The organism is Paenibacillus sp. JT22N15, assembly GCF_059383755.1.
The window spans coordinates 230,687-288,357 of sequence record NZ_JBXENV010000010.1; the positions used below are offsets into that span (position 1 = coordinate 230,687).

Here is a 57,671-nt window from a genome sequence, read left to right on the forward strand (position 1 = left end):
TATCGCGTACTGTTTAAAAGAGTAGAGGGCAACGAAGACATCAAGCTTCCTTGCAAAATGTCCGAATGGGCTGCAGGCTTCGACCTGCAGGCCGCTGTATCAGAGCCTGTTGAGCTGGCACCGGGAGAGCGCAAGCTCATTCCTACAGGCTTTGCCATGGCTATGCCAGCCGAGCTGGAGGCGCAAATCCGCCCGCGCAGCGGCCTGGCTTACAAGCATGGCATTACATGCTTGAACTCCCCAGGAACGATCGACGCCGATTACCGCGGCGAAGTGAAGGTGCTGCTCGTCAATTTGGGGCAGGAGCCGTTCACGATTGCACGCGGCGAGCGCATCGCCCAAATGGTGTTCCAGCAAGTTCCGGTTGTCACCATTGAAGAGACATCCGAATTGCCGGATACCGTGCGTGGCAGCGGCGGGTTCGGACATACTGGCGTTTAAGGATTAGAAGACCGGAGCAGATGCTCCGGTCTTTTTTTTCACCCATTCTAGGCCCAGGCATAAGATAGTCTATATCTACATGCGCAAGAGAGGAGTGAAGCCGATGCTAACAGGCGTTCAAGTGCTGCTTATCGGCGGCGACGCCAGGCAGCTTGAGGTGATCCGCAAACTGGCGGAGCTGGATGCGACCGTAGTCATAACGGGCTTTGACGGTCTGCAGTCGACGCCAGAGGGAGCGGTTCAGGCTGAATATAATGAACGGCTGTTTGACGGGGTTGACGCACTAGTGCTGCCTGCCGTCGGAACCGATGACCAGGGCGTCATCAGCGCTGTATTCAGCGATAGCAAGATCAGGCTGGAAGAGCGCCATATGGCACGCTTGCCTAAGCACTGCAAAGTATACGCTGGTATGGCAAAACCATATTTAAGCGACCTTTGCAAGCAGCATCAGCTGGAATTGGTAGAGTTATTTGAGCGCGACGATGTCGCAATTTACAACTCCATTCCGACAGCTGAAGGTGCGGTAATGATGGCGATTCAACATACCGATATTACGATTCATGGCTCCACCTGCATGGTGCTCGGGTTCGGAAGAACGGGGTTCACATTGGCGCGGACGTTAAAGGGCTTAGGGGCGAATGTGCTTGTCGGAGTACGCAAGGGAGAGCATTTTGCAAGAGCGCTCGAAATGGGCTTCGAGCCTTTCTACACCAGCAATTTGCGGCAATATACGGGCAATATTGACTTGCTTTTTAACACAATTCCGACTATGATAGTCACAGCGCAAATTATAGCAAATCTTCCTTCGCGAAGCGTCATTATTGATCTGGCTTCGAAGCCTGGCGGAACTGATTTCCGCTTTGCTGAGAAACGGGCTATTAAGGCGATGCTCGCGCCCGGACTCCCCGGTATCGTCGCACCCAGAACTGCTGGACGAATCATAGCCGATTGTTTAACACAATTGATTATGGACGACTTGATAAATCGGGGGAATGGGGAATGAATTGGTCCGGACTTACGGTAGGGTATGCATTGTCAGGGTCTCACTGCACGTTTGCCGAGGTTATGCCGCAAATCCAGCGGTTTGTAGACGCAGGCGCGAACGTAGTACCTATAGTATCGCAGACGATTATGACGACGGATACGAGATTCGGAACGTCGGAGCAGTGGCAGACACAGCTCAAAGCGATAACTGGCAATGAAATTATTTCGACGATCGTGCAAGCGGAGCCGCTTGGCCCATCCAAGCTTATTGATGTGCTGCTCATTGCTCCATGCACGGGCAATACAACAAGCAGGCTGGCTAATGCGCAGACTGACAGTGCGGTGCTCATGGCATCCAAATCGCAAATGCGAAATGGAAGGCCAATCGTCATTGCAATTTCTACGAATGATGGCCTTGGCCTTAATTTGGCGAATATTGCGAAGCTGATCGTAACGAAAAATATTTATTTTGTGCCGTTCGGCCAAGATAATCCGGTACAGAAGCCCAATTCGCTCGTAGCGAGAATGGATTTGGCACTGGAAACATGCGAGGCGGCGCTGCAAGGCAAACAGTTACAACCGCTCATTATTGAGCGTTTTAATTATTAAGTTTTTTATTCTGAGTTTTTATAAGACCGAGGGGAGCATTACGGCAAATGTCAAATCAAAAATTGTTTAACGTTGCAGTAGTTGGCGCAACAGGCGCAGTAGGGGAACAAATACTAAACTTGCTCGATAAGAGAAACTTCCCTATTAAGGAACTGAAGCTTCTGTCTTCAGCGAGGTCTGCTGGTACGAAAATCACATTCAAAGGCCAGGAAGTGACGGTGGAGGAAGCGAAGCCGGAAAGCTTTAAGGGCATTGATATAGCATTATTCAGCGCTGGTGGAGACGTTACGAAGGCGCTCGCGCCGCATGCAGTTGAATATGGAACGGTATGTATTGACAATACGAACGCTTACCGTATGGACCCAAATACGCCGCTTGTTGTGCCTGAAGTGAATATTGACAAGGTAAGCGAGCATAAAGGTATTATTGCGAATCCGAACTGTTCGACAATTCAGATGGTAGCTGCGCTTAAGCCGCTTCAAGACAAATACGGCATTAACCGCATTATCGTATCGACTTATCAAGCAGTATCTGGAGCAGGTGCGAAAGCCATTGAGGAAATGCTGCGCCAGACGCGTGCATCCCTTGACGGCGAAGCGGTCAATCCGGCTATTTTGCCAGTAGGCTCGCTGCCTGTGAAGCATCAAATCGCCTTTAATGCGATTCCGCAAATCGACAAGTTCCAAGAAAACGGCTACACGCTTGAAGAGATGAAGATGGTCAATGAAACGAAGAAAATTTTGGATGACCAGACCATTGAGGTTACTGCTACTTGCGTACGTATTCCAGTCGTTTACGGCCATTCGGAATCGGTTTTTGTTGAGCTGAAAAATAACTACGATTTGGAAGATGTCAAGCAGCTGTTGTCTGACGCCCCGGGTGTCGTGCTGGTTGATGATCCGGCGAATCAGCTTTACCCGCTCGCAACGGAAGCAGCCGGCAAGCCGGAAGTATTTGTCGGACGTTTGAGACGCGATCTTGGCCATGAAAATGGGCTTAACCTATGGATCGTATCGGATAACCTGCTTAAAGGGGCCGCATGGAATGCGGTTCAAATCGCCGAGCACATCGCACAGGCTTAACGAATAAACGGTGTAAGGACTTGATAGCTGGCGGCATCTTGCCTTTCGGTGATGGGGGAAGAGGCTTATGCGAACTCTCGTTATGAAGTTTGGAGGAACCTCGGTATCATCCGATTTTGCCAGAAATCATTGTTTGGAGCATATTAAGCGTGAACGCGAAAATGGTTTTCAGCTCGTCGTTGTCGTTTCGGCTATGGGTCGCCTAGGCGACCCTTATGCTACGGATACGCTGCTTGATTTAGTACGAAGCAATGGTGACTCGCTTCCGCTGCGTGAGCGGGATATGCTGCTGGGCTGTGGTGAGATGATTTCTGCCGCGGTCTTATGCAGCTTGCTTTGTTCAAAGGGCATTCCCACTACTATTTTAAGCGGCTATCAGGCAGGCATTATAACGGACGGGCATTTCGGCCAAGCGAGAATTGCCGACTTGCGTCCGGAGCAGCTTCTAACGAATCTTGGTGAAAATAAAGTCGTTATCGTTACCGGTTTTCAAGGCGGTACCGAAAGTGGGGAGCTGACTACGCTCGGCCGCGGCGGGAGCGATACGTCGGCGACTGCACTTGGCGCTTCGCTGCGTGCAGAGCGAGTAGATATTTATACCGATGTTAACGGAATTTTGACAGCTGATCCGCGAATTGTGAATGATGCAAAACCGCTTCTTGTCGTCAGCTATGCAGAAATTTGCAATATGGCTCGTCAAGGGGCTAAGGTCATTCACCCGCGTGCTGTTGAAATTGCCCAGCAAGCCAGAATACCGATTCGTGTGCGCTCGACCTTTTCGCTCGATGAAGGAACGTTAGTAACGGATAGCCCGCTCCATGCTACCGGAATGGTAAGTGACCGTCATGTAACAGGCATTGCGCATGTAGCGGGCATTACTCAAATTTCGGTGCAGACGGTAGAAGGCAAGGCGGACGTCCAGCTGCAAGTTTTTCAAACGATGGCCCGTCATCATATTAGCGTAGATTTTATAAATGTGACGCCAAGCGGAGTCGTCTACACCGTATTTGACTACGATGCAGCTAAGGCTGTAGCCGTACTGACGGACTGCGGTTATGCACCGACCGCGATTAGCGGCTGTGCAAAGGTATCTGTCATTGGCGGCGGCATGAACGGTGTTCCAGGCATTATGGCCCGTATTGTAGAAGCCCTTACACTGCAGGGAATTGCTATAATGCAGGCGGCGGACTCCAATACGACCATTTGGGTACTGGTTAAAGATGCGGATATGGCATCTGCGCTGCGTGCGCTTCATGCCAAGTTCGAGCTTCATTTGTAGCAGGAAACACAGGCAATAGACCTGTTTTGCGAAGCAAAGCTTTGGGCCTGAGCTTGCGAAGAAGCTTTTGCTTTGCGAAACTTGAATGTAGATAGCTTACGAAGTAAGTTTTGCTCCGCAAAACTTTAAGATTATGCTTACGAAGTAAGTTTTGCTCCGCAAAACTTTAAGGAGGAGTCAAAATGGAATATGGAAGGTTAGTTACGGCGATGGTCACCCCATTCGATGCCGCTGGCGAAATTGATTGGGATGCGACTGGGCGATTAATCGATTACTTAATTGAAGAGCAGCTTAGCGAGAGTCTTGTTGTATCCGGTACGACGGGGGAATCTCCTACACTTACGGATGCGGAGAAAGAAGCGCTATTTCGTTTTTCGGTAGAGCGCGCTGCTGGACGGGCTAAAATTATCGCAGGCACAGGCAGCAATGATACGGCACATTCCATCCATTTGACAAAGGTGGCAGAGGCATGTGGAGTTGACGGCGTGCTGCTTGTTGCTCCTTATTACAACAAGCCGAGCCAGGAAGGCCTTTATCAGCATTTTAAAGCGATTGCAGATTCGACGAAGCTTCCGGTTGTATTGTACAACGTTCCGGGCCGTACAGTCGTGAATATTTCGGTTGAAACGACGCTGCGCCTAGCGGCGATTAGCAACATTGTAGCTACAAAAGATTGTGCGTCATCGGAACAGATTATTCAGCTTGTAGCAGGCGCTCCAGAGGGCTTTAAGGTTTACAGTGGCGACGATGCGGCAACGCTCCCGACTTTAGCAGTAGGCGGTTATGGCATTATCAGTGTAGCTAGCCATGTTATCGGCAAAAAAATGAAGCAGCTTATCGATGCTTATGTGAGTGGAGACGTTGCTTTGGCGGCCAAGCTAAACGCTGAATGCTTCCCGGTATTCAAGGGCTTGTTCGAATGTCCGAATCCGGTACCGAACCCGGTTGCTCTGAAGCATGTAATGGGACTGAGCGGCTTCCCGGTTGGCGGAGTTAGACTTCCATTGGTAGGCGTTACCGAATCGGAAGCTGAATTTTTGCAAAACCTCGTCGATTCATCAACCGCATTTTAATTCAAGCTCTTCATAAATCATTAAGCTGGTGCCTAGGCACCAGCTTTTTTTATTCACTTTATTTTTCCAACATGAACTTTCATGTTATTCCTATTACATTTGTACTCCCTATTTTTCATATACAGCCGGTGATGGGGGCAATAAGCGGTTTTAAAAGCAATGGGTGAAGAGGAAGAAGCGGAGGGAAAGGTTTGGGAGTGAGAAGCGCGAGCGTTCGCTTTTTCCTTGTGATTTCTACCGCTAAAGCTTTTACAGATTGGAGAAATCACAGGGGAATGGCGATCGACCCCCAAACCTTTCCCGCAGCGCCCCAACCTCACCCCATTCTTTTCCCGCACCCAGCCCCTCAGCCTTGTATTCGATCTTTTTCATCATGTATAATAAGTTCAAGTGATCGGGTGCGGAAATGATTTGCAAATTAAGCTAAGAATGGAGCAGCTTCCTTCTTGTTTAACAGGAGAAAAACATGACCTCATCAGGTTGGAAAAAGGAGGGATAGTCATTGTCCAAAAAAAATGTGCAGGATAAACTGTTGATTTTTGCATTAGGCGGTATTGGTGAAATTGGTAAAAACATGTACGTCATTCAATATGACAATGATATTGTAATTGTAGATGCGGGGCTTAAGTTTCCGGAAGAGGATATGCTCGGCATAGATATAGTTATTCCGGACATTTCGTATTTGAAGGAAAATCGCGAGAAGGTGCGCGGTATTGTCATAACGCATGGACATGAGGATCATATCGGCGGGCTTTCCTATATGCTTCGCAGTCTTAACGTTCCGGTATATGCCACGAAGCTTACGCTGGGACTGATTGAAGGCAAGCTGAAGGAAGCAGGGCTGCTGGGCGAAACGAAGCGAATACTGATTAATGCGGATTCGGAGATAGAGCTGGGCAGCATCCATGTATCCTTTTTTAAAACGAACCACAGCATTCCTGACTCCGTAGGCGTGTGCTTGGAGACGCCAGAAGGTGTCGTCGTGCACACAGGCGACTTCAAGTTTGACCATACACCAGTCAATGAGCAATATGCTGACATTAAGCGGATGGCGGAAATCGGGCAAAAGGGCGTGCTTGCTCTGCTGTCTGACAGCACGAATGCGGAGCGTCCAGGCTATACGCCTTCAGAGAAAAATGTAGGGGAAGAGCTCAAAGATATATTCCGCAAATCGCCGCAGCGTGTCGTAGTTGCAACGTTTGCTTCCAACGTTCACCGTATCCAGCAGGTCATCAACGCAGCTATTGCTACGGATCGTTATATTGCTGTAGTAGGACGCAGCATGGTCAATGTGGTCGGAATCGCTGGAGAGTTAGGTTATTTGAACATTCCAGACGGCATGATTGTTGAACCGGAAGCCGTGAATAAGCTGGCCGCGGATCGCGTCGTTATTTTATGTACCGGCAGTCAAGGAGAGCCCATGTCAGCTTTGACACGCATGGCGCGCTCGACGCATCGTAAAGTCGATATTTTGCCGGGAGATACGGTCATTATTGCAGCGACGCCCATTCCAGGTAATGAGCGGTATGTAGGGCGGACAGTGGACGAGTTGTTCCGTCTTGGAGCGAACGTCATCTATGGTCCAGGCTCGGTATCTGGAGTCCACGTTTCTGGTCACGGCAGCCAGGAAGAGCTGAAGCTGATGCTTAATCTGATTAAGCCCAAATATTTTATTCCCATTCATGGTGAATATCGGATGCTGCGGCAGCATGCTTTGCTGGCCGAGGCGGTTGGCATTGAGAAATCCAATATTTTCGTTATGGAAAATGGCGACACAGTAGAGGTGCAGGGGGGCAAGGCGCGCAGAGGCTCGAAGGTTCCAGCAGGCAATGTGCTGATTGATGGTCTTGGCGTTGGCGATGTCGGCAATATTGTGCTGCGGGATCGCAAGCTGTTGTCTCAGGATGGCATTCTCGTCGTTGTAGTGACGCTGCGGAAGCAGGAGGGCACCATTGTGTCTGGACCTGATATTATTTCGCGCGGATTCGTTTATGTACGTGAATCGGAAGGTCTGCTCGATGAAGCGAACAAAATTGTGTCTGCTACGCTGCTGAAGCTGATGAACGATAAAGTGAACGAATGGGCTTCGCTAAAAACGAATGTCAAGGATGCACTGGGACGTTTCCTCTATGAGAAAACGCGTCGTCGGCCAATGATTTTGCCGATTATTATGGAAGTGTAGTTTAAAAATAAAAAGGAGTGACGGACGCCCGGATAGCCGGAACGTTCGCCACTCCTTTTTATCGTTGAAACAGAGCAGCAGATTAGGATTTTGCTGCTATAGTAGCGCTGCTGTCGATTTTAGCCTTGCCGCCGCTGCCAATCCAGGTACGCTTCCATTCCTTTTGAATGAACGCGAGCATGAGCATGCTGAGCAGGGCGATACTGCTGAGAATGAGGAAGCCTGGCGTGTAGGAGCCCGTCGATTGATAAAGGCTGCCGAGAATAAGGGGGAGGAAATAACCGCCAACACCGCCTGCTGCGCCAACGATGCCGGTCATTATGCCAATCTCTTTACCAAAGCGCTGCGGTACGAGCTGGAATACAGCGCCATTGCCTGCGCCTAGACACATCATGCCAAGGAACAACAAGGTACTTACTACATAGAGTGGAGGCAGCAGGGAGATGGAAGCTAGCATAACACCAGCTCCAACATACAGCGACATCAGGACGCGAATACCCCCCAGCTTATCAGAGAGCCAGCCGCCTACTGGTCGAAAGAAGCTTCCGGCAATGACACAAATCGTTGTAAAATCTGCCGCCTGTATGGCGGAAAGTCCATACTGCGTATTGAAGAAAATCGTCAAATAGTTCGACATGCCAACGAAGCCGCCAAACGTTACACTGTATAAAAGACAGAATAGCCAAGCGTCCTTTTGCTTAAGAACCTGCGCATATTCGGAAAGCTTTTTAGGCGCAGGCTGATTCGGACTTTCCTTTGCAAAAATCGTGAATATTACAAATACGACTGCAATAGGGATGAGGGCAAGTCCAAATACGGCTTCCCAGCCGCCAAAATGCTGTGCCAGCCTGTTCGCAAAAAGCGTTGTCAAAACCGTACCGCTGTTTCCGGCTCCAGCAATACCCATCGCAAGTCCTTGATATTGTGGCGGATACCATCTGCTGGCGAGCGGAAGCGCTGCTGCAAAAGATGCTCCAGCTACACCGAGCAATAAAGCGACAAAGTGGAGCTCAGTTAACGAGTCAACGAATTTCCAGCCCCAAATAAGCGGAATCATAGTGACAAGCATGCCGATTTGGCCTGTTCTTTTTGGACCGATATGGTCTGTCATGAAACCAAGCACGAGCCGGAGCACCGAGCCGCCCAAAATCGGGAGCGCTACAAGCTTCGCTTTTTGTGCAGCATCCATCGGATAATCGCTGGCGATGACGACAATGAGCGGCCCCATCAAAATCCAAATCATAAAGCTGATATCGAAATACAAGAAAGAACTGAACAAGGATGGTTTATGTCCACTTTTCCAAAACGCTTTTTTATCTAACATGTCTCTATCTCCTCTATGATTGATTTTCACGTGCTCAGTCAGCATGGGTGATGGCGGTTTTCGCATTCCCGGGGTGCATGGCGCACCGCAATTCCAGCTGTCATATGAAGAAAAGGCCGCAGTCTGCCCCAAGCTAAAGCTCGGACGGATTGCGGCCTCATTGCCGAACGCCAGCACGACTCTGTGCGGACGATAGTTGCTCACCTCATTGTGAACTCAAGCTGAATTATAGAATATCGACTAATTCATGTCAACAAATATTACACAAAACTTAATTTTTCTCTATACGCTTAATTTGCGTCATATATATTGACATGAATGTCGAATTCTTTTATGCTCATCATAATCCACATAAAAGGCCGCACAATGGTGTGCCGCCGCCCACCGGCAATGAAGCCCGCTCCCTGCAGACAGGGAACGGGCTTTTATGCTTATTTTCAGCTATAAGAAGGAGGAGTCGAGCATGGCAGTTGCCCGTGTAGATCGTGTTGATATAAAAAAAGGTTTTAGCGTTGACGAAGCGGTTCGCTGTTTACTCGAACATACGCTGCCGGGAAAGGTGGAGCAAGTGCTTTTACAGAAAGCTGCTCAGCGAGTGCTTGCCGAGGATTTTTACTCCCCTTTTCCAATGCCGCCTTTTCGTCGAGCAGCGATGGATGGATATGCGCTCCATGCTGCTTTTACGCAGACGGCTTCACCTGGCAACCCGATTCGGCTTATTGTAACTGGCGAGGTGCAGGCGGGGGCGGGAGAAATAGCTTGGCATACGGGCTTTGGCAGCCGTCCTCTCATTAATGAACAGCTGACGGCAGTACGTATCTTTACTGGAGCCCCTGTACCCGGTGGTTTTGATGCTGTGATTAGGCAGGAGGAGATTCAGTCGCAACCGAGCCTGCATGGACAGCAATCGGATGCCTTAGCGCTGGGCATGTCGCAAATTCAAATCAATCAGCCCGTGCAGCTGGGAAAAAATATTGCCGAAGCAGGCGAAGATATAGCTGAAAACAGCCTCGTCATTAAAAAAGGCACCATACTTGGTTCGAAGGAAATCGCCATTCTCGCCTCTTTTGGACAGGAACACGCTTCTGTAGTCGCTCGGCCGATAGTTGCAATCCTTCCTATTGGAGATGAGCTGCTGCTTCCAGGCCAGCCCTTGCAGCCTAATCGGATCTATGATGCCAATGGCTTCGCCGTGGAAGCCTTTCTACAGGAGCAGGGAGCATCGGTTATTCGTTCCTTGCCCATTAAGGATGATGCCGAATTAATTGCTAAGGCGATTAAGCTAGCTGCGGAGCAGGCGGATTTGGTTATTACAACTGGAGGCATTTCGGTAGGTGATTACGATTGCGTTGCTCATGCGGCAGACTGCCTTGGTTTTGAGCCTTTGTTCACGAAAGTGATGATGCGTCCTGGGCCGCATTCATCAGCATTTATAAATCAAGGCAAGCTGCTGATCAGCTTGTCTGGCAATCCTGGAGCATGTTACACAGGGCTTGTGCTGTTGGTGAAGCCAATCGTAAAACATGGGATGGGGCTTGATGGAAGTGAGGCGGGGTGGAAGCAAGCCATATTAATGGACGATGTGGATAAGCCTTCGCCGTATCCCCGTTATATTCGCGCATTTGTGTGGATGGAGGAGGGGGAATGGCGGGTTAGGCCGCTGCCGAACGATAAATCGGGAAATATTGCTGCTTTTGCCGGGGCAAATGCATTGGCAGCGATTCCTAGTGAAGGCCTTCAGGCAGGAAGGCAGGCCGCATTTCTTAGTTTGACTTAACGAGCGTTTGCCATGTTGGCGATTTTACAATAATTCGGCCGTAAAGTGACGTTTTGCAGGAGCAGGGGCATAAATAAACTCGACATTCCCATACTATGACGAGCCGTAGGTTCAGCCAAAACGGTATTAGCCTTGTTCAAGAGGGGGAATTCGCCGATGTGGCCGTATTCAATGAGTTTAACAGGAGAACAACCTGAGCCGTATGACGAAGAGAAGAAAAAGGCGGCTGGGGCGCTTGACGCTTTGCAGCAGTTGGGCCAGGTAAACATTCCGCAGGCCGAATCCAATATTTTTTGCATGACGATTATTGGACAGATTGAAGGGCATATGGTGCTGCCGCCGCAAAATAAAACGACAAAATATGAGCATTTGATTCCACAGCTGGTCGCAGCCGAGCAAAATCAAAAAATCGAAGGTGTGCTGATCGTTCTCAACACAGTTGGCGGTGATGTGGAAGCGGGGCTCGCTATTGCTGAAATGATTTCTTCTTTGTCAAAGCCGACAGTTACGCTCGTACTTGGTGGCGGACATTCGATCGGCGTTCCGATAGCAGTAGCGGGCAACCTATCCTTCATTGCTGCGACAGCAACGATGACCATACATCCGATTCGCTTGAATGGCACCGTGATTGGCGTTCCCCAAACGTTCGAGTATTTGGATAAAATGCAGGAGCGCGTCGTTCGCTTCGTTACGATGCACTCCAAAGTGTCGGAAGCGACTTTCAAGGAATTGATGTTTAAAACAGGAGAGCTGACACGCGATATCGGAACAACAGTCATTGGCGGAGACGCGGTTCGCCATGGCTTGATTGATGCGGTAGGCGGTCTTGGCGATGCGCTTCGGGAGCTTAAGCGGCTAGTAGAGGAACGCAGGCAGACGGGAATGCCGGGGGTGTTTAACTAATGTCTGTTCTATATACGATTGTTCCGCTGGAAGAAGTGCTGGCGGGCTGGCAAGCGGAGGAGAAAATTAATCAGGGCCGCGAAGTTTGGGTGGATGGCGTATATATGCAGGTAGAGCCAATTGCGCCAGGGATGGGCAAAGTCATTCGACTCATTCATTGCGGGCTGGATGATTATTTAAATCCGCAGCTTTCGCCAGGAGCTGTTGTCAAATATTGATAAAGGATTTTGCCGTTTAAGGGACTATCGAACGAATAGGAACATTTGTCCACCTATGGTATAATGTTTTACCGGGGGTGACGAACGTTGGCTAAGAAAAGAAGGGGCAAGAAATCGCTCGCAGCAAATTTGAAATATGAGGTTTACGGTATTTTACTCATTACGGTATCGATTATTGCTTTATCGGGAGAGGCGACGGTAGGACGTTCATTGTCCAAACTGTTCGGCCTCTTTCTGGGTAAATTTTACTTTGTGATTGCACTGATTGGCATATATGTGGGGCTGGTCGTGATGGTCAAACGGATGTGGCCGAAAGGCTGGTCCAATCGGAAAACAGGCATGCTTGTGCTGGTGCTTGCCTTTACGCTGTGGAGCTCCATTGCGGAAATCGACCGCAAGCTTGGGGATACGACACTGCTGTCTGGCAAAGTGATTTTGAATCAGTTGGACAGCGACTTAAGGGGAGAGCTGCTTACTTCCAATCCGCAGGATTTGCGCCCGCTTAAGGACAAGGCTATTAGCGGTGGTTATGTTGGAGCGCTGCAATATTCCGTACTTTTCACCTTATTTGGGAAAATTGGAGCTCAGTTGCTCATGCTTGTCATGATCGCAATTTCCATTATGCTCATAACGGGGAAGTCGTATGTGGAGTTGTTCAAGACGCTGCGTACCCGCTTTGTCCGTATGCTCAAGCTGCTCGCAGCCAAATGGTCGGATTATTCCGCCGAGCGGGCTGCAGCACAATCAACTAGAAATGCAAGCGTGGTAACGTCAGCAAGCACCGTGCTTACTTCGGACAATACGATTGACGATGATGAAGAGAATTTTGCACCACGTCCAGTCAAAAATAAAAAGTCATTGTTTTTCTCCTGGCGACAATCCGATAAGTCGAAGGCTGCCGCCAGCCATGACGAATGGGAGCTGGAGGATGATCCGCTTCACGGTGAGTCTGGTCGTGGCGAAGAGGGCGCGGCAGTACCGCATTGGGCGGAAGATTGGGATCAGGACTGGGATAATGAGCAGGATGAATTTGCTGCCCAAACAGCGCCCAGCACAGTTGCTTCATCAACAGCTGCTGCAGTTCCGCTGCCAGAGACAAGCGCTAGCTTATGGCCTAGTGAGCAGGAGAATTTGGCTGCTAAAGATGCCCAGCCGTACGCTCACCCCGGCATAACCGATGAACAGGAATGGTCAGAGCCATGGAGACCGCAAGAAACGCAGGAGCAGCAAGAGCTGGTACATATAGAAGGAAATGAAGCAAAAGATTCGGAGTATGACGCAGATGAGCAAGCGAATGGTGCATTTGGGGAGCAAGCTGTTCAACAAGGTGACGATGAATATGATGAGCCTTTAATGGATAGCGAGAGAGTGGCAGAAGATCATTTGGAAGCTGCTGCTGTTCCTGGCTCAAACGCTGGCAGCCATGAAGCGAACCAACAAGCAGCCGAAAGCAAGCCGGCGCTAGCCGCATCAAACGTACCGCTAGTCAAGCCATACGTTTTACCGCCGTTTACTTTGCTGTCCAAGCCTAGCCATATGGTTAGAGGCGGCATTGGCTCCAGTTCCATGGAGGCGAAGCTTAAGCTGGAGCGCACACTTGAAAGCTTTGGCGTGAAGGCGAAGGTGCTTGATCCCGTTATCGGTCCAGCCGTTACCCGTTTTGAGGTTGAGCCGGCATCGGGCGTGAAGGTTAGTAAAATTGTCAGCTTGACTGATGATATTGCACTTGCGCTTGCAGCTAAGGATATTCGGATGGAAGCGCCTATTCCAGGCAGATCGGCCATCGGCATTGAAGTGCCGAATATGGAAATATCGATTGTTACGATGCGCGAAGTAATGGAAACAAAGGAATTTTATGATTCTCCTTCCAAGCTGTCGATTGCCTTCGGCCGTGATATTGCGGGCAAGCCAATCGTGGGCAATTTGGCGAAAATGCCCCATTTGCTTGTAGCGGGAGCGACGGGCTCCGGTAAATCAGTCTGTATAAACGGAATTATTACTAGTATTTTGTACAAAGCAACGCCGGATGAAGTGAAGTTTCTCATGGTCGATCCAAAAATGGTGGAGCTAAACGTATACAACGGTATCCCGCATTTGCTGGCGCCTGTTGTAACCGATCCGCGTCGTGCATCGCTTGCGCTTAAGAAAATCGTAGTCGAGATGGAAAAACGCTATGAGCTGTTTTCCAAATCGGGAACGCGAAATATTGAAGGCTATAACACTTTAATGGCAGACAATCCGAAAGCGGTTCTGCCTTACATCGTCGTCATCGTCGATGAGCTTGCCGATTTGATGATCGTAGCGGCTAATGATGTCGAGGATGCCATTGCCAGACTCGCGCAAATGGCCCGTGCGGCAGGCATTCATCTTATTATTGCAACGCAGCGTCCGTCTGTTGACGTCATTACCGGTGTCATTAAAGCGAATATTCCATCGCGGATTGCTTTTGGCGTTTCCTCACAGGTCGATTCGCGAACGATACTCGACATGGTCGGAGCGGAAAAGCTGCTCGGCCGCGGCGATATGCTTTACTTGCCGATGGGTACCTCCAAGCCGACGCGGGTACAGGGCGCATTCCTTTCCGATCAGGAAGTAGAGGCGCTTGTCGGTTATGCCAGAGGACAGGCAGAAGCGGAGTACAAAGAAGATCTTGTACCGGAAATTGAGGAGGAGACGGCTAGCTCTGACGAGGTCATGGACGAGCTGTATGATCAGGCCGTTCAGATCGTCGTCGAAGCAAAGCAGGCGTCGGTATCCTTGCTTCAACGCCGCATGCGTATTGGCTACACAAGGGCTGCAAGGCTTATTGACGAGATGGAAGCCCGTCATATCGTGGGGCCATACGAAGGCAGCAAGCCGCGTGAGGTGCTGCTTACAATAGATCAGCTCGAAGCGGGACGAATCAGTTCTTAAAATGCCAGCAGCGAAAAATTTTGCATAGAAGCTGCACTGATTTCTCATACTAGACTTAGGCAACGCTGCTAATTAGCGTACTATCTTGTAAGAGAAAGGCAGATCCTTCTATGAAAAAGCGACTAATGGTCATAACAGCAGTACTCGTTTTCGTCTTGTTTGGCTCCTACTCTCTCCGGCATATGCATCAAGTCAAGACTTCGGAGACGTTCAGTAATGCTACGCTCAAGGTTGGTTCCTCGGGCAATGATGTGTACGAGCTGCAAGGCAGGCTGAAGCATCTTGGATATTTCAGCGGCAAAGTGGATGGACAGTTTGGAGCAAGCACGAAAAATGCCGTTACCTGGTTCCAATGGAAATTTGGAATGAAGGCCGATGGTGTAGTTGGGGCATCGACAAAGCTGAAGCTTTGGGAAGCGACTAAAGCCTGGAAGCCGACAGCAGCAGATTCTCCATCTGGACAAGCTGGCTCGGGTAATACAGCTGCCCCTAGCAATGGCGGCGGAGGTGGAAGCTCGCTTTCCAAGGGCAATAAGCTGGGCCTCAGCGCCAATGATTTGAAGCTGATGGCCAACGCCGTTTACGGCGAATCCCGAGGCGAGCCCTACGAAGGGCAAATAGCCGTTGCAGCCGTCATTTTAAATCGACTGCAATCGACGAGCTTTCCGAATTCGATTTCGGGCGTTATTTTTCAGCCGGGTGCCTTTACCGCGGTAGCGGATGGCCAAATTTGGCTGACGCCAAATGAAACAGCCAGCCGTGCGGTGATGGATGCCATCAATGGCCAGGATCCATCAAATGGCTGCTTGTATTATTTTAATCCGGAAACGGCAACCTCGAAGTGGATATGGACCAGGCCTCAAGTGAAAACGATAGGCAAGCATATTTTTTGCATGTAGAGCCTGTAAAGAAGCAACCGTTCTGCCTTAACGCAGCTCTGGTTGCTTCTTCCTTTTCGCATCGGTTAGAATGGTATAGGAAGCTCGAAATTGGAATACATTTACTTGAAGCATAGAACGTTATGCTTTTTGTAGGCATAAGAATTTAGTTTGGAAGGAGCTAGCGAAGGTGACACTTTTCGAAAGAGGACAATTTGGTCGAATACGGCTGCATGTGCTGCCAACTAAGCGTTTCAAGACGTTCGCGATTTCCTTGTTTGCCGGGCGCGTGCTTGCAGAAGATACGGTTACAGAGACAGCTCTTATTCCTTTTGTGCTGCGCAGAGGGACGGCGGCGACGCCTGAGACGAAAGCATTTCGCGAGCGACTCGACGATTTGTACGGTGCCGGCTTCGGCTTTGATGTATATAAGCGTGGCGATTCTCAAATCGTTCAATTCCGCATGGATGTGATTAATGATCAATTCGTATCTTCGGGCACGCCGCTGCTTGCTGCGTCATTAGGGCTGCTTGGCGAGGTGCTGACTGAGCCGCTGCTGGAAAATGGCGCATTCAGCCGCAAATACGTCGATGCGGAGAAAGTGACGCTCACGAAGCGGCTGGAGTCCATCGTCAATGATAAAATTCGCTATGCCGCTGAGCGCTGCGTTGAAGAAATGTGCGCGAATGAGCCTTATAGGCTGCATCCGCTTGGCAAGCTGGCTGTAATTGACGAGATAACCCCGGAATCTCTCTACAAGCAATATAAGAAGTGGCTTGATGAAGCGGCGCTCGATTTGTACGTAGTAGGCGATACTACGCTTGAGGAAGTGACAGCTTATGTACGTGATGCATTCAAGCTGACAGACGGAGCAGCGGCAAATTATCCAAAGGCAGACGTTACTCACCAGGTGCGCGAGGTTCATATGGTTGTTGAACGGATGGATGTGACCCAAGGGAAGCTTAATTTGGGCCTGCGTACGGGCGTCGCTTATGGCGATGATGATTATGCAGCAGCACTTATGTATAATGGTGTGCTGGGCGGATATCCGCACTCCAAGCTATTTTTAAATGTGCGTGAGAAGGAAAGCTTGGCTTATTATGCCGCTTCCCGTCTTGATGGACATAAAGGCATATGCACGGTGCAGTCAGGCATCGAAATCGAGAACTATGAGAAAGCGGTCAAAATTATTCGCGAGCAGCTTGAGAGCATGCGTCAAGGCGAGCTGTCCGAGCTTGAAATGAGCCAGACGAAAGCGATGATAGCGAATCATTTGCGCGAGCTGCAGGATTCCGCTTATGAAATGATTGCTTACGATTTTAATGCGGTGCTGTCCGGCAAGGAAAGAAGTGCCGAGAAGCTGCTTGAGCAGGTGCAGGCCGTTACTGCTGCTGATATTGTCAGAGTCGCACAAAATGTGCAGCTCGATACGATTTATTATTTGCGTGATCGGAAGGAGGCGTAACCATCGTGCAACCATTGGAGTATAAGGGCGTACAGGAGACGCTTTATCGTGAAGTGCTGGATAATGGGCTTGAAGTCATAGTGCTGCCTAAAGAGGGCTTTCATAAAACCTACGCAACATTTTCGACGAAATATGGCTCCGTAGATAATTGGTTTGCAGTCGGCGATGGGGAAGCGGTCAAAGTTCCCGACGGTATTGCCCATTTTTTGGAGCATAAAATGTTCGAGGAGCCAACTGGCGATATTTTCGCTACGTTTGCTTCCCAAGGCGCTTCAGCGAACGCTTTTACGAGCTTCGACCGTACTGTCTATTTGTTTTCAGCGACGGAGCAAATTCCTGCCAACTTAGAGACGCTCATTAATTTCGTGCAAAATCCTTATTTCACCGATACGAATGTGGACAAGGAAAAAGGCATTATCGAACAGGAAATCAATATGTACAAGGATAATGCCGATTGGCGCGTTTATTTTGGGCTTATTGATGCGCTGTACCACACCCATCCGGTTCATATTGATATTGCCGGCACTGTAGAGTCGATTTATCAAATTGACAAGGAAACGCTGTATCAGTGCTATGAAACCTTTTACCACCCATCCAATATGCTGCTGTTCGTCGTTGGCGGCGTAGATGCGAAGGAAGTATTTGAGCTTGTAAGGCGCAATCAAGCGGCTAAAAACTTCAAGCCGCAGGGTGAAATACGTCGTTTATTTGAGGATGAGCCGACTTCGGTCAAAACGCCGCATAAAGTAACGAAGCTTCCGGTATCGCTGCCAAAATGCATGTTTGGCTTTAAGGAGAAAAACACAGGGCTATCCAGCGAAGAGCTGCTGCGTCAGGAAGTTACTTCCAAGCTAATGCTGGACGTATTGTTCGGGCCAAGCTCCGCTTTGTATGAAGAGCTATATGAAAGCCAGCTTATTTCCGATTCCTTTGGAACCGAATATAATGCAAATCCGGGTTATGCGTTTTCGGTGCTTGGCGGAGATACGCCAAATCCAGAGCAGCTGCTAGCTCGTGTTAAGTCTGCTATTGAGCAAGCGCTTGAGAGTGGACTCGATGAAATCGCCTTTGAACGCTCAAAACGAAAAAAAATCGGCGGTTACTTGCGGATGCTGAACTCCCCTGAATCCATCGCAGGCGAATTTACACGCTACCGCTTCCGCGACAGCGATATGTTTGATGTACTGCCGTTGTATGAAAGCTGTACGCTTGAGCAGGCAAATGAGCGCCTGCGCGAGCATTTCGATTTTAATCAGCTGGCGGTATCAATAGTGGAGAAGCCTGAGGCGTGAAGACGCTGGGGGAGATGACTGTGCTTATAACAGGGGGAAGCCGTGGCATCGGCGCCGCAATTGCGCGGCGCTTCGCGGCGGAAGGCATGAATGTCGTCATCCATTATTTAAACGCCCATGAGGCGGCAAATGAAACAGCAAGGGAATGCTTGCAGCTTGGCGGAGATGCAATGACCATTACCGCTGATTTGCGCTCCAAGGAGCAGCTGCTGCGCATGCGAGACAAGCTTGAGGCACATAACCGAATGCCTGATATACTCGTTAACAATGGCGGTGTTGCGCATTATGGCATGCTCATGGACGTATCGGAGGAAGAATGGGACGACCTGATGGCTGTCAATTTGAAGGGAATGTTTTTGTGCAGCCAGATTTTTATGCCGCCCATGATTGAAAATCGTTTCGGCCGAATTATTAATGTTTCCTCCGTTTGGGGAATATCAGGCGCCTCCTGTGAAGTGCTGTATTCCACTTCCAAGGGAGGGATGAACGCTTTCACGAAAGCTTTGGCTAAGGAATTGGCGCCGTCGGGCGTTACAGTCAATGCGGTTGCTCCTGGAGCGGTAAACACCGAAATGATGGATGGATTCAATGAGGATGAGAAAACAGCATTAGAGCAGGAAATTCCGCTGGGCCGCCTCGGCCAGCCGGATGAAGTCGCTTCGCTCGTTTATTTTCTCTCCCTGCCGGAATCTTCCTACATTACAGGTCAAGTCATAAGTCCGAATGGCGGCTGGCATACGTAAGGAAAAATGCTGTTTTTTGATGGCAAATGATCCGCATAATCTGCCTCGTATCGAAGCAAAATAATGACTGTTGATGATTCTTCACAAAACAAGGAGGCGAAGAAAAATGTCAACCGTTCTTACAAACTTCGATACGTGGAAGCAGTTTTTGGCTGACAAGGTGCAGCATGCGAAGCAAATCGGAATGAATGATGAGGCCATCACCAGCCTGGCCTTCGAAATCGGTTCTTTTCTCGATGAAAAGGTCGATCCGAAAAATGAGGAGCAGCGCGTATTGAAGGAACTGTGGGATGCAGGCGACGATTCCGAGCGTAAAGTTCTAGCCTGCCTCATGATAAAGCTGGTACAAAAGGCGTAATCCGCTACATGTTATTCGCAGAAAAGCCTCCCGCACGGAGGCTTTTCTGCGAATATGAATCATAACCGCAAGCACCGGCCGCTATCTTTTCAATAGTTTTGATGTGAGGTTGCAGGATTGTGGCGAAAATTGTAGAATAAGATTTTGACGGACAACAGGAAATGTACGGTCAACAATGTGCTGGGATGGTGATTAGGCTGGAATCAAAACAATGGTATATGGAATATAAGATACATAAGAACAGGCCAGGCTTGCTCGGCGACATAGCTTCTTTGCTTGGTATGTTGGAAGTTAATATAATGACGATTAACGGTGTAGAAGACCGGACGCGCGGCATGCTGCTGCAAACCGATGATGAAGAAAAAATCGTGCTGCTCGGCAAAATGCTGAAAAAAGTTGATAATATTACAGTGAACAAGCTGCGGACGCCAACTATTGTAGATATTTTAGCTGTGCGCCATGGAAGATATATCGAACGGGATTCTGACGATCGCAAAACATTCCGTTTTACCCGCGATGAACTGGGTATTCTCGTTGACTTTCTTGGCGAAGTGTTTAAACGTGAAGGCAATCAGGTAATAGGTTTACGTGGCATGCCGCGCGTAGGGAAAACAGAATCCATCATCGCTGGCAGCGTATGCTCAAATAAACGGTGGGCGTTCGTTTCTTCAACGCTTCTCCGCCAAACGGTAAGAAGCCAGCTGTCGGAAGAAGAAATGAACGAAAATAATATTTTTATTATTGACGGCATTGTGAGCACGATTCGTTCCAATGAGCGCCATCATGCCTTGCTGCAGGAAATTATGGCTATGCCTTCGACGAAGGTCATTGAGCATCCCGATATTTTTATTAAAGAGTCCCAATACGATCACAGCCATTTTGATATTATTATAGAGCTGCGCAATACGCCGGATGAGGAAATTACGTACGAATCGTTTACTGCAAATTACTCGGATGATTTTTAAGTTGAAAGGAGGAAGCAGGCATGTCTAATCTTGGAGCGCTGCTCCGCAAGGCGCGTGAAGAACGCGGGCTGACGCTTGACGATATTCAGGAAACGACGAAAATTCGCAAACGCTACCTCGAAGCTATCGAGAGCGGCGATCACAGCGTGCTGCCGGGAAGCTTCTACTTGCGGGCCTTTGTGAAAAATTATTGCGAAGCTGTAGGGCTTGATACCGAAGAGGTGCTGCGCCTGCACGAGAAGGAAGTACCGAATACGATTACAGAAACATTAACGGAGCCTGTTACCACAAGGCCGCCCAGACGCGTACAGTCTGTCGGCTCTGACCGTATTGGCAAGCTCGGCTTTAATGTGATGATGTGGTCATTTTTGATTTTGATTGTGGCGGTCGTATGGATTTTTGTCATTAATCAAAAAGACAAACCTTCTGATATGGTTGATCAAGGTACGAAAATTACCGATGAATCTGCACCACCTACGCCAACGCCGGAAGCTGGAGCGTCAACGGGTGCTGTTGCGCCTACGGTTACACCATCTCCTACACCGACGATTCAGGAGGATGTGACGGTTACTTTTTCATCGAAAATCGGCAAGGTCGACCATTATGATGTAGGTCCAGGAACAGCCGTGCACAAGCTGGAAATCAAGGTTGCTGGCGGGAAAAGCTGGATGGAAGTTCGTGAAGGCGGCTCAAAAGGCAGCGCGCTGCTATCGGAAAATGCAAATGACGGCTCGACATTGAACTTTGAATTGACTCAGCCGTTATATATCAATGTGGGCCGTGCCGATCTGGTCACGATTTCAGTTGATGGCGTGCTTGTTCCCGATGGGGACCGTGCAGGCTCAAAAAAAATCCAGTTGAATCCGGCGGCATCGGCGAATGCAGGCAGCCCGGAAGCGACCGGTTCGGCTACGCCATAACACGGATAATAGCTATTTTATAGGGGAGTGGAGTTACATGTCTTCAGAAAGTTCATTTGATATTGTGTCCAAGGTGGACATGCAGGAGCTAAACAATGCGATTCAGCAGGCGGAGCGTGAAATCGAGACGCGCTTTGATTTTAAAGGCAGCAAAAGCAGCATTAAGCTGGAAAATGAAGAGCTGGTTCTCGTCTCTGATGATGAGTACAGATTGAACAGTGTAATTGATATTTTGCAATCGAAAATGATTAAACGCGGCGTGCCGATCAAAAATATGGATTACGGCAAAATTCAGTCGGCTTCGGCGAATACTGTTCGTCAGCATGTAAAGCTTAAGCAGGGCATTGATCAGGAGCATTCCAAAAAAATTAATATTTTGATTCGCGATTCGAAGCTTAAGGTGAAAAGCCTGATTCAAGGCGATCAAATTCGCGTAAGCGGCAAAAGCCGTGACGACTTGCAAGCTGTTATGAATTTGCTGCGCGGTGCTAACTTGCCGATTGAGCTGCAATTTACAAATTATCGTTAACCGCATGTGGCGGTATTGAAGTCCTCTTTTTTCGCTTTTGGCGGGAGAAGGGGGCTTTGTTAAACCTGTTTTTCTTCATTTTGACACCAGATTAAACAATGTATTATACTTGATAAGATAGTTTCGCGGAAGGGATCTGGGGAGACGCAGATGACAGAACAGGTGATTGCAATGATAGGCAATGGCAGGACGGATTTTGTTTTATTCGGGGAGGATGAGGTATGAATCTCGCCAATAAAATCACGCTGGTTAGAATTATTTTAGTGCCGATTATTATGGTTTTCCTACTCGTTAATATGAATGTGGGCTCAGTTGTATTTGATGACTATTCCATTACATATAACCAGATTATTGCGGCGATTATTTTTATTGTGGCAGCGAGTACGGATGGTTTGGACGGGTATATCGCCCGTAAGAACAAAATCGTAACCAACTTAGGCAAGCTTCTCGATCCTCTCGCTGACAAGCTGCTTGTGGCTGCGGTTCTGATTTCCCTTGTGGAGATGGATAAGCTGGCTGGCTGGATTGCCATCCTGATTATTAGCCGTGAATTCGCCGTTACGGGACTTCGTCAAATTGCGCTGCTTGAGGGCAGTGTTATGGCGGCCAGCAACTGGGGCAAATGGAAAACAGCTATACAAATTACGATGATTATCTCGCTTTTGCTTAACAATTTCCCATTTGCTTTCATCTCATTTCCATTTGATTTGATTGCAAGCTGGGTCGCAGTTGCGATTACGCTTTATTCCGGAATTGATTATTTTGTGAAAAATAAACATCTAATACCGGTTGAATAACGATGAAACGCGCTTTGCCGTTTTTTGAAAAGCATCTTTCCTGTTTCGGGAAGGATGCTTTTGCTTAAAATATAAGAAATTTATAAGTTACACCCCTATAATGGGCTTATATTTCATCGCGAAATGGCGCTGCCATTACCTAAAGGAGGATGAATAGCATGAAAGCAGAAATTATTGCAGTAGGTACAGAATTGCTGCTCGGACAGATTGTAAATACAAATGCACAGTATTTGTCCCAAGAGCTGGCCGCGCTAGGCATTGATGTTTATTTTCAAACCGTAGTCGGGGATAACCCCGAGCGTATTCGCAAAGCAATTGTGACAGCGAGAGAACGCGCTGACCTGCTCGTGTTTACAGGCGGTTTGGGGCCCACGCTTGATGATTTGACGAAGGATGTGCTGGCTGCTTATTTGAGCCGTGGTTTGTCCTTGCACAAGCCTTCCATGGATAAAATCGAAGAGCTGTTCAGCTCAAGAGGCGTACATATGGTTGAAAGCAATCGCAGACAGGCATTGTCTATCGATGGAAGCGTACCGCTGCACAATGCGGCGGGCCTTGCGGTAGGCAACGCTCTGACGGAGGATGGCACGCATTATATGCTGCTGCCGGGACCTCCACGGGAAATGAAGCCGATGATCGACGGGCCGGGCAAGGAATGGCTGCGGACGCTGCTCGGGCATGAGCAGCCGCTTTATTCGCGGTTGCTGAAGTTTGCAGGCATTGGGGAATCCAATTTGGAGGCTAAACTGCTCGATCTAATCGAGGCTCAGGTTGACCCGACAATTGCTCCTTATGCGAAGGAAGGCGAGGTAGCTATTCGCGTTTCGACGAAGGCGGCCACACAGGCAGAGGCTGATGGCAAGATTGATGCGACAGTGGAGCAGATTATTGAACGCATTGGAGAGCATCTATACGCCCAAGAGGACATTCCGCTGGAGGAGGCGGTCATAAGACTGCTTCGCGCTAGCAGACGCAAGCTAGCTAGTGCTGAGAGCTGCAGCGGCGGTCTGCTAGCAGAGTTGATTACGAGCGTACCTGGAAGCAGTGGGGAATACACGGGCGGTGTTGTAACGTATACGAATGAAATGAAGCATGCGCTGCTAGGCATACCTCTTGCGCAGCTAGAGGGCGAAGGGGCTCCTGGCGCCATAAGCGAATCGACAGCTGCGCTAATGGCTGAGCGGGTGCAGCAGCTCGCAGACAGCGATTTCGGCGTGTCTATAACAGGTGTTGCTGGCCCTGCGGAGAGTGAAGGCAAGCCGGTAGGGCTTGTTTATATAGCTATTGCCGAGCGTGGCAAGGAGACGATGGTTTATCCATTGCAATTAAGCGGCAGCCGGACGATTATTCGCGTTCGCGCTGTAAAAACATTGCTGTACCGTTTGTGGCTTGCAATTCAAAACTAACTATATAAGAGTTCTTCGACCAAAATTTGGCGAAAGGTGTTGCTTTTTGCCGGAAACGGGCGTATACTGAACTCAACTTACGGAAGAACCGTGGCGAAGATAACTTTGCTGCGGTTTTTTTTGTTTAGTTACAGATATTTAAAAGTTGCATGCCTTCCGTCGGCTTCACAAAAAAAACGAATGTATGTTCGAAAAAGTGCTTGGCAAAGGGTCGGAAAAAGGTTATCATTATATTATAAATAACGAAGGATGTGAGTTGATTGGCTGATCGTCGTGCTGCGTTAGATATGGCTATGCGTCAAATTGAGAAACAATTCGGCAAGGGCTCTATCATGAAACTAGGGGAATCAACACATATGCAAGTGGAGGTCGTGCCGAGCGGCTCGCTTGCTTTAGATATCGCACTTGGAATCGGGGGTTTCCCGAGAGGACGTATTATTGAAGTATATGGACCGGAATCATCTGGTAAAACGACCGTTGCGCTTCATGCGATTGCAGAAGTTCAACGTGCAGGCGGACAAGCTGCCTTTATCGATGCGGAGCATGCACTTGATCCGTTATATGCAAGCAAGCTGGGCGTTAATATCGATGAATTGCTGCTTTCCCAGCCAGATACAGGGGAGCAAGGGCTGGAAATTGCAGAAGCGCTCGTTCGTAGTGGCGCGGTTGACATTGTTGTTATCGACTCTGTTGCAGCACTGGTACCTAAGGCTGAGATCGAAGGCGACATGGGTGACTCGCACGTTGGTTTGCAGGCACGCCTAATGTCACAGGCACTTCGCAAGCTATCCGGAGCCATCAGCAAATCGAAGACGATTACGATCTTTATTAACCAACTGCGTGAGAAAGTCGGCGTTATGTTCGGTAACCCTGAGACGACACCAGGTGGACGCGCTTTGAAATTTTATTCCAGCGTACGTCTTGATGTCCGCCGGATTGAGACACTGAAGCAAGGCAATGATATGATTGGTAACCGTACACGTATTAAAGTTGTCAAAAACAAAGTGGCTCCGCCGTTCAAGCAAGCCGAGGTTGACATTATGTACGGTGAGGGCATTTCCAAAGAGGGTACGCTCGTTGATTTGGGCGTTGAACTCGATATTGTACAAAAAAGCGGTGCATGGTTCTCTTACAATGGCGAGCGCCTCGGTCAAGGCCGGGAAAATGCTAAGCAGTTTTTGAAAGACCATGAAGATATTGCAGACGTCATTGATAAGCAAATTCGTGATGCCAGCAACTTGGTAGCGACTGCTACTCAAGCGACAGGTCTTGGTCAAGAAGAAGAGGATGAAGACGATTTTGATGAGTCTGAATTGGACTAATACGCTCAATTAGTAGCGAAATGGATAAAGAATGATGATGACGCCGTTCCTTTCTAGGGACGGCGAACTTGTTTTATTTAGCATTTATAACTAGTTGCAAAACGTAACATGGAGGGCCTATGATTGAAATCAGAGCGGTTGAGAAAGACAGCAAGCATCGAAGCCGCTATCTTATATTCGCGGAAGGCGAAGAGCCGATTTTATCGGTTCATGAGGATCTGTTGATCCGCCATACACTGTTTAAAGGACAACTTCTTACAGAGGCGCAAATAGAGGAAATTGGCAGCGAGGACGAGCGTTATCGCGCTTATGCGATGGCGGTTTATTATTTGGGTTTTAAGCCGCGGACAAGCAAGCAAATAGAGCAGTATCTGAAACGGAAACTAATTGCTGAGGATCATATTAATTACACCATTGAGCGTTTAGAAAAGGAACATATTGTGGATGATGAACAGTATGCGATACAATTTGCTGCTCAGCGAATGAAAAGCAGCCAGAAGGGCAGGCGTTACATTCAGCAGGAATTGCTGCAGCGGGGTGTGTCCAAAACAGCTGCGCTTGCCGCTACTTCGGCAATTGACAGTGAGATGGAGCTTGAAACAGCTATTGCTACCGCTTCCAAAAAATGGCGAACTATAAAAGGCGAGCCGTTTGAGCGCAGACGCAAGCTGGCAGCTTTTTTAATACGAAGGGGCTTTCCTGTAGACATTATTAAAGCCGCAGTAAAATCAGCGGAAGAGAATGCATAATCAATAAAGCAAAAAGATCACGTTGGGCTTTTGCTTGACAATTGATTTTACCAAAAGATAAAATGAATTTGTATTCCTTCCACATCAAATCTATTTTCCTTCCAAAAATTGATTTGAGAAGATTATTTTCGGCAAGTTGTTAGAAGATGAAAACGGTATGGAAACCGACTAAAATCAAATATCATTCCAAGCGTTTGCTTTTGTGAATGCAACGAGGAGGTGAACAAGAGGATGAATCCTATTTGGACGATCTTGATCAGTCTCGTTGTTGGCGTTATTTTCTTTGGAGTTGGTTATTTTATTCGAAAGTCGATTGCCGAAGCCAAAATTTCCAGTGCTGAGCAGGCTGCTATCCAAATCGTAGAAAATGCGAAAAAAGAAGCAGAAGCGCAGAAAAAGGAAACGGTGCTGGAAGCGAAAGATGAAGTCCACAAACTTCGTACCGAAGCTGAAAAAGACATTCGTGAACGTCGTAATGAGGTTCAGCGACAGGACAGACGTTTACTCCAGAAAGAGGAGTCGTTGGATAAAAAATTAGAAGCGCTGGAACGCAAAGAAGAATTAGTTGCCAACAAAGAGAAACGGATCGATGAAACCCAAGAACAGATTGATACCATCTATAAGCAGCAGCTTAGCGAGCTGGAGCGAATTTCCGGCTTGACGATGGAAGGTGCGAAATCGATTATTTTGTCTAATGTTGAACAGGAAGTACGACATGAGACAGCGCAGATGATCAAGGAAATCGAGCAGCAGGCTAAAGAAGAAGCAGATAAAAAAGCACGTGATATTATATCGCTCGCTATCCAACGTTGTGCGGCTGATCACGTAGCAGAAACGACTGTATCAGTCGTCTCCTTACCGAATGAGGAAATGAAAGGCCGCATTATCGGACGCGAAGGTCGTAATATCCGCGCTCTGGAAACATTGACCGGTATCGATCTCATTATCGACGATACACCGGAAGCGGTCATCCTGTCCGGCTTCGATCCTATCCGGCGTGAAATTGCCCGAACTTCACTTGAGAAGCTTGTCGCTGACGGACGTATCCATCCTGCTCGTATTGAAGAGATGGTTGAGAAATCACGCAAGGAAGTGGACGAGCGTATCCGTGAATACGGTGAGCAAGCTACTTTTGAGGTGGGTGTGCATGGCTTGCATCCTGACTTGATTAAGATTTTGGGAAGACTCAAGTATCGGACAAGCTACGGTCAAAACGTGCTCAAGCACTCCATGGAGGTTGCTTACTTGACTGGACTTATGGCTGCCGAGCTGGGCGAGGATATTACTCTCGCGAAGCGTGCAGGCTTGCTGCATGACATCGGTAAAGCACTTGACCATGAGGTTGAAGGCTCGCACGTTGAGATTGGCGTTGAATTAGCCAAGAAGTACAAAGAACATCCTGTTGTTATTAACAGTATCGCTTCCCACCATGGTGATTGTGAAGCCACTTCGGTTATCGCAATGCTGGTTGGTGCAGCTGACGCCTTGTCGGCAGCACGTCCAGGCGCACGCCGTGAGACGCTCGAAACGTACATCAAGCGTCTGGAGAAGCTGGAGAATATTTCGGAGTCATTCGATGGTGTTGAGAAATCGTATGCCATCCAGGCCGGCCGTGAAGTACGCGTTATGGTACAGCCTGAGAAGATTGACGATACAGAAGCATTCCGACTCGCTCGCGACATTACGAAGAAGATTGAAAGTGAGCTTGATTATCCAGGCCACATCAAAGTCACCGTTATTCGTGAGACACGGGCTGTGGAATACGCGAAGTAAACAGCATAGCAACGCGGAAAAGTGGCTGCCCTGCAGCCACTTTTCCTGTCTGAATAGGTAAAGGAAGTGAGCAGCAATGAACGTATTATTTATTGGGGATATTGTTGGAAGTGTAGGGCGTGCAGCCGTTAAGCAAGTGCTTCCAGCGCTTAAATCGAAATACAACCCGCATATTATTATCGTAAATGGCGAAAATGCAGCGGCAGGCCGGGGCATTACAAAGAACATTGTCAATGAGCTGTTTGAATGCGGTGTTCATGGGATTACGATGGGCAATCATACTTGGGATAACAAAGATATTTTTGACTGGATAGATGATGAGCCTCGTATCGTAAGACCTGCGAACTTCGCGGAAGGAACGCCAGGACAAGGCATGGCGATTATTAAAGCGAACGGCAAGCAGCTCGCCATTATAAATTTGCAGGGAAGAACGTTTTTGCCGCCGATTGATTGTCCGTTCCGCAAAGCGGATGAGCTAATCGAGGAGGCGCATGGAACAACGAAAAATATTTTGGTCGATTTTCACGCGGAAGCGACTTCGGAAAAAATTGCAATGGGCTGGCATTTGGCTGGACATGCTTCTGTCGTTGTAGGGACACATACACATGTTCAGACGAATGACGACACGATTTTGCCAGGCGGCACAGCCTACTTGACGGATGTTGGCATGACGGGGCCGAAGGACGGTGTGCTGGGGATGGAGCGCAATGCGGTGCTGCATCGGTTTATGACCCAAATGCCTACACGTTTTGTCGTGGATGAAGGCAAATGGCATTTGCATGGCGTGTCGATCCAAATCGACGATGCGACAGGCGAAACGACCAAATTCCAAAAAATTAGACTTGTAGAAGAAGACTGGCTGCTCATGTAGCAGCTTTTTTTTATTGAAAGTTTAGACAATTCAGAACAGTTTGTTAATTTCGGCAATAAAAGCAGGAATTTTTCTACCTCTCTCGAATACTATTGCTAGTAGTGGAATCCATCCATCATTCCCGAGGAGGTACATTTTTATGGATGTATTAAAAGTTTCAGCAAAGTCCAATCCAAATTCCGTTGCAGGTGCGCTGGCCGGAGTTTTACGTGAACGCGGCGCCGCTGAATTACAAGCTATCGGGGCGGGTGCACTAAATCAAGCAATTAAGGCAGTTGCGATTGCGCGAGGATTTGTTGCTCCCAGCGGGGTGGATTTAATTTGTATACCGGCTTTTACAGACATCGTGATTGATGGCGAGGATCGGACAGCGATTAAGCTCATTGTTGAGCCTAGATAAGCGCTTAAACGAAGCCTTAAGTCGTTAGAGAAATGTAGAAAAAAGTTCATATGTAACGCCTGCCTACAATCGCGTAAGCAGGTTTTTTGCTTTATAGTGACATATGTTGTTGTGGGATAAAACAAATAAATGTTATGATTGCCCTAGCATGTTGCGGGTTAGGGCACATGATCCTTGTTGCAAGGAAAGCAGATCAATAAGCGAAGGGAAGTAAATGCAATGACACAAAAACTAGTACCTGTAGGGGTATCGGCACGCCATATTCATTTATCTCAAGAGCATGTCGCGATTTTATTTGGAGAAGGCTACGAGCTGACGGAGGCGAAAGCTCTCTCACAGCCAGGACAATATGCAGCAAATGAAACGGTTGCCGTAATCGGACCGAAATCTTCTTTTCCTAAAGTAAGAATTCTTGGACCTGTCCGCAAGGCGACACAGCTTGAAGTTTCCCGCACGGATGCTTTCTCTATTGGCGTAAACCCGCCGGTCCGCGAATCCGGTGATATTAGCGGCTCGGCTGGCATTACGCTGAAAGGGCCGGCTGGCGAAGTGACGATTGAGGAGGGCGTTATCGTTGCAGCCCGCCATATTCATTTCCACACGAGCGATGCTGAAAAATGGGGCATTGCCGACAAGCAAAAGCTGAAAGTGCGTTTTGGCGGAGATCGTGGCGTCGTATTTGAGGAAGTGATCGCCCGTGTATCCCCAGATTTCGCATTGGACATGCATATTGATACGGATGAAGCGAATGCCGCAGGCATTAAAAACGGGGATACAGCTGAAATTGTAGGCTAATCATCCTTTTTCCAAGATACAGCTTGTGAAGAAGCTGTAATAGGTTTTTCTCATTTTTGAAACGGATAGCAGCTCCTTCGCTGCTATTCGTTTTTTGATTTTTTCAAGCAAATAAGAAGGCGTTTTCAAGATTTGTTGGAAAAAATAGAGCATTAGCAGCAACAGTAATGGATTCGATGGACTTATATGTGTTATAATTTCTTATTGATGTTTAAACACGGGTGAGCACAAGGATATAAGGATGTGACTAAAGCATGACAAAGGGGAATTCAGCGGATTTGAAAGCCGCTAATAAAGATAGGGATTACTCGAAATATTTTGATTTCTCTGATGCGAAGGTGCTTAGCGAGGAAGACGGCAAAATCACCTATCGAATCAAAGGACGCAATATTCAAATCAATGCTGCTCCGAACCACAAGGAAGAGAAAAAACGGGGCAAAGAGGATATAGAGGTTCATTATGATTTTTCCATACCGGAGGAATTCCGGACGCTGGGCAAAGGCAAGTTTTATTTGATTCAAACGTACGGCTGCCAAATGAATGAGCATGACACGGAAGTTATGAAGGGCATGTTCGAGGAAATGGGCTATACGGCGACGGAGGATCGGACTGAGGCGGATGTGGTGCTGCTGAATACATGTGCGATCCGGGAAAATGCCGAGGATAAAGTGTTCGGGGAGCTTGGGCATCTTAAGGTGCTGAAGCAGCAGAAGCCGGGCTTGCTGCTCGGCGTATGCGGCTGCATGTCGCAGGAGGAATCGGTTGTCGGACGTATTTTGCAAAAACATTCCTTCGTCGATATGATTTTTGGTACGCATAACATTCACCGCTTGCCGTTCCTGCTGCAAAATGCCTATTTCAGCAAAGAGATGGTTGTCGAGGTGTGGTCCAAAGAAGGCGACATTATCGAAAACATGCCGAAGAAACGTGAAGGCATGCGGGCTTGGGTTAACATTATGTATGGGTGCGATAAATTTTGCACTTACTGCATTGTGCCTTATACAAGAGGCAAGGAACGCAGCCGCCGTCCGGAGGACGTCATCGCCGAAGTAAGGGAGCTGGCAAGACAAGGCTTCAAGGAAGTGACGCTGCTTGGGCAAAACGTGAACGCTTACGGCAAAGATTTTGAAGATATAGCGTATCGCTTTGGCGACCTCATGAACGACATGTCTAAAATCGACATTCCGCGTGTTCGGTTTACAACGAGCCATCCTAGAGATTTTGATGATCATCTCATTGAGGTGCTGGCGCAGCGGGGCAATCTGGTCGAGCATATTCATCTGCCTGTTCAATCGGGCAGCACGGAAGTGCTTAAACGGATGAGCCGTAAATATTCGCGTGAAATGTATTTAGAGCTTGTGGGTAAAATTAAGGCGGCTATCCCGGATGCTATGCTGACCTCTGATATTATCGTCGGGTTCCCTGGCGAAACGGATGAGCAGTTCGAGGATACGCTCTCGCTCGTTCGCGAGGTGGGCTTTGACTCAGCCTATACCTTCATCTATTCGCCGCGTGAGGGCACGCCAGCTGCCGGTATGGAGGATAATGTTCCACTTGATGTCAAGAAACGTCGGCTGCAGCGTCTGAATGATTTGCTGAAGCAGATGAGCCTGGAGAGTCATGAACGGATGATCGGCACGACAATCGAGGTGCTGATTGAAGGTGAGAGCAAAAATAACGCAAATGTGCTAGCTGGACGTACACGTACGAACAAGCTCGTTCATTTGGAAGGCCCGCAGGAATGGATTGGCCAGCTCATTCAAGCGAAAGTAACAGAAGCGAAAACCTGGTATATTAAAGCAGAGCCTACAGGAACGGAGCTGCGCGAAGCGGTTGTACTCTAAACGAAACGGAAGCTTTGCTGCCAAAGGACGGCTTCAGCCGTTTACACTTGAAACTAAATAACAGGAGAGATGATATATGTCTGAGCAACAAACGGTCCAAGGCAATACGGAGCATGGCCATCACCATCATGAGCATGGTGAAGGATGCGGCATTCCAAAGTTTGATACGCGTGATTTGCTAATTCGCGAAGACATTATGAAGAAGGCGAAGGAGCTTGCTGACCTGATTTATACTTCTGAGGAAGTACAGCATTACCGCCGTGCGGAAAGCCAAATTCAAGGCAATACGAAAATTCAGGAATTAATTGCGACTGTAAAGAAAAAGCAGAAGGAACTAGTCGCATTTGAGACAACTTTCAAAAACGAAACGATGGTCAAAAAAATCGAGCAGGAAATGGAAGTGCTGCAGGATGAGCTGGACGGCATTCCGATTGTAACGGAATTCCAGCAAAGCCAGTCCGACATCAACTATTTGCTGCAGCTCGTTATTTCCATTGTACGGGATACGGTTTCTGAGAAAATCAATGTGGAGGCAGGAGCTGAGGAAGCGCCTGCTGAGTGCGACTAACAACTTGCTTGAGGTTGAACCAGTGGAATTCGGGCAAGTGCAATGAAACAGGAAAGGGGCTGTGCAATGGTGGAATACCATTGCTTGCAGCCCCTTTTTTTGTAACTATTGAAGGTAAAGAGTGTAATGAATTTGAAGGAATTTATGGTGTTGTTGTGAATGGAACAGCAGGAGCGGCGTTTTTATTGCTGGTTGAAGCTTGTATCCGCAAAATATAAGGCTTTAACGCCAGCGTTATAATGACGGCCAGTACGGACTTGGCAGCATCGCCGGGGAGGAATGGGTAGCAGCCATTGATCATTGCTTTTTGAAACGAGAGGCCTGTTGCTTGCATGAGCCAAGGGATGCCGATGACATAAGCAAAAAAAGAACTAAACAGCTCGAAAATGACAAATAGCAAAATAGCAGTTGCGACCCGATTTTTTGCTGCAAAAGAGCTATGAAGCAGCTTGGATGTGAAGAAGCCTACAAGCAGAGCGCAAAAGGGGAAGGCAACGAGAAAACCGCCGGTAGGTCCAGCTATCATGCCGAAGCCGCCATTTCCGTTAATAAGCGGAAGTCCGATCGTGGCCAGTACAACGACAATCAAAATAGAGAAAAATCCATTGCGTGCACCGAGGAATAGTCCTGCGAGGGCAACGGCGAGCGTTTGAAGGGTAATCGGTACGGGTGAAGCGGCAAACTTGAATTGAAGGCTGCTCATGACAATAAATAAGGCAGCGAACAAGGCTATGTACACCATGCTGCGAATATTCGTACTGCTTTTGATCAATGAAATCGTCTCCTTTAAAATGATGATTGCTTTTATAATGTTAACCAATTATCATTTGTTTATGGTTAACAAAATGGATTGTAGCACAGAGCGGCGCTTTGGGGAAGAGGGCAGGTGAAATTTTTTTGAACGATTATTTAATACGGGTTGAGGGGCTGACGGTTAAGCCACGCGTTTTTGATGCGGCGAGTGAGCAGCCTCCAATTATAAGAGGTGTCAGTCTTGCCCTGAAGGAAGGGGATTGGCTGACGCTGCTAGGGAGCAATGGGAGTGGCAAAAGTACGCTCGCTAAGGTCATTGCCGGATTTCCTGTAGGCGAGAAAAGCGGGACTTATTTGATGGGGGGCAAGCTTGCTGCCTACAATAAGCCGATTCCAATTGTGATGCAGCAGCCAGAGGCTTCCATGCTTGGCGCAACACCTTGGGAGGATGTTGTGCTGATGCTGGAGCAGCATGGGATTGCTAGCGATGAAATAGCTGCATTGGCAGAACAGTCGCTTAGCTTAACCGGCTTGCTGGAACGGAAGGACCAAGCTGTCGGCACCTTGTCGGGCGGGCAGAAGCAGCTGACAGCTATTGCTGGCTGTTTGGCGGTCAACTCGCCTGTGCTGGTGCTCGATGAAGCCACGGCAATGCTTGATCCTGAAGCAAGCCTGGCTATTGGGGAGCAAGTGCGGGAGCTTCATGCCGCAGGAGGAACGATCATATGGATTACGCAAAAGCTGGCTGAGCTTCGACATGGTGATCGAGTCGTTGTGATGGAACAGGGCCAAATCGTTTTTGACGGGACTACGGAGTCGTTTTATGAGCGTAGTGCTATTGTAAAAGATGCGGCGAGTACGGGGAGTGAAGAAGGAGGGCGGAGCTGGTGCGAGCGGCTCGGTTTTGAAGCCCCCTATGCGGTACAGACAGCTTGGGAGCTGGAGAAGCTGGGTATCGTTTTAAAGCCTTTGCCCTTGACCGTAGACAGGCTTGCGGAGGCGCTGCAAAGATGACCGACCTTAGCTGGAGACTGGAAGAGATACGCGTCTGTGCTGCGGGAGAACGAGACAAGACGCTTCTGACTATTAAAGAAAAGCTCGTTTTTAAAGAAGGCACGATTACACTGCTCATTGGCAGCAATGGTGCGGGCAAATCCACGCTGCTGGAAACAATGGCAGGGCTTCGCAGGCTGAACGAAGGCGAAATTGCGCTTGGTGCTGATAACCTTTGGATGAAAAAGGGCAGACGCAGACGTCTCAGTCGCAGCATCGTGCAGAATACGGGCATCGCGCTCCAGCATTCGGAGTCGCAATGGTTTGCGGCGACCGTGAAGGAGGAGCTCCTTTATTCACTGAAGCCGTATAAGCTGGAGCCGCCGGAGAAGGAGCGGCGGCTGCATGATGCGCTGCAAGCAGCAGGCTTGCCTGCCGAGCTGCTTGCCCGCGATCCTTGGTCGCTCAGCGGCGGACAGCAGCGGCGGCTCGCACTCGCTTGCCTGCTGGCCTGCAAGCCGCAATGGCTGCTGCTGGATGAGCCGACGGCGGGGCTGGACGCCGAGGGCATAAGCCGCTTGTGCGCCGTATTAGCGGCGCACAAGGCGTCTGGGCGCGGAGCGGTCGTGGCAACGCACGACCCGGGAGCGCTGCTGCCGCTTGCGGACGAAGTCGTCGTGGTCGAGGGCGGCTCAGTCCGCGAAGCGGTCGCTGCATCGGCGTGGGCGAACGCACACGCTGCAGATGCAGCTGCGCCGCAGGCGCTGCGCGCGCTGGCGAAGCTGCGCGGCTTCGCGGCGCAGCCGCCGGGCGGTGGCGCCGCCGTATGGCCGGCGCCAAAGGCGCTTGCGGCGGCGATCCATGCCGCCGCCGCGCAGCCGCAAAGCGGCCGGGCGGATGCCCCGGCCGCAGCGGCGCTGCCTGGCGCGGCGGCTTTGCCGCTCGCCGCGCCGCAGGCGCCTCCGGCGATGGAGCTTCGCCCATCGCCAGGCGCAAAGCCCACAGCGGCGAACGCTTCGCCGCCGCTGCCTAAACCCAAGCGCCGGCAACTCCCGCCGGCGCAGCCCGAAGCGCAGCGCCTGGCGACGCGCTTCGATCCAAGAGCGCTTATCGCCGCCTACATGCTGCTGGCGGCGACCATCATCATGCAGCATAGCTGGAGCGGCTTGCTGCTGGCAGGAGCGCTTGCAGCCGCCATATGGCTGCCGCTGCGCGCTCAAATGCGGCCTTGGCTCGGCTTTATTCGAGCCTACGCCTTAATCATTCTGCTCTTCGGTGTAGTAGCCGGAGCTCAGATCCAGCCCTTATCGTTTGATTGGGAGCAATCAGCACGAACGATGCTCCGCTTGGCGACGCTTTTTTGCGCCATGCTGCTGGGCTTGCCGATGCTGCTGCTTATGACGCCGCTGCGAATTCAGCGGGCGCTGGAGCAAACATTCGGCTGGCTGAGCCGGTTTAAAGTACCGATCTCAGCGATTACGTTGACCGTGACCTTAATATTTCGATTTATTCCGCTGCTGCTTAAGGAATGGGAGCGGTTTGCGAAAATCGCGCATGCGCGAGGGAAGGCAATTACGCCAGTCGGCTCATTGCCGCCCTCGATGCTGGCATCGGCGATTATCCCTTACATTCGTTCGATTTTGCGAATGGCGGAGCAAATGGCAGAGGCGCTGGAGGCGAGAGGGTTTGGCAACAGTGAGATTCGTTCGACACAAGGCTTTCGCTTGCGATTTGGCCGTCAGGATGTGCTGCTGCTTGCCGGGGCGGTTTTCGGAGCGGCTCTGCTGTATATGGTAGCATTATTTTAAACGTTGAGGATGACGAAGGTTTAGCGTTCTTTTCGTATTTTTCGAGGAAGCAAGCTGGCTTCACTGACATTCGAACCCTGTACTTAATCCCTCTACTACCGGGAATGCTGCCGTCTAATGAATGTGAGTGAAAGGTAGCGCCATGCTCTTAATTTCAAGTGTTTACATTATTCCCTGCACAAAGGTGTCTTTGGAGGACACAGCAGCCGCTATTTCAATCGAAGCATGGGTTTTGGGACAGGCTGCGGACTCAGAAGCCGCTAATATGCTGCCCATCGCCATTTTGGCAGGATGAGGAGGGCAATAGCGGATCTCCTGTCCGCGTGCGGCCTGAAATCGGAGAAAAAGTAAGAATAGCGGAACCTCAGTCCGCCAAAAAAGGAGTGAGGGTCCAGAGTTTCGTGTTCCAAGCCACAGTAATCTCAGCAATTGTGTTCTCAGCAATAGTGATCCGAGCAACAATCGCAGGCTGTAAGGCTGTAGTTTCCAAGCCTTGAAGCGTCAGAGGCGTTTTTCCTGGAATAAGCGCTAAGCAAGGAGCAGTATGCCTGTCTCAGGAGCTAAAATTTATGTCCGAACAGCGGCAACCACGGGCAAACCGGCATCCTATGAACAAGTGCTGGTGGTAGTAAGCGAGAATATCAAAATTGTCACAATTGCAGGCTCTTCAATTGCTGGAAAAAACGTGCCAGTAGTTGGCGAAAGGCCAGTAACGGTTCTAGCGGATACGACCGATTACACAGCTACTATTGGCTGGTTGCCTGCGCATAGCACATTTGCTGTCAATACAGCATATACAGCAACCATTACCATTACACCGAAAAACGGATATACATAAACAGGAGGAATGGAAGATTCCTTGGATGTCTTCGAAGCAGCAGCATCAAATGAAACGGATTCAGGAGTTGTAACAGCGATATTCCCAGCAACAGCAGCGGTAATTGCTGAAACAGCGATACCGGGAATAACGGTGCCTGGGTGCCTGTCTTTGGGGAAATTCCAGTAACGACAGTAGATACGCAGGCAGCAAAATAAGCGGCAATAAAATCACAGTGGATGTCAATCCCTTTACGAAGTTTGCGGTATTAGTTGTGGATATTCATCCAATTAATGTTAATTTTTGTGACATCTCCGGGCATTGGGCGGAGGCAAATGTTGATCAAGCAGTCAGCAGCGGCATTGTGAACGGCTATGCAGACGGCACCTTTAAACCGGGTAAAATGGTTTCTCAAGCGGAATTTGTTGTGATGCTGATGAATACGCTATACGCTGAAGCCGCAAGATGATGGAAAGGCTCTAACCTTCACAGATACAACGAATATTAGCAGCTGGGCTCATAAAGCAGTCGGTCAAGCCTTGCAAGCTGGCATTATTAACGGTTACGAGGATGGAAGCTTCCGTCCGAACGCACAAATTACACGTGCTAGATGGCAGCAATGATCGCGATTGCATTAGGCCATACAAGCGCAGCGAGTGCTGCAACTGGGTTTGCAGATGAAGCGGTAATTCCGGCATGGGCAAAAGGCAGCATTGCTTATTATGAAGCAATCCGGTCTAATGCAAGGAAAAGGAGATAATGATTTCGCCCCTCAAGACCTTGCGACAAGAGCTGAGGCAGTTACGGTGCTGCTTAACATGCTGGCACAGAAGAATAAATAAATTGGATGGATTAGCGGATCCTGGATGCGTAAAGCAAATAATGAAATGTGAATGAATACATTGGGCGGATATATAAAGGGCAGAAATGAACGACAACCTTTGAGACCCTCTGCTGAAATTACAAAAATAGCGCCGCAGGCACTTACACCTGTGGCGCTATTTTTCGTTTTTGGGAAACGGCTATCTTCATCACGAACGAACCGTTGTTTCAGCACGCTTACAACTCAACGCCCTTTTTCTCTGAGCTCCTTCATATACCACCACGCACTAAGCAGCGCTGCGGCAGCGCCGAGCATGCCGCCGAACCAGAAGCCGCTATTCATGCCCCAGCTGTCGTTGAGCCAACCGGCTAGAAAAGGGCCGGAGAACATTCCAATCGAATACACGGCCTGATAAAGGCCCATTGCAGTAGCTCTCCCAGCAGGCTGGACGTCACGAATCGAGAGCCCGAGCAGCAGCGGCAAATGCAAGCCTTGAGCGAAGCCGTTTATCGCTTGCGTCAGTACCAGCATAGCGAACGAATCCGTATAGGCAATGGCCACCGTACATATTGCGCTTAACACGAAGCCAATTCCAATCGTGACCCAGTTGCCAAAACGCGGTGCGAACCATTTGGCGGTGAACATCGAAGCGAGCGCATGCGGCAGCATAAAGGCAAAAACAATGAAAGTCAGCCCATACCCGGTAATGCCCAGCGTCTCTGCCTTGAGTGGCGTGAAGCCAAACATCGTTATGAACAGCACGCCATGTGCGAGAATGGAGAGCAGCGATACTTGAAGCAAGAGCTTCGTGCCGATAATGCTGCGCGCCATCGCGAGTGTCATGCCGACGCGCTCATGCAGCTGTTTTTGCGGTTCTTTTAAAATTAGGGCTAGCAGCAGCCCTACCCCAGCGATAACAGCCCCAGTAATGAATGGTGCTGCTTCTCCCCACATATCGGTCACTGTTCCGCTCATCAGCATGCCGAGCATTTGGCCGCTAACGATCATCACGCTGATGCTTCCCATCGCCTTCGCAGCATCTTCTGCGGCAAAATAATTGGCATACATGACTGTAAAAGCAACCCACGTTGAGGCGCATATGCCTGCCATTGCCCGGCCTCCGAGCGGCCATAGCCAGTGTCCTGGCACCAGAAACATCAGGCAGCTTAACAGAGCAGTCACCATGCCCAGTATAATAAAAGGCTTGCGTTTGCCGAAGCGGTCAGAAGCGACACCAACTGGGAAACGGACGAGCATTTGAACAAAGCCATAGCTGCCAAGCACAATGCCAATCAGCTGCATCGACAAGCCGCGGCCGCTCAAAAAAGGCGATAACGTCGGTACGTAAACGTACATTGAAGTCCAGTATAATAGCGTAACAATCGTAAACAACAAGCGCTGTGAAGCAGTAGAATGAGCTGGTTCAGAAGCTGACAAAGCAGTAGACATCTTTATAAAACCCCTTTCATCACTACTTTAGCCTACGATCCGGCTCTTTGTCACCCACAAATATGGTTGGTTTCTTCAAATAAATGGGAATGACGAGTTTTATATTTTTGGCATAAGATAAATGCTGCTAGTACCGTGAAGCCGCAGTGTGGTCCCGAAGGGGCGAACTTCTGCCGATTATGGATTTATCCAGCAAGTGTAAATAAATGAGATTGTGCTTAAGCCTTGGGTCGCTTTATGCGAACAAGGCTTTTCTTTTTCCTGCATTGGATGAATTATGTAAAATTATGAAACATTTTCGTCGTATTTTGCGTTAGAAACTTGGATGAGTACATAAAAAAATAGGGAGGGGTCTGTCTGTGAGTCGATTAGGGTTTAAATTAAAGCTTTTTGTCATGATGATTATGATCGCCAGTTTATGTGCGGACCTTGGAGCAACAGGCTCGAAAGCGTTTGCCGAAACGGCAGGCATTGAGCTGAAAGCAGAAGCAGGCTATCAGGGCAGTGTGAAAGTGGATAAAAGAATGCCTGCCCATCTCACATTGACGAATCGGACGAATGCCGACTTAAAGGGCGAGGTTGTCATTTCGATTATTTCGCCTTATGGCGGGATGACGACCGATTATGTCGTGCCGGTCGAATTGCCGAAAGAAACGCCCGTCGAGCTGACGGTTTCATTGCCAGGCACGCAGCTGAGCAAAGACAATAACAAAATCCGCTTTTTTGAAGGCGCATCAGCCAAAGGGAAGGAAGTAGCTTTCATTGGCAAAGCCTTTTTGGATAGCAATGGCACTTCCGATTACACTTTCGGGGTTCTTGCAAGCGATCCCGATACGTTAAATTTCATGCCTTCGCTGAATGTGCGAGGCTATCAAATTTCCGTAATGCCGCTGACGCGGGAGCAACTGCCGAACGAAGCTTCGCTGCTCGATTATTTTGATGTCCTTGCCATTAATGATGTTGCGACTTCGGATTGGAGCGAGCAGCAGGTGGCGGCTATTACTGGCTGGATCAGCAAGGGAGGCACGCTTATTCTCTCTGGAGGCGCAGGCTACAGCAAAACAGCGAAAGCTTTTGCAGCTATTGCGCCAGTTGAGCCGGATGGCGGGACGGTGTCACAGCCGATTTCGCCTGAAATGGTGAACGCCGGCGAAGCAAAAAGCGCAAGTGCAGGTGATATGACACTGTCGACAGGCAAGCTTGCCGCTGGGGCAACAAAGCTGATAGGCGGGGAAACGCCGATTGCGGTTGAGCGCAAGCTGGGACTTGGCAAGGTGCTGTACATTGCTTTTGATCCCGCACTGGAGCCCATTGCTTCTTGGTCGGGAAGTGCCACGTTATATGCAAATTGGCTGCAAAGCTCGTTATTTCCGATGCAGCAGGGCTATATGAGCGGCAACAATGCGTATTGGGGCTTTCAACAAATTGTAGATCAATTTCCTTCGATTACACCGCCTAATTTTGGCCTACTACTCGTCATGTTTATCATTTATATGATTATTGTAGCTCCGGTGCTGTATTTGGTGCTGCGCAAGGCAGACAAGCGGGAGTGGTCGTGGTGGCTCATTCCGCTCATCTCCATTATTTGCGCTGTTGCTATTTTCTTCTTCGGTGCTGAAAATAAACGTTTTATGTCTACCCACACGGTTCAAACCGTGCAATTATCTGGCCAAGGCGACGGGGTTAAAACCGGGGCATTTTCGATCTTCGTTCCGAATGGCGGCGAAGTTGTTGCCCGCTTCGATGAAATGCTTCCCCTCACACCTTATGCATCAGGCAGCAGCACGGGCGACTTGAATTTGCGCAGCGACAGCAGAGTGGTGAGCATAGAAGGACAAACGACAGCTGAATGGAAAAATGTGGAATATTGGTCGACACGCAAAGCCGTGTTTGAAAATGTTCCCATGCAGGAGCAGGTCGGACAATTCAAGGTGTCCTACCAGAACAGCAACGGGCAAATGGAGTATATCATTAAAAATGACACCTTGAACGATTTAAATGATGTGGTTGTGGTGATGAACGGCAGCAGCTATTCAATCGGTGATTTAAAGCAAGGCGAAGAAGGTTCTGCGCTCATCTCCAACAATCCCAACACGAATATGGGATATTTTAATTACGGCAGCATGATATTCCCGTATCAGAGCGGCAATCAGGATACGTTCAGCAGGCAGCGCACGCTGGTCGAAACGTATTTTAATATGAACTACAGTTCTTCGACAATACCGATGATTTATGGTCCGGTCATTATCGGATTCAGTGAAAATGAAGACGCATTGTTTACTGTTAATAACAATAAAGTAAAAGCTGCTAATTTGACGATGTGGGTGCAGAGCTTGGGCGAGATGGAGCCGGATGAAAACGGCCGCCTTGTCGTGCCGGCAGGATTCGTGAATCCTGTTATTATTGAGAAAAGCGTCAATCGAATAGAAAATTATGGAAACTCAACTTTTTCAATTGGGCAAGGTGAGCTGGTGCTGGAATACAGCTTCCCTGAGCGTGAACAGCTGACATACGACCAATTGGACATTCACCTCGATCCTTCCCAATCCGGGCAAAATTTGAAGTGGCTCATTTGGGATGAAGCGCAAGGCAAATGGATTAAAGTAGCAGCGGAAATGGACGATCCTTCGAGCTATCTCATTGACGGCTTCAAATTGCGGATGAAGCTGATCGTAAACACGGATCTCGAGACGAGAATGCCGCAAGTTGCAGTGGAAGGCGAGGTGGCGAAGCATGAATAAGGCGGAGCAGGCGGAAATACAAATGGAGCAGGAAGCGGGGCTTGTGCCCGACCAGGAGCAAGCAGCCGTTCCTATGATTGAAATTAAAGGACTAAGTAAGTCTTTCGGCTCGTTTCATGCTTTAAAATCGCTCGATTTGACGATTGCCAAAGGCAAGGTGTTTGGTTTTGTAGGGCCGAATGGAGCAGGAAAATCAACGACGATGTCCATTTTGGCTACGCTGCTGTCTCCCACATCAGGCTATGCCAAAGTAGATGGCTTTGATGTGACGAAGCATCCGGCAGAAGTGAGAAAGCGCATTGGATATATGCCGGATTTCTTCGGTGTGTACGATCAGTTTAAAGCGGTCGAATATTTGCATTTTTATGGTGCGAGCTATGGGATTTCCAAAAAGGAAAGGGAAGAGCTCATTCCGCAGCTGCTTGAGCTGGTCAATCTCAGTGACAAGCGGGACGCTTATGTCGATACGCTGTCGCGCGGCATGAAGCAGCGGCTGTGCTTGGCACGTTGCCTGGTACATGATCCCGATTTGCTCATACTCGACGAGCCAGCTTCCGGGCTTGATCCGCGGGCGAGAATCGAAATGCGGGAAATATTGCTTGAGCTGAAGGCAATGGGCAAAACGATCATTATTTCTTCGCATATTTTACCGGAGCTTGCCGAGATGGTCGACGAAATTGGCGTCATCGAGCATGGACAGATGATCGCTCAGGGCAATGTGTCGGATATCCAGAATCGGCTGCGGGTGAAGCGGATTTTATATATTCGTCTGCTGGAGCGGCTGGACGAGGCTGAGCAGTTTTTGCAGGAGCAGCCGCATGTGACGCGCCTGATGCGCGATGAACGGGGCATTCATGTCCATTTTAGCGGACAGGATCTCGAACAGGCTGAGCTGGTCGGCGAGCTGATTGCTGCGGGCTATCGCATTATTTCGTTCAGTGAAGGGCAGACGAATTTGGAAGATGTCTTTTTGGAAATTACGAGAGGAGGGGACGGCTTCGAATGAGAAACGATACAGTAAGCAAAGACTGGCGCAGCAAGTTGATCAATCCGGTGCTGGATAAGGAATTCCGCTTGCGGATGCGGACGCCGCGCACGATGTGGACGCTGCTTGCCTATTTATTCGCCATTGGGCTGTTTGCCCTTAGCTCTATCTATTTGCTCAATATGAGCTCGGGCAATACTGCTTCCTTTAATCCGAGTGAAAGCCGGATATTGTTTTATTTTCTCAGCTTCGTACAGCTCGGCCTCATTTCCTTTATGGCTCCGGGCTTGACGGCTGGCGTTATAAGTGGGGAGCGCGAGCGGCAGACGCTTAATCTGCTGCTTACGACGCAGCAAAGCTCGACAACGATTATTTTAAGCAAGCTGCTGTCTTCCCTGAGCTTTATGATTTTAATCGTCATAAGTACACTTCCCATATACAGCATGATGTTTCTGTTCGGCGGCATATCGCCTGTGCAACTGCTGCTCGTCTTTTGCTTTTATTTATTTTTGATGATCGTAATCGGAGCATTCGGCGTTTTGTTTTCCACCCTCGTCAAGCGGACGATGATTGCTGTCATTTTGACGTATGGCGTGACCTTGTTTTTGTACGCGGGCACGGCGCTCATCGGTTATGTAGCGATAATGGTATCGATGCAGGTTTCAGGAAACAGCTCTTCTAACGAATGGATCGCTCATATTTTTGCATGGAATCCAGCGGTGGCGATGTACAGCATTTTGGACCCTAATATAACCAGAGAAATCGTTTATTCGGGATCTGGTGCAACAGCATCTGAACCGTTCCTGCAGCTATGGCAGGAGTTCATGCTCATTTATCTAGTATTAGCCGCTCTAGCGATTTGGTTAAGTATTCGTTACTTGCGTCCTCGCATGAAGCAAAACCGGAAATAAGGGATGAGAAGTCGGTATTAAATCAGGAGGGAACACGAATGGAGCCAAGCGGAAGCAGTCGGGCTAAAGAAGAACAGCAGCAGCTTCCTGAGCTGCTATTGCCGGTGCGCCTGAGATTGACGATGTTCACGATGTGCAAGTATGGGCTGAAAGGCTTGCTTATAGGCAGCTCGGCAGGCTTGCTGCTGCTGGTCGCAAGCAGGCTGTGGCCGCTGCTACATGCGCGGCCAGCGGCTGTGATTTTGGCGGCGGCGGGGCTGCTGGCGGGGCTGCTGTATGGGCTTTGGCGGCGCGCCTCGCTGCGTGATGCGGCGAGAGCGATGGATCGGCATGACACGGATGATGCCGTGTCGACCGCGCTTGATGGATGGCTGCGCCCGGCTGGGCAGCCATCTGCTATTGTTATGCTGCAGCGGCAGGAGGCTATCGCTGCAGCGAAAGCTTATGCCGCTATGCTGAGCAAGCGGCTGCCTTGGCCCGCATGGCCAGCGTGGAAGCGGGCCGTGCTGGGGGTTAGCGCGGTATGGGCTATTTCCGCGCTTTTGCTCGTATGGGCGAATCCGCTGGATCATTTGGCGGAGGAGCGGGCTGCTGAGCGGCAGCAGCTCGAAGCGCTGCGGGAAGAAGCGGCTGCGCTCGCGGAGGAAGCGGAGCAGGCAGATGTGCCTGAGGAGGCGAAGCAGCAGCTTGCCGAGCCGCTTGAGAAGCTGCGCAGCAAGCTGGAGGAAAACGACAGCGACATGGAAGCGGCGCTTGCCGAGCTGGCCGAGGCGATGCGCGAGCTTGAACAGACGGCGGAGCTGGCGAAGCAAACGGCGTCGCAGCTTGATGAGGCTGCGAAAGCGATGCAGCGCGAGCCTGCGCTGAAGCAACTGGGAGCTGCGCTGCAGGACCGGCTGGAATCGGGCATGCGCGAAGCGATTAGCGATATGCGCTCGGAACTGCAGAAGCTGACGCCTGAGCAGAAGGAGCAGCTTGCGCAGGCGCTGGAGCAGCTTGCCGAGCAGCTGCCGCAAGACAAGGAGGCGCTCGCGTCCGCATTGGCAGAAGCCGCGGAGCAAGCGCGCAATTCCGAAGCGGGTGATGACGCTTCGGGCGAAACGGAGGGCGGCGATGGCCTCGCCGCCCTGGAAGAAGCGCTGGCCGGCGAATTGTCGCAGGCACAGCTGGAGCAGCTGGCTAGCGCAATGGCGAGCCAGCTTGGACATAGCGGACAGCCGCTTGCGGGCCAATTGGCTGCCAGCGGCGGTACCGTGCCGCCGAGTTGGGCAGCGGCGGCCTCCGGCAATGGCTCGCCTAGCGGCAGCAGCGCTGGCGGAGCATCGGGCTCGCCGAGCGAGCCCGGATCGGGCGCCGCGCCGGGAAGCTCCGGCGCTTCTGGCAGCGGCGGCGATCCTTCGTCCAGCGGTGCTGGGGCCGGTGCTGGGGCCGGTGCTGGGGCCGGTGCTGGAGCAGGAGCTGGTGCTGGCTCAGGTACAGGCGCCGGGGCCGGCCAAGGTGCTGGCAGTGGCTCGGGCAGTGGGCAAGGAGGCTTGCAAGGCGGTACTGGAGCGGGCGGACGAACGCTTGTAACAACGCCGCGCACGATGGCGGGTGAGGGCAATGTGCAGGAGGATGGCGGACCATCTACTGGCGGCCAAGAGCAAACGGGCGGCAAGTCTCCAATGATTGACGGCACGACACGCCCTTACGAGGAAGTGTACAGCGAATATGCGACCGAAGCCAAAAAAGCGCTTGGACGCTCCCAGCTGCCACAGGCCATGCAGGATAAAGTAAAGCAATATTTCGACAACATACAGCCGAATCGATAAGGAGCGGGGTGGTCAAATGATAGAATCCAAGGAACAGATTACACAAGCGGCTGAGCGTATAGCTGCGCTGCAAGCGGAAATTGGGAGCGTCATTGTAGGGCAAAAAAAGGTAGTCGAGCAGCTATTGTGGTGCTTGCTGGCAGGCGGACATGCGCTGCTGGAAGGCATCCCCGGTCTTGGGAAAACAATGCTTGTCCGCACGGTGGCGGATACCATTTCCTTGCAATATTCAAGGATTCAATTTACGCCTGATCTAATGCCTGCGGATATTACGGGAACGACGCTGATCGATTTTACCGAGCAGGGGGCAGCGGGACGCAGCTTCCAGCCCGGACCGATCTTCGGCAATTTGGTGCTGGCCGATGAAATTAACCGTGCTACGCCAAAAACACAAAGCGCATTGCTCGAAGCGATGCAGGAAGGCACGGTGACAGCTGGCGGAGAAACCCGCCAGCTGCCGCGTCCTTTTTTTGTATTGGCAACGCAAAATCCTATCGAGCAGGAAGGGACATACCCGCTGCCGGAAGCGCAGCTTGACCGCTTCCTGCTCAAAATCGGCGTCAGCTATCCGACGCGCGAGGAGCTCAAAGAAATTGTGCTGCGCACAACGGCGGCTGCTCAGCCCCGCGCCCAAGTGAAGATGAACGGGGAAGAGCTGACCGAGCTGCAGCTGTATGCCAAGCATATTTTGGTCGCTGATGATGTGCTGGACTTGGCGGTCAGGCTAGTGATGATGACGCATCCCGCTGAAGCAGATGCTCCTGATGATGTGAAGCGATATGTTAGATTTGGCGCCGGACCGCGGGCGCTGCAAGCGATTGTGGCGGTCAGCAAGGTAAGGGCGCTTTGCAGCGGAAAGCTGCACGTATCGTGGAGCGATATTCGCGAGGTAGCTGTGCCAGCGCTTCGGCATCGGGTTGTGCTCGGTTACGAGGCACAGGCAGCAGGCATAACGACGGATCAAATGACCGAATCCATCCTAAGCGCATTGGAGCTGACAAGATGAATGGGCAAGGCAGCGGTTCTGGAAGCGGATTCCAGCATTCAGCGTTCAGCGGTGCCTTAGCCAAGCTTTTTCCCGATTCCTCGCTGCTGCATCGTTTGGAGCGGATGAAAGTGGCTGCGGGCAGCCGGGTGAAGGGTTCGATGGCTGGCAAGCGCCGCTCTAGCACCCTCGGCGGCTCGCAGGAATTTGCAGACTATCGTCCTTATGCGCCCGGCGACGACATTCGCCGCTTGGATTGGAATGTATACGGCCGAACGGGCAGAGCGTATATGCGGCAATATTGGGATGAGCAGGAGCTTACGCTGCATGTGTACGTTGATGTATCTCCATCGATGAACTTCGGCGGCGAACAGGCTAATAAGCTGCGCTGCGCCTTGCAGCTGGCGGCCAGCGGCGGATACGCTGCGCTGTCAGGCGAGGACCGCGTTGCGGTCAAGCTGTTTGGCGGCACAGCTCCGGCAGAGCTTCCCTCGCTTCGCGGCAGGGGCTCCACTGCGCGTTTATTTCATTTTTTGGCGGCGGCTCTGGAACGGGGAATGGAGCAGCCGTCTTTTCAACAGGGCGAGGAGCTTAAGCCTTCTATGACGGGCCTAGGAAGAGCAATGGAACAACAGGCGGCAGCCCTGTCTATGAGGGAAGCTATTCAGCAGGCTGGTCAGCTCCCGCATCGTACGGGCGTCACTTGGGTCGTATCCGATGCGATGTATGAAGCGGGCATTGAAGAGACGCTGCTCAGCCTGCTTGCTGCCCGGCAGCAGGTTGTCTTTCTCCATTTATTGAGCCCAGAGGAGCTAAACCCAGCTTTGACAGGTGAATTGAATTTGCTCGACAGTGAACTCGGCACGGGCAAGGAGGTTGCTTTAGGCAGCCGTTTGCTCGAACAATATTGCGTTACAGTTAACGATTATTGCAGTCATCTTAAGAAGCTTTGCGCAGAGCGCGGAGCGCTTTATATTTTTATTGATACGAGCAAGCCGATGGAGCAAACGGTTCAGCATACGCTGCTGCGCGCTGGTGTGCTGCACAGTCATAGTTAAGTTTGAACGGGAACTGATGTGAGGAGAAACGTGCAACTTGGGTGAAAGGAGGAGGAGAAATGCAGCTGCTATCGCCGCTATCGGCTTTATTCGGCTTGGCGCTTCCAGCCATCGTATTAATGTATTTATTCAAGCGTACGTATATGGATACCGAAATCGCGAGCCACATGCTGTGGAATCGCATGCTGCGCGAGCAGGAGGCGAATCGTCCATGGCAAAAGCTGCGCACCCGCCCGCTAATGCTGTTGCAGCTGCTCGCAGCTGCTGTATTAGTGCTGGCGCTCATGCAGCCGTATCTCACGGCAGATAGCCGCAGCGGCAGTCATACCGTCATCGTACTTGACCGCTCCGCAAGCATGACAGCGGCTATGCCCGGAGGAAGCTCGCAAGGCAGCTTGCTGCACGCCGCTGTACAGCAGGCGGAGCTGTGGCTGAGCGAGCAGCCGAAAGGGGAGCTCATTACTTTGCTTGTAACGGGCGAGCAGCCTCGCATTATTTTGTCCAAGGAAACGGACCATGAGCTCGTGCTGCAGCAGTTGAAAGCCATAACGCCAGATTTCGGTACTCAGGACAACGTAGCGGCTTTATCACTAGCCGACTCGCTGCTTGCGAATGAACAAGGCAGGCAGATTTTGCTTTTAACCGATGGCAGGTGGCAGGATGCGGACTCCGTTAACCTGCTCACGCTTCATGCAAAGCTAGAGCAATTCAAGCTTTCTGCCCCACAAGCTGGCAGCAATAATAGTGCTATTTTGTATTTTGGCATTCATGCGGCAGTTGGGGAGGATGGCAATCGGGCAGGCGTAGTGACGCTTCGCAATGACAGCGCTGCTTCCAAGCAGATCCAGCTTGCTGTTTATGCGGACAAGGAATCGGAGCCTGCGGCGACAAAATCAGTCAAGCTTGAGTCTGGAGGCTGGACGAGCGTAGATGTGATTGGCCTGCCGGAAGAGGCAAGCTATTATACAGCCAAAATCAGCGGAACGACCGATGATTATGCGGCGGACAATATCGCCTATCAGTTTCCGATTGTATCTAAAGCGCAGCAGGTGCTTTTGGCTACATCCGGCAACTTGTTTTTGGAAAAAGCACTCCAGCTCGCTGGGGTAAAAACGATAAAGGTTGATCCAACACAATACGTTCCTTCCAAGGAGCATGTTAAGGACATCGACTGGGTCATTATGGATGGAGACACAGCGAAGCTTCGTACGGACAAAAGCTGGCAGGAGCTGTTTGCCTCCAAGCCCGTCTGGTATATTGATCATCCAGAAGCGACCGAGGAAGAGACGGCTTCGCCTGCGAATAGCAGGGTGGCGATAGCCGACCATCCCGTTACCGCCTATCTTTCATTTGAAGATACCCATATTGGACGGATGGTGAAGGCGAAGGATGCGGGGACTTGGGGAGATGCCATTGTCACCTATGGCGGCTTGCCTGCTATTTATGCAGGCTCGGTGCAAGGCAGGCCGCAGCTGCGCTTTACCTTTGATATGCAAAGCAGCGATTTGCCGCTGCGGCCGGAGTTTCCCGTGCTAATTGTACAGGCTGCGGACTGGATGAGCGGTGGCAGTCGGGCTCAGCTAGGGACGGCGGATGCCGGAAGTGCGCTACAGCTTGCTTTTTTAAATGAGACAGTAAGTGCCAAGTGGGAAATGATTGAAACTATAGGCGGCTATAGCGAAAAATCGCTGCCTGACAGCAATCTGTCTGCGGCGCTTGCTTCGCAAGAACCGGCTATCGCCCCAGCGGTTCCGGGCTTGTACCGTTTAATGGAGCAAAACGCAGAAGGAGAAACGATCGGCCAGAGGATGCTTGCTGTAAATGCGGCTTCCGCCGAAAGTGCATCGATGTCTGCAACTGCCGATATTAAGCCGATTGCAGCTGCTTCCTCTGAGACAAGTCAAAACCAGGCTGATGCGGGAAGTGCTGCGGGCAGCGTGGAGACGGCAAATGCTGCAAATGCTTTTGCCGCATGGCTCGCGCTGGCACTGCTTGCGCTGATGCTGGTGGAATGGGAGGTGTATAGGCGTGGGAATGCAGGCTGATTCACCTTGGGCGCTCCTTCTTCTTATCCCGTGGGCTGCGGCGGTGTGGTGGATGATTCGAGGTACGCTGCGGCTGCAGGGCACTCGTAAAAAGATAGCCATTGCGCTGCGTGGACTCATCCTGCTACTGGTCATTGCGATCGCTGCTGGCGTGCAGCCTTACTGGCGTGTCGAGCAGCGAAACGTTATTTTTGTAGCGGATCGCTCCGCGTCCGTCAATGCCGATGCCTCTTTAGGCGAGTGGATTGCCAAAGCCTCGGCGGCGAAAGACGAAGAGGACCGAAGCGGAATTGTGTCCATCGGACTGGATGCGGCAATCGATAAGGTACTTTCGCCTGATGAGCTTCCAAGTGCGGAACGATATACGTTCCGTTCAGGTGTGAATGAAAATTTCACGGATCTGTCTCAAGCGCTCCGCCTTGCGTCTGGCATGCTGCATGAAGCCGGTGGCGGCAAAATCGTGCTGCTCTCCGATGGCGCTGAAAACGCCGGAAGCATGCTGCGCCAAGCGGAGCTGCTAAAGCATGCTGGCATTGAGGTGGATGTCGTTCCGATAGCTGCCCCGCAGCGGGTGGACGCTTCGCTCGAAGCGATGGACGTACCGCAAACGCTGCGTCAGGGCGAGAAGTTTACGTTTGAGTTTACGATTAACAGCACATCATCCGGTGCGGCCAAGCTGAGGCTCTATGAAGATAACCGTGAGCTTTCGACAAGTGATATCGTGCTGGAGCCGGGCGAAAATCGTTTTGCCCTGCAAAGCGCTGCGCTGGAACCGGGCTTTCACCGTTTCCGGGCCGAGCTATATGCCGAAGGGGATGAACGCGAGCAGAACAATACGGCTTATGCGTTCAGCAGAGTTAGCGGCCCGCCCGCTGTGCTTATTGTCGAAGGCGTGCCGGGCTCATCGGGAAATGTGGAGGCAGCTTTGAAAGCCTCGCTCATTCGTTACGAGACGATTCCGCCTGAGCGGCTGTCTGTACAGCTGGCTTCATATGCTGCCTATGACAGCATTATTTTAAATAATGTTCCGGCAACCCGCATTGCGGCAAAACCGATGGAGTGGCTCGGCAAAGCGGTCAGCGATTATGGCATCGGCCTAGTCATGCTAGGGGGCGACAACAGCTTTGGTTTGGGCGGCTATTTTCAAACGCCTATCGAGAAGGCGCTGCCGGTTTACATGGATTTGAAGGGCAAGCGACAGCTTCCGTCGCTCGGCTTGATATTAGTAATTGACCGTTCCGGCAGTATGTCTGGCGGCAAGCTGGAGCTCGCGAAGGAAGCGGCGATGCGAACGATTGAGCTGATGCGTCCCGAGGATTCGGTAGGCGTAGTCGCCTTCGACTCGACGCCATGGTGGATCGTGGAGCCGACCAAGCTGACGGAACGCGACGATGTTTTGGCTAAAATCCAAGGCATTCAGGCTGATGGGGGCACGGAAATTTTCCCGGCTCTGGATACCGCTTACAACAAGCTGCTGGAAATGGATGCCCAGCGCAAGCATATTATTTTGCTCACCGATGGCCAATCGGCTTCTAATCCGGGATATGCTACACTGACACAAGGCATGGTCGACAATAAAATGACGATGTCTACAGTTGCAGTAGGAGACGGTGCGGATCAGGTGATGCTGGAGCAGCTTGCGAAGCAGGCAAAGGGACGGTTTTATTTTACAAATGATGAAAGCACGCTTCCGGCTATTTTCAGCCGTGAGACGGTGTTAATGTCACGAACGTATATTGTGGAGCAAAATGCGCCGCCGCTAATCGGGCAAGCCGGAAGCTGGGCGACGATGTGGCAAAATGGCTTGCCGGTTTTGCAGGCGTACATCGCAACGACAGCGAAGGAAACGGCAGAGGTCGCGCTGCGATCCCCACAAGGCGATCCGATTTTGGCACGCTGGGCTTATGGCTCAGGACGAACGGTAGCCTGGACGAGCGACTTGACTGGAAAATGGTCACGAGACTGGGTACAGTGGTCCGCCTTGCCTAATGTTCTCGCCGAGTGGATTAAATGGACGTTTCCCCAATTTGAGAGCACGCCGTATTCCGCAACAGCTGAGCTGGATGGTCGAGAGGCGATGCTGCGCTTGCGCACCGAGGGCAGTGATACAGCAGCGAAGCTGTCAGCTGTGGTCACGGACGAAGCTGGCAAAAGCACGACGCTTTCTCCGCTTCCCGCGGCTCCGGGCGAATATGCGGCAAGCCTTCCGGTGTCTGAGCCGGGCGTGTATTTAATGCAAGTGAATGAACAGACCGCTGCTGCGGGCGGAGCGGAAACGCCAAATACGGGTAGTGGCACGACAACGGGTTTTGTCATTCCATATTCGCCTGAGTATCGATTGACGGGTGAAAATGGAACAGAAGCGCTGCAGCAGCTTGCTAACGCTACTGGCGGACGCCTGCTGTCGCTGGACGCGCCGCAGGAGGTTTACCGCTTCATTCCAGTAGAGTCCAGGCAGCCTTATGATTGGACTCGTGAGCTGCTCCTATTGATTTTGGCGCTGTGGCTGCTCGACATTTTGCTGCGTCGGCTGTCGCTGCCTTGGCAGCGAATCGGGCGAATGCTTTTGACGAGGCTCGGATTAGCGGGCGGACGTTTGCAGAGGAAAGAGCCAGACGCCGCTGCACCTTCAGGAGTGAGCAGGCTGCAGCAGCGTAAAAGCCGCACCGCAGGCTTTTATGGCGAGCGCGCGGGCACAAGTGATGCGGCTTCCGCCTCGCCAGCATCTGGTCAGGCGAAGGGTGCTGGTGCAGACCTTGCTGGCGTGCAGCGAGCTGCGATCCATTCGTCGCAGATTGCTAGTGGCTCAAATCGAGCCCAAGCTGTGCGGCCGGAGGGACAAGGTCAGGCAAGCAAGCAACAGCGAGACGACCAGCAGTTTAAATCAGTAGGCACAAGCAGTCAGCCATTAGCTCCGCCTGCGAATTCAGAGACAAACCCAGCTGACGGCCATGCGACGCTCAATCGTCTGCTTGCCGCGAAGAAGCGCGGCAAGCGGTAGCATTTTTGACAAGCTGCTAGGCTAGAATGTTGGTTTTGTTTAGAGGAATGGACAATGGCGGCGTCGAAAGTTACAATGCACATAAAAGATTTTTTCTGAGGAGCTGACGTAACGATGTATAACGAAATCACGCCGGAGCAAGTAGAGGCGCGTCTGAATAATAAGGAAAAGTTTCATTTAATCGACGTTCGTGAGCTTGACGAGTGGGAAGAGGGACACATTGCCGAAGCAGCGCATTTGCCATTGTCTGAAATTCAGGAGCGTTTGGATGAGCTGCCTAAGGATGAAAATATTATTTTCGTCTGCCGCAGCGGCGGACGCAGTGGCAAAGTATGCGGCTTCCTCGCGCCACAGGGCTACTCCGTCACTAATATGACGGGCGGCATGCTCGCTTGGCCGGGAGCCATTGTGACTGGAGCGTAGCACAGAGCGTTAAAACGAAAAGCAGCCTTGCAACCGCTTGTTGGCGGATTGCTAGGCTGCTTTTGATTTTGTAGGTTGGTTTTCACTATTAACCTTTTTAAACCGAACATTTGATGAGGCTGGAAGGCCCCCATTGAAAGAGATTATTTTGCTCAACCCTTATACAGATAAGGACTCTCCGCGCGACAAGCAGTCCATTCTGGACATTCGAGCCAGGACAACTGAAGGCGAAATTATTAATGTTGAAATGCAGCTTTTTAATAAATATGATACTGAGAAAAGAATGCTTTTCTATTGGAGTAAGCAATACTCTGGGCAATTGCAGGAAGGGCAGCCTTATAGCCAACTGAAACGGTGCGTGACTATTAATATTTTGAACTACGCCTTGCTGCCAAATGATTTGTATCATAACGTATTTCATCTGCGGGAAGATCGAACCGGAATTTCACTAATTGACGATATTGAATTTCACTTTCTGGAGCTGCCGAAGCTAGACGAACAAGCCATTTCAATTGAGGAAGGCGGACTTGTGAACTGGCTGTTATTTCTGAAAGGTGCAGATCAATCCAAATGGGAGGTGCTAACGATGAATGAACCGGTACTAAAAAAGGCCATGGATACGCTGGAATTTTTGAGTCAGGATTTAGAAGGACGAAGACAGTATGAAGATCGCCAGAAGTATTTGCATGATGAAGCTTCGATGTATGAAGCAGCTAACTCAAGAGGAAAGGCGGAGGCGAAAAAGGAAATTGCCAGAAAGCTCCTTGCTCTTGGAGTTGAGCTTTCCGTTATCGTCGAAGCATCCGGTCTAACTGAGAAAGAAATAATTGATTTAAAGTCGTTATAGTAAAAAATAGAGACGAGCCGCCCCATTGCGGTCGGCTCGTTTTGTCTTTAAGGGGATGTTTTTACAAAAAAAATCGTCAATTGATCCACGCACTCACACAGAGTACGTCATGAGCAAAAACAGTAATACAGCAGCGTTGAATAGGAGGACTGTATAAAAAAATACAGACCGCCTTGTGTGGCGGTCTGATAGATAAATTTATGAGGTTACAGTAACAAACCAAGTCGAGAGAAGGACCCCGCTGGAACTGTAGCCACGAATTGTTGCGCTGCCCGTATTTAAAGCAGTTAGCCATCCAGATGAAGATACGGAAACAATAGATGTTCCTGATGCAACAACATAGCTATTCGCACCAAAGAGTGACGTAGAATTTCCTTTTTTCAAAGTTATAAAGGTTGTTCCAGCTGCTGAAGCCGTTGTTGGAGCTAGTAATGCGAAACTTGTAAAGGATGCAAGGGCTAAGGTGGTGGCGAGAAAAGTTTTCTGAATGGATTTTTTCATTTGAACCTCCTATTTCAATTAATTTACTTAAATAGAAATAATAAGTAAATCCAATTTAATCATACAATAGTAGTTTCTGCTTGCATAGAGGTGTAAATTGTCGTATTAAGACTATTAATTGCTAGCACGTTTGTTTCTGTATAGTTGAGTGCGACTGTGTTTAAAGAGGCTACATTAGGCGCTGTATATACACGCCCACCAAAAGCGCGACAAAGCTTGCTTGGCAAGATAACTCAAGCCAATATGTTTTAATCATCGAACCCACATAGAGTGCGACGAGCAAGGCAATCACCTTTTATGTGGAACTGGCAAGTTTTAATCCACACACTCACTAGAGTGCGACTAAAATAGCCCCACCGCAGCGGAGCTTAATAAATGTTTCAATCCACGCACTCACATAGAGTGCGACACGCGCGCAGCCAGCTTATATGGGGCGAGTTTTACGTTTCAATCCACGCACTCACATAGAGTGCGACGAATGCAGGGGAAGTGTTGATGTGGTCGCAGGAGATGTTTCAATCCACGCACTCACATAGAGTGCGACGTTCAATTCCCGTACTGGCCCCGCCCCCACCTGCGTTTCAATCCACGCACTCACATAGAGTGCGACAAGATAGAGTTTAAGTTTCACTACGCTGTCAGCTTGTTTCAATCCACGCACTCACATAGAGTGCGACATCAGATACAACGACCAGTTACAAATTTGATGATGTTTCAATCCACGCACTCACATAGAGTGCGACTATTCGAGCAGCAATTGACCGCGATCATTGACGGCGTTTCAATCCACGCACTCACATAGAGTGCGACTGATGCAATACGTGCGGGTAACATCCTGCTTAAAGTTTCAATCCACGCACTCACATAGAGTGCGACGATGGAAGTTGACGTTTGTCGGGGCGACATTCTGGTTTCAATCCACGCACTCACATAGAGTGCGACAGCGAAAAAATGCATAATTAATTCCATAATGGCATTAATGCTGCATTTTTTCAATAAAAACAAAGCAAGAAAAATGGACTGAGGTATTGACTTTTACTTGAATAGCACGTTTTCGACTTGAATCGACAAAATATGAGGTGCGAGTGACCTAGGGTTTTTATGTGAGCTTCACATTCGCACCAAAAATACAGCCACGGATAATTAGGCTTATAGAACGAAACAAGAATACTTATTTACGCGAATAATATAGCTTCTATCTCTACCCTATATAAGAGCTGCCGTCAAAAGTCGGCAACGCCTGCTCAACCCTGCTCACACCTCTTTACGCTTGATCCATATGGCTAACCTCAGCTTGTACACATGTCAGCCCCCTACCGAACATATGATGATACAAAGAAAATAAATCATCATGAATTGATCTTTGAATATGGCGGCGGCTGGTGTAATTGAAAGGCGAAAGGGCGGGTGTTCGATTGGAGCAGCGGAATAATGATAGTGAAAATAGTGTGACTTTGCAATATGCAGTGGGCGGCATGAGCTGTACAGCTTGCGCCGCGCGAATCGAGAAAGCCGTGGGCAAAATGGAGGGTGTTCAATCGGTCGCGGTCAGCTATCCCGCAAGATCGGCTTGGGTACAATTTGTGCCTGAAAGCTTGCGGTCTGAGGAGATTATGGCGAAAATCGGTCACATCGGCTTTCAAGCTTCGGCAGCTGAGCACAGCAAAAAACAGTGGAAGCAGGAACGCAGCGCTCTTGGCCTCCGGCTTATGATCTCGCTGCTGCTTACACTGCCTCTGCTTGCTGGAATGACCCAGCATCTGCCCCTGTTAAGCGGGCTCCCCATTCCGGCTTGGCTGCTGCATCCATGGCTGCAGCTCGCGTTAGCTACCATCGTTCAATTCGTCATTGGGCTGCCTTTTTATATTGGAGCTTACCATGCGCTGCGTTCGCGTGCAGCGAATATGGACGTTTTGGTAGCGGCAGGAACGTCTGCCGCTTATTTATACAGCCATTATATTGTTTTTTCCAGCCTTCCGACTGGAAAAACGTTTGCTGCTGAACATACGCTGCCGCTTTATTTTGAAACCTCTGCTGTCGTTATCAGCGCAGTGCTGCTCGGCAAATATTTGGAGATGACAGCTGCATCGCGGGCGCAGGATGAGGCGGGCGGGTACAGCCAATTGGAGGTGCAAACCGCAACTGTAGAACGGGCAGGCCAGTGGGTTAATGTACAGACCGCTTTCGTACGGGAAGGCGAAATCGTGCGCATTGCCACAGGTGAGACGGTCCCGGTTGACGGCGTTTTAACGAGCGGGGAAACCGATATGAATGAATCGCTGCTGACAGGAGAAAGCTTGCCGGTCGTTAAACGGGCAGGAGACCGAATTTGGGCAGGAACAACGAATGTGGGAGCGATGCAACGCATCCGTACAACCGCTGCGGGACATGCGACGTTGCTCAGCCGGATTAGCGAGCTGCTTCGTCAGGCGCAGCGCTCCAAATCTGCGATTCAGCAGCAGGTGGACCGGGTGGCCGCTTGGTTTGTTCCGGCGATGCTCGCCCTTTCGGCTTTCACCTTCATGCTTTGGCTGGTGCTCCTGGACCCCGGCAATTGGCATCAAGCTTTCCGCTGCGGGGTCGCCGTTATGCTCGCCGCCTGTCCATGTGCACTAGGTCTGGCCGCGCCTATTTCACTGGTCATTGCTTCTGGCCGCCTGGCGAAGCAGGGCATTGTGCTGAAACAAGGCGGGGCGCTGGAGCGGCTCGCCCGGCTTAATACGCTGCTGCTGGACAAAACCGGTACGCTCACCGAGGGTAGCCCGCAGGTTAGCGCCGTATGGGCTGCGCCAAATCAGACGCGTTCAGCCGTGCTGCGTTTGGCCGCTGCCACTGAAGCAGGTTCCACGCATCCGCTAGGGCAAGCGATAGGGCGTGAAGCGGGGCGAATCGGGTTGACACCGCCAAGCGCGTCAGAAATGGTTTATTTTCCCGGCAAAGGCGTTCAAGCGGTAGTGGAGCGAAGGCGAATAACCGTCGGAAATGCAACCTTTGCCAAAGCCGAACAGTGGAAAGCGAATGCAGAGGTCGCCGCAGCTTTAGCTGCTTTTTGCGCAGAACGGGAAAAAAGAGGAGAAACACTGCTATATGTAGCGGCAAATGGCCTGCTCATCGGGGCTATTTCGCTTGCAGATCGGGTTAAACCTCATTCATTTGCTGCCGTTCAGCAGCTTCAACGTTATGGACTGCAAGTGATGCTCGCAACAGGCGACCACCAAAGTCCTGCTCATAATGCAGCCCGCCAAGCAGGCATTACGCAA

At 50.3% G+C, this 57,671-nt stretch carries 52 protein-coding genes, 1 pseudogene and 1 CRISPR repeat array (3 of these 54 only partly in view); of the genes and pseudogenes, 49 read left to right on the forward strand and 4 right to left on the reverse strand.

Annotated features, from left to right (window positions below; translation table 11 throughout):
- On the forward strand, positions 1-17 hold the end of the coding sequence (locus AC50X8_RS20965) for a M16 family metallopeptidase (RefSeq protein WP_494863944.1). Its footprint begins 1,249 nt before the window's first position; the window shows 17 of its 1,266 coding nt (coding positions 1,250-1,266); the start codon falls outside the window, past its left edge; the stop codon is at positions 15-17.
- Positions 1-441, forward strand: partial view of a dUTP diphosphatase gene (gene dut, locus AC50X8_RS20970; protein ID WP_056038128.1) — the 3' portion only. 3 nt of this gene lie to the left of the window's left edge; only the last 441 of its 444 coding nucleotides appear in the window; the start codon falls outside the window, past its left edge; the stop codon is at positions 439-441. Before AC50X8_RS20965 ends, dut begins: the two co-directional genes overlap by 20 nt.
- Positions 442-544: 103 nt before the next feature.
- Complete coding sequence (gene dpsA / locus AC50X8_RS20975) at positions 545-1,444, forward strand: dipicolinate synthase subunit DpsA (protein WP_056038125.1); 900 nt, start codon at positions 545-547, stop codon at positions 1,442-1,444.
- Positions 1,441-2,034: a dipicolinate synthase subunit B gene (locus tag AC50X8_RS20980; protein WP_046230765.1), complete on the forward strand. Its 594-nt coding sequence runs from the start codon at positions 1,441-1,443 to the stop codon at positions 2,032-2,034. The genes dpsA and AC50X8_RS20980 overlap by 4 nt, the downstream gene beginning before the upstream one ends.
- Positions 2,035-2,081: 47 nt before the next feature.
- The gene (locus AC50X8_RS20985; RefSeq protein ID WP_046230766.1) at positions 2,082-3,116 is read left to right on the forward strand and encodes an aspartate-semialdehyde dehydrogenase; all 1,035 of its coding nucleotides are present in this window, start codon (positions 2,082-2,084) and stop codon (positions 3,114-3,116) included.
- Between the two features lie 67 nt (positions 3,117-3,183).
- Entirely contained in the window at positions 3,184-4,395 is a 1,212-nt protein-coding gene (dapG, locus tag AC50X8_RS20990; RefSeq protein ID WP_056038124.1) for an aspartate kinase, read from the forward strand.
- A gap of 182 nt (positions 4,396-4,577) precedes the next feature.
- Positions 4,578-5,468 carry a 4-hydroxy-tetrahydrodipicolinate synthase gene (gene dapA / locus AC50X8_RS20995; protein ID WP_494863941.1) on the forward strand — a complete coding sequence of 297 codons (891 nt, stop codon included), beginning with the start codon at positions 4,578-4,580 and terminating at the stop codon, positions 5,466-5,468.
- A gap of 502 nt (positions 5,469-5,970) precedes the next feature.
- On the forward strand, positions 5,971-7,650 hold the full coding sequence (locus tag AC50X8_RS21000) for a ribonuclease J (protein ID WP_056038118.1): 1,680 nt from the start codon (positions 5,971-5,973) through the stop codon (positions 7,648-7,650).
- A gap of 82 nt (positions 7,651-7,732) precedes the next feature.
- On the opposite strand, the gene AC50X8_RS21005 is transcribed toward AC50X8_RS21000, so the two are convergent.
- Positions 7,733-8,974 (reverse strand): nitrate/nitrite transporter, encoded by a 1,242-nt coding sequence (locus AC50X8_RS21005; RefSeq protein ID WP_056038115.1) that lies wholly within the window; start codon positions 8,972-8,974, stop codon positions 7,733-7,735.
- Between the two features lie 463 nt (positions 8,975-9,437).
- Here AC50X8_RS21005 and AC50X8_RS21010 point away from each other — a divergent pair, with 463 nt between their 5' ends.
- From AC50X8_RS21010 to AC50X8_RS21115, 22 genes are all read left to right on the forward strand, one after another.
- A complete protein-coding gene (locus tag AC50X8_RS21010) occupies positions 9,438-10,751 on the forward strand; it encodes a molybdopterin molybdotransferase MoeA (RefSeq protein WP_494863939.1) in 1,314 nt (437 codons plus the stop codon).
- A gap of 171 nt (positions 10,752-10,922) precedes the next feature.
- Entirely contained in the window at positions 10,923-11,654 is a 732-nt protein-coding gene (locus tag AC50X8_RS21015) for a ClpP family protease (RefSeq protein ID WP_494881270.1), read from the forward strand.
- The gene (locus tag AC50X8_RS21020; protein ID WP_473759297.1) at positions 11,654-11,872 is read left to right on the forward strand and encodes a YlzJ-like family protein; all 219 of its coding nucleotides are present in this window, start codon (positions 11,654-11,656) and stop codon (positions 11,870-11,872) included. The genes AC50X8_RS21015 and AC50X8_RS21020 overlap by 1 nt, the downstream gene beginning before the upstream one ends.
- Positions 11,873-11,959: 87 nt before the next feature.
- Positions 11,960-14,785, forward strand: coding sequence for an FtsK/SpoIIIE family DNA translocase (locus AC50X8_RS21025; protein ID WP_494881272.1), 2,826 nt, complete (start codon positions 11,960-11,962; stop codon positions 14,783-14,785).
- Positions 14,786-14,895: 110 nt separating this feature from the next.
- Complete coding sequence (gene sleB / locus AC50X8_RS21030) at positions 14,896-15,684, forward strand: spore cortex-lytic enzyme (RefSeq protein WP_494881277.1); 789 nt, start codon at positions 14,896-14,898, stop codon at positions 15,682-15,684.
- Positions 15,685-15,853: 169 nt separating this feature from the next.
- Positions 15,854-17,128: an EF-P 5-aminopentanol modification-associated protein YfmF gene (yfmF, locus tag AC50X8_RS21035; RefSeq protein WP_056038097.1), complete on the forward strand. Its 1,275-nt coding sequence runs from the start codon at positions 15,854-15,856 to the stop codon at positions 17,126-17,128.
- Positions 17,129-17,133: 5 nt separating this feature from the next.
- Entirely contained in the window at positions 17,134-18,420 is a 1,287-nt protein-coding gene (yfmH, locus tag AC50X8_RS21040) for an EF-P 5-aminopentanol modification-associated protein YfmH (protein WP_056038094.1), read from the forward strand.
- Between the two features lie 14 nt (positions 18,421-18,434).
- On the forward strand, positions 18,435-19,163 hold the full coding sequence (gene ymfI, locus AC50X8_RS21045) for an elongation factor P 5-aminopentanone reductase (RefSeq protein WP_056039063.1): 729 nt from the start codon (positions 18,435-18,437) through the stop codon (positions 19,161-19,163).
- Between the two features lie 106 nt (positions 19,164-19,269).
- The gene (locus AC50X8_RS21050; protein ID WP_056038091.1) at positions 19,270-19,521 is read left to right on the forward strand and encodes a DUF3243 domain-containing protein; all 252 of its coding nucleotides are present in this window, start codon (positions 19,270-19,272) and stop codon (positions 19,519-19,521) included.
- Between the two features lie 197 nt (positions 19,522-19,718).
- Complete coding sequence (locus AC50X8_RS21055; protein WP_046230848.1) at positions 19,719-20,486, forward strand: DUF3388 domain-containing protein; 768 nt, start codon at positions 19,719-19,721, stop codon at positions 20,484-20,486.
- Between the two features lie 20 nt (positions 20,487-20,506).
- On the forward strand, positions 20,507-21,406 hold the full coding sequence (locus tag AC50X8_RS21060) for a helix-turn-helix domain-containing protein (protein WP_056038088.1): 900 nt from the start codon (positions 20,507-20,509) through the stop codon (positions 21,404-21,406).
- A 37-nt stretch (positions 21,407-21,443) separates the two neighbouring features.
- Entirely contained in the window at positions 21,444-21,935 is a 492-nt protein-coding gene (locus AC50X8_RS21065; RefSeq protein ID WP_046230783.1) for a YajQ family cyclic di-GMP-binding protein, read from the forward strand.
- 221 nt (positions 21,936-22,156) lie between these two features.
- A complete protein-coding gene (pgsA, locus tag AC50X8_RS21070) occupies positions 22,157-22,732 on the forward strand; it encodes a CDP-diacylglycerol--glycerol-3-phosphate 3-phosphatidyltransferase (protein ID WP_056038085.1) in 576 nt (191 codons plus the stop codon).
- Positions 22,733-22,890: 158 nt separating this feature from the next.
- Positions 22,891-24,138: a competence/damage-inducible protein A gene (locus AC50X8_RS21075; RefSeq protein ID WP_056038082.1), complete on the forward strand. Its 1,248-nt coding sequence runs from the start codon at positions 22,891-22,893 to the stop codon at positions 24,136-24,138.
- A gap of 260 nt (positions 24,139-24,398) precedes the next feature.
- A complete protein-coding gene (recA, locus tag AC50X8_RS21080; RefSeq protein WP_056038078.1) occupies positions 24,399-25,460 on the forward strand; it encodes a recombinase RecA in 1,062 nt (353 codons plus the stop codon).
- A 119-nt stretch (positions 25,461-25,579) separates the two neighbouring features.
- Positions 25,580-26,209, forward strand: a complete 630-nt coding sequence (locus tag AC50X8_RS21085; RefSeq protein WP_494881282.1) for a RecX family transcriptional regulator — start codon at positions 25,580-25,582, stop codon at positions 26,207-26,209.
- Between the two features lie 231 nt (positions 26,210-26,440).
- Positions 26,441-27,982 (forward strand): ribonuclease Y, encoded by a 1,542-nt coding sequence (gene rny, locus AC50X8_RS21090; protein ID WP_046230788.1) that lies wholly within the window; start codon positions 26,441-26,443, stop codon positions 27,980-27,982.
- 76 nt (positions 27,983-28,058) lie between these two features.
- Complete coding sequence (locus tag AC50X8_RS21095; RefSeq protein WP_494863934.1) at positions 28,059-28,853, forward strand: TIGR00282 family metallophosphoesterase; 795 nt, start codon at positions 28,059-28,061, stop codon at positions 28,851-28,853.
- A gap of 139 nt (positions 28,854-28,992) precedes the next feature.
- The gene (locus AC50X8_RS21100; RefSeq protein WP_025335291.1) at positions 28,993-29,253 is read left to right on the forward strand and encodes a stage V sporulation protein S; all 261 of its coding nucleotides are present in this window, start codon (positions 28,993-28,995) and stop codon (positions 29,251-29,253) included.
- Between the two features lie 219 nt (positions 29,254-29,472).
- Positions 29,473-30,048, forward strand: coding sequence for a phosphate propanoyltransferase (locus tag AC50X8_RS21105; RefSeq protein ID WP_056038071.1), 576 nt, complete (start codon positions 29,473-29,475; stop codon positions 30,046-30,048).
- 254 nt (positions 30,049-30,302) lie between these two features.
- Positions 30,303-31,892 (forward strand): tRNA (N6-isopentenyl adenosine(37)-C2)-methylthiotransferase MiaB, encoded by a 1,590-nt coding sequence (gene miaB, locus AC50X8_RS21110; protein WP_056038068.1) that lies wholly within the window; start codon positions 30,303-30,305, stop codon positions 31,890-31,892.
- 76 nt (positions 31,893-31,968) lie between these two features.
- Entirely contained in the window at positions 31,969-32,460 is a 492-nt protein-coding gene (locus AC50X8_RS21115; protein WP_056038065.1) for a YlbF/YmcA family competence regulator, read from the forward strand.
- Positions 32,461-32,602: 142 nt separating this feature from the next.
- Here AC50X8_RS21115 and AC50X8_RS21120 read toward each other — a convergent pair whose 3' ends face one another.
- Positions 32,603-33,232: a biotin transporter BioY gene (locus tag AC50X8_RS21120; RefSeq protein ID WP_235533218.1), complete on the reverse strand. Its 630-nt coding sequence runs from the start codon at positions 33,230-33,232 to the stop codon at positions 32,603-32,605.
- Between the two features lie 125 nt (positions 33,233-33,357).
- Between AC50X8_RS21120 and AC50X8_RS21125 the strand changes: the two genes are divergently transcribed.
- The 8 genes from AC50X8_RS21125 (at position 33,358) to AC50X8_RS21160 (ending at position 37,673) form a co-directional block, all read left to right on the forward strand.
- The gene (locus AC50X8_RS21125) at positions 33,358-34,227 is read left to right on the forward strand and encodes an ATP-binding cassette domain-containing protein (protein WP_494881285.1); all 870 of its coding nucleotides are present in this window, start codon (positions 33,358-33,360) and stop codon (positions 34,225-34,227) included.
- Positions 34,224-36,014: an ATP-binding cassette domain-containing protein gene (locus tag AC50X8_RS21130; protein WP_494881287.1), complete on the forward strand. Its 1,791-nt coding sequence runs from the start codon at positions 34,224-34,226 to the stop codon at positions 36,012-36,014. Before AC50X8_RS21125 ends, AC50X8_RS21130 begins: the two co-directional genes overlap by 4 nt.
- Before the next feature lie 544 nt (positions 36,015-36,558).
- Positions 36,559-36,852 carry a hypothetical protein gene (locus AC50X8_RS21135; protein ID WP_494863931.1) on the forward strand — a complete coding sequence of 98 codons (294 nt, stop codon included), beginning with the start codon at positions 36,559-36,561 and terminating at the stop codon, positions 36,850-36,852.
- Between the two features lie 9 nt (positions 36,853-36,861).
- Positions 36,862-37,020: a hypothetical protein gene (locus AC50X8_RS21140; protein ID WP_155973312.1), complete on the forward strand. Its 159-nt coding sequence runs from the start codon at positions 36,862-36,864 to the stop codon at positions 37,018-37,020.
- Between the two features lie 46 nt (positions 37,021-37,066).
- On the forward strand, positions 37,067-37,300 hold the full coding sequence (locus tag AC50X8_RS21145; protein ID WP_056038055.1) for an S-layer homology domain-containing protein: 234 nt from the start codon (positions 37,067-37,069) through the stop codon (positions 37,298-37,300).
- Positions 37,284-37,454 carry an S-layer homology domain-containing protein gene (locus tag AC50X8_RS21150; protein ID WP_494881318.1) on the forward strand — a complete coding sequence of 57 codons (171 nt, stop codon included), beginning with the start codon at positions 37,284-37,286 and terminating at the stop codon, positions 37,452-37,454. The genes AC50X8_RS21145 and AC50X8_RS21150 overlap by 17 nt, the downstream gene beginning before the upstream one ends.
- Positions 37,442-37,591, forward strand: coding sequence for a hypothetical protein (locus AC50X8_RS21155; protein ID WP_494881289.1), 150 nt, complete (start codon positions 37,442-37,444; stop codon positions 37,589-37,591). Before AC50X8_RS21150 ends, AC50X8_RS21155 begins: the two co-directional genes overlap by 13 nt.
- On the forward strand, positions 37,572-37,673 hold the full coding sequence (locus AC50X8_RS21160; protein ID WP_494881291.1) for an S-layer homology domain-containing protein: 102 nt from the start codon (positions 37,572-37,574) through the stop codon (positions 37,671-37,673). Before AC50X8_RS21155 ends, AC50X8_RS21160 begins: the two co-directional genes overlap by 20 nt.
- 224 nt (positions 37,674-37,897) lie before the next feature.
- Here AC50X8_RS21160 and AC50X8_RS21165 read toward each other — a convergent pair whose 3' ends face one another.
- A complete protein-coding gene (locus tag AC50X8_RS21165) occupies positions 37,898-39,103 on the reverse strand; it encodes an MFS transporter (protein WP_494881293.1) in 1,206 nt (401 codons plus the stop codon).
- Positions 39,104-39,462: 359 nt separating this feature from the next.
- Between AC50X8_RS21165 and AC50X8_RS21170 the strand changes: the two genes are divergently transcribed.
- The 10 genes and pseudogenes from AC50X8_RS21170 to AC50X8_RS21215 form a co-directional block, all read left to right on the forward strand.
- A complete protein-coding gene (locus AC50X8_RS21170) occupies positions 39,463-41,844 on the forward strand; it encodes a DUF8725 domain-containing protein (protein ID WP_494863929.1) in 2,382 nt (793 codons plus the stop codon).
- Between the two features lie 73 nt (positions 41,845-41,917).
- Positions 41,918-42,850, forward strand: coding sequence for an ABC transporter ATP-binding protein (locus AC50X8_RS21175; RefSeq protein WP_494864017.1), 933 nt, complete (start codon positions 41,918-41,920; stop codon positions 42,848-42,850).
- Positions 42,847-43,740, forward strand: coding sequence for an ABC transporter permease (locus AC50X8_RS21180; RefSeq protein ID WP_056038045.1), 894 nt, complete (start codon positions 42,847-42,849; stop codon positions 43,738-43,740). Before AC50X8_RS21175 ends, AC50X8_RS21180 begins: the two co-directional genes overlap by 4 nt.
- Before the next feature lie 38 nt (positions 43,741-43,778).
- Entirely contained in the window at positions 43,779-45,551 is a 1,773-nt protein-coding gene (locus AC50X8_RS21185) for a DUF8809 domain-containing protein (RefSeq protein ID WP_494881295.1), read from the forward strand.
- A gap of 16 nt (positions 45,552-45,567) precedes the next feature.
- A complete protein-coding gene (locus AC50X8_RS21190; protein ID WP_056038039.1) occupies positions 45,568-46,557 on the forward strand; it encodes an AAA family ATPase in 990 nt (329 codons plus the stop codon).
- A complete protein-coding gene (locus AC50X8_RS21195) occupies positions 46,554-47,594 on the forward strand; it encodes a DUF58 domain-containing protein (protein WP_056038036.1) in 1,041 nt (346 codons plus the stop codon). Before AC50X8_RS21190 ends, AC50X8_RS21195 begins: the two co-directional genes overlap by 4 nt.
- A gap of 59 nt (positions 47,595-47,653) precedes the next feature.
- Entirely contained in the window at positions 47,654-49,639 is a 1,986-nt protein-coding gene (locus tag AC50X8_RS21200; protein WP_494881297.1) for a VWA domain-containing protein, read from the forward strand.
- Positions 49,629-52,640, forward strand: a complete 3,012-nt coding sequence (locus tag AC50X8_RS21205) for a VWA domain-containing protein (protein ID WP_494881320.1) — start codon at positions 49,629-49,631, stop codon at positions 52,638-52,640. Before AC50X8_RS21200 ends, AC50X8_RS21205 begins: the two co-directional genes overlap by 11 nt.
- Positions 52,641-52,754: 114 nt before the next feature.
- Complete coding sequence (locus AC50X8_RS21210) at positions 52,755-53,063, forward strand: rhodanese-like domain-containing protein (protein ID WP_046233130.1); 309 nt, start codon at positions 52,755-52,757, stop codon at positions 53,061-53,063.
- 85 nt (positions 53,064-53,148) lie between these two features.
- Positions 53,149-53,910 (forward strand): annotated as a pseudogene (locus tag AC50X8_RS21215) (Rpn family recombination-promoting nuclease/putative transposase); the annotation flags it as partial.
- 198 nt (positions 53,911-54,108) lie between these two features.
- Here AC50X8_RS21215 and AC50X8_RS21220 read toward each other — a convergent pair.
- Positions 54,109-54,411: a BLB8/JUQZ-1 family protein gene (locus AC50X8_RS21220; RefSeq protein ID WP_155973307.1), complete on the reverse strand. Its 303-nt coding sequence runs from the start codon at positions 54,409-54,411 to the stop codon at positions 54,109-54,111.
- A 377-nt stretch (positions 54,412-54,788) separates the two neighbouring features.
- A CRISPR array of direct repeats spans positions 54,789-55,353; the repeat unit is 32 nt; unit sequence GTTTCAATCCACGCACTCACATAGAGTGCGAC.
- Between the two features lie 446 nt (positions 55,354-55,799).
- On the opposite strand from AC50X8_RS21220, the gene AC50X8_RS21225 reads away from it, so the two are divergent.
- Positions 55,800-57,671, forward strand: the 5' portion of a protein-coding gene (locus AC50X8_RS21225) for a heavy metal translocating P-type ATPase (RefSeq protein WP_494881299.1). The gene runs 426 nt beyond the window's last position; 1,872 of the gene's 2,298 nt are visible here — the first part of the coding sequence; it begins with the start codon at positions 55,800-55,802; its stop codon lies beyond the right edge, outside the window.

Excerpts from the sequence above, each read along its gene's own strand:
- AC50X8_RS21115 (WP_056038065.1), top strand. The coding sequence starts at position 31,969 with ATGTCTGAGCAACAAACGGTCCAAGGCAATACGGAGCATGGCCATCAC.
- AC50X8_RS21050 (WP_056038091.1), top strand. The coding sequence starts at position 19,270 with ATGTCAACCGTTCTTACAAACTTCGATACGTGGAAGCAGTTTTTGGCT.
- AC50X8_RS21190 (WP_056038039.1), top strand. The coding sequence starts at position 45,568 with ATGATAGAATCCAAGGAACAGATTACACAAGCGGCTGAGCGTATAGCT.
- rny (WP_046230788.1), top strand. The coding sequence starts at position 26,441 with ATGAATCCTATTTGGACGATCTTGATCAGTCTCGTTGTTGGCGTTATT.
- AC50X8_RS21130 (WP_494881287.1), top strand. The coding sequence starts at position 34,224 with ATGACCGACCTTAGCTGGAGACTGGAAGAGATACGCGTCTGTGCTGCG.
- dapG (WP_056038124.1), top strand. The coding sequence starts at position 3,184 with ATGCGAACTCTCGTTATGAAGTTTGGAGGAACCTCGGTATCATCCGAT.
- AC50X8_RS21100 (WP_025335291.1), top strand. The coding sequence starts at position 28,993 with ATGGATGTATTAAAAGTTTCAGCAAAGTCCAATCCAAATTCCGTTGCA.
- pgsA (WP_056038085.1), top strand. The coding sequence starts at position 22,157 with ATGAATCTCGCCAATAAAATCACGCTGGTTAGAATTATTTTAGTGCCG.
- AC50X8_RS21210 (WP_046233130.1), top strand. The coding sequence starts at position 52,755 with ATGTATAACGAAATCACGCCGGAGCAAGTAGAGGCGCGTCTGAATAAT.
- AC50X8_RS21095 (WP_494863934.1), top strand. The coding sequence starts at position 28,059 with ATGAACGTATTATTTATTGGGGATATTGTTGGAAGTGTAGGGCGTGCA.
- dpsA (WP_056038125.1), top strand. The coding sequence starts at position 545 with ATGCTAACAGGCGTTCAAGTGCTGCTTATCGGCGGCGACGCCAGGCAG.
- AC50X8_RS21060 (WP_056038088.1), top strand. The coding sequence starts at position 20,507 with ATGTCTAATCTTGGAGCGCTGCTCCGCAAGGCGCGTGAAGAACGCGGG.
- AC50X8_RS21195 (WP_056038036.1), top strand. The coding sequence starts at position 46,554 with ATGAATGGGCAAGGCAGCGGTTCTGGAAGCGGATTCCAGCATTCAGCG.
- AC50X8_RS21005 (WP_056038115.1), bottom strand. The coding sequence starts at position 8,974 with ATGTTAGATAAAAAAGCGTTTTGGAAAAGTGGACATAAACCATCCTTG.
- AC50X8_RS21065 (WP_046230783.1), top strand. The coding sequence starts at position 21,444 with ATGTCTTCAGAAAGTTCATTTGATATTGTGTCCAAGGTGGACATGCAG.
- AC50X8_RS21165 (WP_494881293.1), bottom strand. The coding sequence starts at position 39,103 with ATGTCTACTGCTTTGTCAGCTTCTGAACCAGCTCATTCTACTGCTTCA.
- AC50X8_RS21020 (WP_473759297.1), top strand. The coding sequence starts at position 11,654 with ATGTCTGTTCTATATACGATTGTTCCGCTGGAAGAAGTGCTGGCGGGC.
- AC50X8_RS21010 (WP_494863939.1), top strand. The coding sequence starts at position 9,438 with ATGGCAGTTGCCCGTGTAGATCGTGTTGATATAAAAAAAGGTTTTAGC.
- miaB (WP_056038068.1), top strand. The coding sequence starts at position 30,303 with ATGACAAAGGGGAATTCAGCGGATTTGAAAGCCGCTAATAAAGATAGG.
- dapA (WP_494863941.1), top strand. The coding sequence starts at position 4,578 with ATGGAATATGGAAGGTTAGTTACGGCGATGGTCACCCCATTCGATGCC.
- sleB (WP_494881277.1), top strand. The coding sequence starts at position 14,896 with ATGAAAAAGCGACTAATGGTCATAACAGCAGTACTCGTTTTCGTCTTG.
- AC50X8_RS21220 (WP_155973307.1), bottom strand. The coding sequence starts at position 54,411 with ATGAAAAAATCCATTCAGAAAACTTTTCTCGCCACCACCTTAGCCCTT.
- AC50X8_RS21200 (WP_494881297.1), top strand. The coding sequence starts at position 47,654 with ATGCAGCTGCTATCGCCGCTATCGGCTTTATTCGGCTTGGCGCTTCCA.
- AC50X8_RS21140 (WP_155973312.1), top strand. The coding sequence starts at position 36,862 with ATGGAAGATTCCTTGGATGTCTTCGAAGCAGCAGCATCAAATGAAACG.
- AC50X8_RS20985 (WP_046230766.1), top strand. The coding sequence starts at position 2,082 with ATGTCAAATCAAAAATTGTTTAACGTTGCAGTAGTTGGCGCAACAGGC.
- AC50X8_RS21180 (WP_056038045.1), top strand. The coding sequence starts at position 42,847 with ATGAGAAACGATACAGTAAGCAAAGACTGGCGCAGCAAGTTGATCAAT.
- ymfI (WP_056039063.1), top strand. The coding sequence starts at position 18,435 with ATGACTGTGCTTATAACAGGGGGAAGCCGTGGCATCGGCGCCGCAATT.
- AC50X8_RS21105 (WP_056038071.1), top strand. The coding sequence starts at position 29,473 with ATGACACAAAAACTAGTACCTGTAGGGGTATCGGCACGCCATATTCAT.
- AC50X8_RS21205 (WP_494881320.1), top strand. The coding sequence starts at position 49,629 with ATGCAGGCTGATTCACCTTGGGCGCTCCTTCTTCTTATCCCGTGGGCT.
- AC50X8_RS21175 (WP_494864017.1), top strand. The coding sequence starts at position 41,918 with ATGATTGAAATTAAAGGACTAAGTAAGTCTTTCGGCTCGTTTCATGCT.
- AC50X8_RS21160 (WP_494881291.1), top strand. The coding sequence starts at position 37,572 with ATGCAAGGAAAAGGAGATAATGATTTCGCCCCTCAAGACCTTGCGACA.
- AC50X8_RS21015 (WP_494881270.1), top strand. The coding sequence starts at position 10,923 with ATGAGTTTAACAGGAGAACAACCTGAGCCGTATGACGAAGAGAAGAAA.
- AC50X8_RS21155 (WP_494881289.1), top strand. The coding sequence starts at position 37,442 with ATGGCAGCAATGATCGCGATTGCATTAGGCCATACAAGCGCAGCGAGT.
- AC50X8_RS20980 (WP_046230765.1), top strand. The coding sequence starts at position 1,441 with ATGAATTGGTCCGGACTTACGGTAGGGTATGCATTGTCAGGGTCTCAC.
- AC50X8_RS21185 (WP_494881295.1), top strand. The coding sequence starts at position 43,779 with ATGGAGCCAAGCGGAAGCAGTCGGGCTAAAGAAGAACAGCAGCAGCTT.
- AC50X8_RS21085 (WP_494881282.1), top strand. The coding sequence starts at position 25,580 with ATGATTGAAATCAGAGCGGTTGAGAAAGACAGCAAGCATCGAAGCCGC.
- AC50X8_RS21135 (WP_494863931.1), top strand. The coding sequence starts at position 36,559 with ATGCCTGTCTCAGGAGCTAAAATTTATGTCCGAACAGCGGCAACCACG.
- AC50X8_RS21075 (WP_056038082.1), top strand. The coding sequence starts at position 22,891 with ATGAAAGCAGAAATTATTGCAGTAGGTACAGAATTGCTGCTCGGACAG.